Source organism: Nakamurella sp. GG22 (genome assembly GCF_052976845.2).
On record NZ_JBRIIO020000033.1, the window covers coordinates 1 to 49,677 of the forward strand.

Consider the following 49,677-nt stretch of genomic DNA (forward strand, 5'->3'; position numbering starts at 1 on the left):
CGCCCCGGGTGCAGGTGCAGCGACTGCGTGGCCTTGTCGACGTCACCGTCAGCGGCGCTGGCGAACCGGCTCTGCTCTCGCGCGGTCCGCAGCCAATCCGCCGCCATGGTCGACGTCCACGGACCGGTGATGCCGCCCGCGATGGTGCCCAGCACCTCGACCAGACCGTCCCCGAACGAGGACACCGACCGGGTCGCCTCCCCGACGTAGTTCGGCGGCACGATGGCGAAGTTCACCGCCACGGCGATCGCGGCGCCGATCAACGTGTCCAGAAATCGCTGCTCGACCTGCGCGCTGCCCAGAGCCAGCACGAAGAGCCCGTTGATCGGGATCTGTGCGGCCGCTCCGCCGTTGAGCCGCAGTACCTTGCCGACCAGGAAGCCCAGCCCGACGATCACCGCGATCGACCAGGCATGCAAGCCGATCAGGCTGCCGAGCCAGATGGCGACCAGGATGCCGATCAGCACCGCGACGACCTTCTCGAGCGCGTCCCGGATCGATGCGCGAACGGTCAGCAGGGCGATCAGCGAGGCGGTGATCGGCGCCCAGATGGGCGACGGCGAGCTGAGCAACCAGATGGCCACCGCCCAGGACAGGCCCGCGGAGAGAGCGATCTTGAAGGCCTGGACCAGCACGCCGCGGTCGATGGACAGCAACTCGCTGAGCGGGCGGCCGCGCCACCTGCGGCGACCTGTCACCGACCGCAGCCAGCCGCTGCGCCACCGCTTGAACCGGCCCTCGCCGGTGACGGTTGCGGACGTCACTGGTGCGGGATTCATGACACTGATCCTGCCGCACTAGATTCGATGCCATGACTGTGCGACGCATCATGGGCACCGAGGTGGAATACGGCATCTCCGTGCCGGGCGAGCCGGGGGTCAACCCCGTCATCTCGTCGACCCAGGTGGTGCTGGCGTACGCCGCATCGGTGGCGGCCCCACGCGCCAGGCGGCCGCGGTGGGACTACGAAGTGGAGTCGCCGCTGCGGGACGCCCGCGGCTACGACCTGTCCGCGCTGTTCGGCTCGCAGGAGCCCGACGTCGACGACATCGGCGCCGCCAACGTGATCCTGTCCAACGGCGCCCGGCTGTATGTGGATCACGCGCACCCCGAGTTCTCCGCGCCGGAGGTCACCAACCCGCTCGACGGGGTGCTGTTCGACAAGGCCGGCGAGCGGGTCATGGAGGCAGCGGCCCGACTGGCGGCCTCGCTGCCGGGGTCCAAGCCCATCCAGATGTACAAGAACAACGTCGACGGCAAGGGCGCCTCGTACGGCACGCACGAGAACTACCTCTGCAGCCGGGACACCCCGTTCCCGGCGATCATCGCCGGGCTCGTCCCGTTCTTCGCCTCCCGGCAGGTGTTCGCCGGCGCCGGCCGCGTCGGCATCGGGCCGTCGGGTCAGACGGAGGGGTTCCAGCTGGCCCAGCGCTCGGACTACATCGAGGTCGAGGTCGGCCTCGAGACCACCCTCAAGCGCGGCATCATCAACACCCGGGACGAGCCGCATGCCGACGCCGACAAGCACCGGCGGCTGCACGTCATCATCGGTGACGCCAACCTCGCGGAGATCGCCACTTACCTCAAGCTCGGCACCGCCGCGCTCGTGCTGTCGATGATCGAGTCCGGCTGGCCGCTGCCCGGGGTCGAGCTCGCGCACCCGGTCCAGGCGGTCCACCAGATCTCCCACGACCCGACGCTCAAGGCGACCGTGCCGCTCACCGACGGGCGACGGTTGACCGGTGTCGACGTCCAGCGGGCCTACCACGAGGCCGCCGCAAAGTACGTCGATGCCGAGTACGGCTCCGATGTCGACCCGATGACGACGGACGTGCTCGACCGGTGGATCAGCGTGCTCGACCGGCTGGCCGAGGACCCGATGCAGCTCGCCGAGGAGCTGGACTGGCCGGCGAAGCTCCGGCTGCTGGAGGGGTACCGAAGCCGCGACGCGCTGTCCTGGGGAGCCCACCGGCTCGCGCTGATCGACCTCCAGTACGCCGACGTCCGGATGGACAAGGGCCTGTACAACCGGTTGGTGTCGCGCGGCTCGATGAAGCGGCTGGTCACGGAGGAGGCCGTGCTCGAGGCGATGACCGCGCCGCCGGACGACACGAGGGCGTATTTCCGTGGCCGGTGCGTGGCGAAGTACGCCGACCGGCTGGCCGCCGCGTCCTGGGACTCGGTGATCTTCGACATCGGCCGGGACTCGCTCGTCCGGATCCCGACCATGGATCCGACCAGGGGCACCAAGTCGCATGTGGGAGCGCTGTTGGACGCCGCGGCGGACGCCACCGAGCTGGTGGATGCGTTGACCCGCAAGTGACGCCGCGCGCCGCCGTGATCGCGGGCGCCGAAAGGTGTTGGCGCGCTGAACGGGGCGGTGTCGGTGCGGGTGGGTAAAGTCGGCACCAGCGACCGTTGATCGGAGAACAACGAAATGGCCCAGGAACAGACCAGCAAACAGGGTGGCGGAGGCGACGGCGACGCCGCTGCCGACGCGGGCGGTGCCGGCCAGGAGCGGCGCGAGAAGCTCGCGGCCGAGACCGAGGACATCCTCGACGAGATCGACGACGTCCTCGAGTCGAACGCCGAGGACTTCGTGCGTTCCTATGTGCAGAAGGGCGGCCAGTGACGGGCGACTCCCACGTCGGTCAGTGGCCGGTGTCGGCCGTTCCCGCCGCGTACATGCGTCCGGGCAACGGGTCCTTCACCGAGTTCCTGACGGTCGCCGAGCCGCACCTGCTGCCGGGCAACCGCACCTCCCAGGCCGCCCCGGCCGTACCGCATGCGACCACCATCGTCGCGCTGACCTGCGCCGACGGCGTGGTGATGGCGGGGGACCGGCGGGCGACGATGGGCAACATCATCGCCCAGCGCGACATCGAGAAGGTCTTCATCGCCGACTCGCACTCCGCCATCGGCATCGCCGGCACGGCGGGCGTCGCGGTGGAGATGGTTCGGCTGTTCCGGCTCGAACTCGAGCACTACGAGAAGATCGAGGGCGTCCGGCTCTCGCTCGACGGCAAGGCCAATCGGCTGGCGACGATGATCCGCGGGAATCTCGGCATGGCCATGCAGGGACTGGCCGTCGTACCGCTCTTCGCGGGCCTGGAGGACGCCGCCGCTTTCGGGGCGGATCCCGCCGCCGCACCCGGGCCGGGCCGGATCTTCTCCTACGACATCGCCGGCGGCAAGTATGAGGAACACGACTACTACGCCGTCGGATCGGGCTCGATGTTCGCCCGGTCGGCGCTGAAGAAGCGGTACGAGCAGGGCGCCGATCTGGCCACCGCCGTCCGCGCGGCCGTCGAGGCGCTGTACGACGCGGCCGACGACGACAGCGCCACCGGTGGTCCCGACCTCACCCGGCGGATCTTCCCGGTCGTCGTGTCCGTCACCGCCGACGGTGCCGTCCGCTGGACCGAGGAGCAGGTGGGAGCCATCTCCGAGGCCGTCGTCGCCGGGCGGCTGCTCAAGCCCGGCGGCTAGCCCGTTCCGGCCGGCCGCACTGACGGCCACCAGAGCGCACCACCGACCGAGACCCGCCACAGCTGATCCCGGGACCACGTCCCGACCCGAAACCGTTCGCTCGAGGAGCCCGACCGCCGTGACGATGCCGATCTACGCCTCACCCGAGCAGTTCATGCGCGACCGCTCGGAGTACGCCCGCAAGGGCATCGCCCGGGGTCGCAGCGTCGTGGTCACCACCTTCTCGGGTGGCGTGCTGTTCGTCGCCGAGAACCACTCGCCGACGCTGCACAAGGTCAGCGAGATCTACGACCGGATCGGGTTCGCGGCCGTCGGCCGGTACAACGAGTTCGAGAACCTGCGGACGGCGGGCATTAGGTTGGCCGATGTTCGCGGCTTCTCCTACGACCGCCGTGACGTGACGGGGCGATGGCTCGCCAACGCCTACGCGCAGACCGTCGGGTCGATCTTCTCCGAGCACCAGAAGCCGTTCGAGGTGGAGTTGTGCGTCGCCGAGGTGGCAGGCGCAGGCGCCGGCGGGGTCGGCACAGCGGTCGGCGCGGACCAGCTCTACCGGATCTCATATGACGGGTCCATCGTCGACGAACGTCGCTTCGTGGTGATGGGCGGCGCGACCGAGCCCGTTGTCACGGCGCTGACGGCCTCCTTCACGGCGGGCTGGGACCTCACCACGGCGCTCGGTGCTGCTGTCGCCGCGCTGGGCACCGCCGGCGAGAATGCGCCGCGGCAACTGGTTCCAGCGCAGCTCGAGGTCGCCGTGCTCGACCGCACCGTGGCCGGCCGGACCTTCCGCCGCATCCAGGGCGCCGCCCTTGCCGCACTGCTGGCACCCACCGTCGCGGCGGCCGACGCCGCAGCACTCGAGATCGAGCCGACCGGCGGGTCGCCCGACGATGCCGGCCACCTCAGCGACGCTCCCGGCGGCGATGCGGAAGAGGACACCGCGAAGTAGCACCGCCTGACGGCGTGGTGACCCAGGTCACCGAACTCTTCTGAATTTTCTTCGCCGATCCCGTATCAGGCGCACCCGCCCGCACTCCTGCAGCGTGTGCGGAAAGACCTGACTGAGGGGTGCGGGTCGTTTCCGGGCGTTATGTGCCACCCTTTAGCTGCTGTTTGCACATCAGCAGCGCCTCGACGACCGACCACATCCGGGAGGACACGTGCGCCGTACGCACCGTGTCGTGAGCGTCTTCCCGGATGTGGTGGGTTGCCGGCTGCAGAAGCGCGGGAGGTCGTCAGAGTGGCCGCAGTGAATCAGGGCAGTACCGTTGCCGGTCCGAGGGGTGGGCGCGCCGAGCCGTTGCACGGCCAGCGCCCGGGCGGAACCGCAGCCGTCACCGGCAGGGAGGCGGAAGCAAGATCGACAGAATCTCAGGATCCCGTCGCCGCCGATCCCATCGCCGCCGATCCCGTCGCGACCGAGCCCGTGCCGGCCGAGACCGCCGCCCTGCGCCGTCGTCAGGATGTCGGCGACCTGGTCGTCCGGGCCGGCACCGCCTTCGAGGAGTACCGGCAGGGCGTTCCCGGCGCGATCGACACGCTGGTCCGACTGGTCAGCCCCTTGCTGTGGCACACCGCCCGGCAGTGCGGGCTCACCGCCGCCGAGGCGGAAGACGTCGTCCAGCAGACGTTCCTCTCGCTGGTCCGCAGCAAGGACAGCGTGAGCGATCCACTTGCCGTCGTCCGCTGGCTCACCGTGAGCCTGCGGCGGCTGGCCTGGCGGGAGCGGGCGAACAGCGCCAAGCGGTCGAACGAGGAGCCGACGGACGACGATCTGCCGCGCGCTCCTTCGGCCGAGCAGATGGCGGTGCTGACCGATCAGCAGCAGCGGTTGTGGGCGCTGGTCGGCGAACTGCCGGAGCGCTGCCGAAAGCTGTTGGCTGTCATTGCTTTTGCACCACGACCCGACTACGCCGCCATCGCGGTGGATCTCGGGATACCGGTGGGTTCCATCGGTCCAACTCGCGGGCGCTGCTTGGCAAAGCTGCGTTCCCGCCTCGACGGGGGAGACTGGACATGACGGCGATGAGAGGCAACGCGGCCGACTCTGCCGATGACGGCTTCGGGTCGGACCTCCAGCTCGAGATGGACGACGATCTGATGGTCGGCGGCGAGCCGATGGACCGGGCGGATCTGCGGATCCTGTCGGACCTGCTGGCGATCTACGACTCAGTCGACCCGATGCCGGAGATGCTGCCCGACCTTGTGCTGTTCGGTCTCGGCACGCAGGATCTGGACGCGGAGTTCGCCACCCTGGTCGACTCGGAGCTGTCCGTCTCCGGCGCATCCGGCACCCGGTCGGTCGAACACGCCCGCCGGGTGACGTTCGCCAGCGACAGCCTCACCGTGATGGTGGTGGTCAACCCGCAACGCGACGGCTCCATCCGGCTGGACGGGTGGGCGGCCCCGGGCGGCCGGCTGCACGCCGAACTGCGGGTGGGGGAGTCGCTCCTCACCGCGGAGTGCGACGAGTCGGGGCGCTTCGTCTTCGACGACGTCCCGACCGGTCCGGCACAGCTCGTGCTGCACCCGACGGCGGACTCGGACCCGTCGCTGACGCTGGCGGTCGTCACGCCGGCTGTCCATCTGTGACGTCGTCCACCCACACAACATGACGTACCCCGGCGGCCTCCTCGGTGGTCGCGGCATCCGGGTCAGCCCCGCGCTCGATGTCTTCGGTGGTCGGGTGCTCGGCAGCGAGGCCATCAACCGGTCGGCGAATGCGTGGAGCCCGACGGCGTACAACCGCGAGGGCCTGATCGTCTCCACCGCCGATTCCCGGGCGCTGCCGACCGTTTCCAGTGCAGTGCGTGAAGTCTTGGCGGACCACGATTGCGCTCCGGACGGGCCGTCCTGGTTCGTCCAGCCGACCGATGCACGAAATCGTTCCGATGTTCTCGCAGCGGGGGTGCGGATCGTTCCTGCTGCGGCCGGAGCCTTTGGCACGCCCGATCCGTGGTCGATCGTCGAAGAACTGCGGTCCCGACTGGGTTCCGACCTGTCCACCACGGTCGGCCTCAATCATCTGATGACCTCGGCGGAGCAGCTCGGCGGCAATCCCTTTGCGGTCGGTCACGGCCGGGTCGGGCTGGACGGGTACGGGTTGAGTGGCAGCAACGGCCATGGTCCGGTCACGCTGGCCGTCGGTCCGCCTCCCGTCCCGTCGGGCTCCAGGTCCTCGGAACGTCGCCCCCGGGTGGTCGTGCTGGACACCGGTATCGGGGACCATCCATGGTTCCGCTCCGCGCCTGCCGCGACGACCATCACCTTCGCCGACGGCAGCTCCGTCGGCCCGGACATCACCCTTGCTCCCGGAAAGGTGTCGAACGGGGAATCGGACCGCGCTGCGGTTGACCCGCTGCTCGGCGCCCTGCCGACACACGCCGGGCACGGCACCTTCATCGCCGGTCTACTGCGGCAGGCCTGTCCAGCCGCGGACATCATCGCGCTGACCGTCATGCAGGCGAACGGGATCGTGCCGGAGCACAAGCTGATCCGCGCGCTGGAGTTGCTCCTTCGCCGGCAGTCGGAGTCGCCGGGATGGGCAGATGCCATCGTGCTGTCGTTGGGTTACTACGCCGAGACCGGCGAGGACCTCCAGTACACCTCCGGGTTGAAGGACATCCTGCTGGCCCTCGGACGCCGGGGTGTCGCCGTCTTCGCAGCCGCCGGCAACGACGCCTCACGCCGGCCGTCCTACCCCGCGGCGCTCGCCGTCGATCCCGATTTCGCCGCCGACGAGGTCGTGCCGGTTGTCTCTGTCGCAGCGCTCAACGCCGATGGAACGGTGGCGCCGTTCTCGAACGACGGACCCTGGGTGACAGCGGAGGCGGTGGGCGCCAACCTGGTCTCGGCGGCACCAATGTCCGTCGAAGGCGGTGCTAGAGCAGCAATCTCGGTTCGCGGTCCGCGCGGAGCAGTGCGCTCGTCGTTCGATCCGGACGACTTCCGAGGCTATGCGGTGTGGAGCGGCACGTCATTCGCAGCACCTGTTCTCGCCGGCCAGTACCTGACATCGCTGCAACGGGCGGGGTTTCCGCCCCACAACACTGACCGGCGGGCGCTGCTGCCCGTCGGACGGCCATCCCATCAACTGCAGGAGACCCTGCCCCGGAGGCGCACGTGAACCAGCCGACCGAGCCCGACCGCCCCGACCGCACTCCCGGCGATGATCGCACCGATGACGACCGGCGCAACCAACGGCCGTACGTGCTGGACGACCCGTTGGTGCGGTTCGACGCCAGAGTGCTCGATCCCACCACCGCGGTGCGGCTGACGAATGGCGAGGCGCCGTCGCCGACGGTCTATGTCGGCGACACGCTGCTGGTCACCGCCGACACCGTCGAGAATGCGCGGTCGCTGCTGACGGCGTTGGATTCGGTAGCGAATCAGAACCGGTCCGCGGTTCGAAGAATTCAGGAAGATCCGTTCGACGACAATGACGACCCGGACCATGATGAGTTCGCTCGACTGCTCAGGCAGGCAGCGGAAAGCCGTCTGCCGCTTGTCTTTGCGGTGCGGTTCGAGCCGAACACCGACGGGCCTGCCCCAGCGGTCGATGTCTGGCCGTTGCTCCAGAACATCCGGCAAGCCGCGTCGGGCGACGGGGCGGACCCAGAGGCCGTCCGACTGAGCGAGGCAATCGGACTGAATCACCTGATGTCCGCGGCGGCCGATATCAATGGCAGCCCGTTCTCGAAGGGAATGGCTGGCATCTTCGGGAGTCCGTTCTCGAAGGGAATGGCGAACATCTTCGGGAATCCGTTCTCCAAAGGCATGGCGAGCGGTGTGGCCAGTTATGCGGCCGCCGGATCCGGCGGCCGCGGACCCGTTGCCGTGGTGATGCCGCCGCCGCTGCGGTCGCCGGAGAACCAACGGCCCCACGTCGTCGTCGCGGACACGGGAGTCGGTCGGCACCCGTGGTTCGACGCGCAGGCGGTGACTGCGGGTCTGCAGATCGACGTGGAAGGCTCGCCTCAGTGGGTGGGTCGTGATCCAGGCGACCCGGATGCGCAGCGAAGCGATCCTGAGGGTTCCGGAGCGGTCTCCGATCCGATGAGCGGTTTGCTGGACAGTCATTCGGGTCATGGGACGTTCATCGCAGGTCTCCTACGGCAGGCGTGCGCGGACGCTGATATCACCGCCATCCGGATCATGGACAGCGACGGGGTCGTGCCGGAACTGACGCTGACCAGAGCGCTGACGGGGCTCGGCGTCGCACAGCTCACCCGTCAGGCAGAATTCGATGCCATTGTGCTGTCACTGGGTTACTACTCGGAAACCGCTGACGACAAGGCGTACACCGCGGGACTGCGGCTGTTGATCCTCGCGCTGTCCGCCATGGAGGTCGCCGTGTTCTGTGCGGCTGGCAACGATTCGACGCAGCGCAGAAGCTACCCGGCGGCATTCTGTGAAGATCCTGCGTTCGCGGACGGTGCTCACCTGGCAATGGCGAGCGTCGCAGCGCTGAACCCGGATTCAACTGTCGCCCTGTTCTCCAATGACGGCGAATGGGTCAACGCAGAAGCGCCGGGAGCGAACTTGGTCTCGACCGCGCCGGTCCTGGCGCAGGGTGCGTGGACCTCGGACACCTCCTTCATCGGGATCAAGGATGCCCGACGTGGCACGGTCGACCCTGACTCTTTCGTTGCCGGCTTCTCCACGTGGAGCGGCACTAGTTTCGCGGCTCCTGTACTGGCTGGCCGGTACCTCGCGCGTCTGGCAGGAGAGCCGGTGCCGAGGTCGGTGAAGGCACGCCAACCCTTGCTCGGATTGGGCCGACCCGGGCCCGCAGAGTGAGCAGGCGGCGGTAGAGCGCCGGTCGCCTGCCGTACGAAGACCTGTGATGCTGGAAGGGTGGATCCCGAGCAGCCATCAGCCCGGCCGGCCGGGCGTGGCTCCGGTGAGGCCGCAGCTGACGTCCGGGCGCTGTGGACGCGGGCGGTCGCCGAAAGTGACCGCGGGCGTCCGCTCGTAGCTCTGCGCTGGGGCACTCGCGCGCTGAGCCGGTTGCTGCGGGAGTGCCCCGACGAAGTGACCTTGCACGCAAGAATTCTCCTGACCCTGGCTTATCAGCGCTGGCAGGTCGGCGACATCGACGCAGCGGCGGACCTGCTCGATCGGGCGGAATCGGTCGATCCGGCGAGTCAGCCGCGAGTCGAGGCCAATCGCGGGGAGTTTCTCAAAGCCACTCATCCTGCGGAGGCGGTCAAACATTTCGACCAGGCCATCGCAGGTCTGCGGTCCGACCAGACAGCGGACGGTCAGGAGGCGCTGGCCATCACGCTGTTGAACCGGGGCGTGATGCACATGTCCGAGGGTCGGCTCAGGCAGGCTCACGCCGATACCGAGGCCGCCGCTGCGGCAGCCCGACGATCGGGCAGTGACGTCATCGTCTTCATGGCTACGCACAATCTCGGCTACGTCGACTTCCTCGCCGGAAACCTGCCCGGGTCTCTCGAGACCATGACTGCTGCGCGCGAGGTCCTGCCCACCGGTGCCACCGGCGTGCCGGCAATGGACCGGGCGCGGGTCCTGCTGTCCGCCGGGTTGCGCGTCGAGGCGGGGGAGTTCATCGACCAGGCGATCGCCTCGTTTGCGGCCAACCGTGCGACAACCGACCTGGTGGAAGCACTGCAGGTCCGGGCAGAACTCGACCTCCTCATCGGGGATCCACACGCGGCCAGAGCCCATGCCCGCCGCGCGGCGAAGATCGCCACAGCGCGGTCGAACGAAAGGGCTGCGCTGGTCATCGAACTGCTGGAGCGGCGCGCGGGTGCGTTGAATCGCCGCGGAAAGCCGGCGGCGGCGGCCGCCCGTCGCGACGCCGCAGGCGCGGCGGAACTGGCGGATCGACTACTCGCAGCTGACCTCCCCGACGACGCCAGAGAGGCCAGACTCCTGCAGGCGGAAGCGCTGCTGGATGCCGCCGATCCGGCAGGTGCGGCGGAGGCGCTGGCGGCATCGGCGACGCGGCACGACGGGCCGAAGGTGCGTCCCCGGTTGGCAATTCGACTGCACACCCGGTTGGTCGAGGGACGGATCGAGCTGGCCACCGGTCGGCGGGCGGGCGCGCTGAGCCGGATCCGTCGCGGCCTCGACGATCTCGCGGACTTCCAGGCCCGTTTTGGCTCCCAGGACCTGCAGTCCGCGGCGGCGGTGCACGGCCGCGAACTGGCCCGGCTCGGGCTGCGTACCGCGACGGACAGCGGCTCACCCGCCGCCATCCTGCAATGGCTCGAGCGGGCCAGGGCCGTGACCACCCGTCTGCCGGTCGTCCGCCCACCGGCCGATCCGGTGCTCGCCGAGGAGCTCGGCGCACTCAGGATGGCCGACGAGCAGGCGAGGGCGGCATTGCTCGCCGGCCGACGCGACCCGCTCGCCGAACGAAAGGTCGCCGAACTGCGGCGCAAGGTCAGAGCCCGATCGTGGACCGTGTCCGGCACCGGCCGGGTCCACCGACCGCCCACCCTGACGGGCGTCCGGCGCAGCCTCGCCGAGCGGCGCCCCGATGCCGCGGTCGTCGCGTTGTTCGTCGTGCGCGGCGAGATCCACTCGCTGGTGATCACCAGAGATCGCGCTGCGCATCTGGTGCTCGCCGACCGGGAGGCAGTCGAGTCGCACCGGCACCGGCTGCAGGGCGACCTCGACCTGCTCGCCGACGATCGCATTCCCGAGCGGCTGAAAGCCGTCGCCCGCAGTTCGCTCGACGCATCACTCGGCCGGCTCTCCGATGCCTTCGCCCCCGTGCTCGAGATCGCTTCGACCGGGCCAGTTCTCGTCGCCGCCATAGGCCCGTTGGCCACCGTGCCGTGGTTGCTGTTGCCGGCCCTGGAAGGCCGGGCCGTTGCGGTGTCGTCATCGGTGACCAGGGCCATCGCCGGGCTGAACCAGCCGGTCCGTGACCCGGTCCGGCGCGGCGTGTTGGTGGTGGCCGGACCGGACGTCACGAATGGGGACAAGGAGGCGTCCGGGATCGCCGCGCTGCACCCGGGGTCCACGATGCTGACCGGCGAGCAGGCAACCGGTCGGGCGGTGCTGGACGCGATCCCCGCCGGCGGGCTCTTGCACGTGGCCGCGCACGGGCACCACGAGGCAGGAAATCCGCTCTTCTCCGGCGTCAAGCTGGCCGACGGGCTGCTCTTCGGCTACGACCTCGCCCCCAACCCGACGCTGCCCGGCCATGTCGTGCTGTCCAGCTGTGACGTCGGGCAGACCGACGACCGGCCCGGCGGCGAGCCGCTGGGGCTGGTGGCCGCACTGGTCCGCAGCGGGGTGCCGACCGTCATCACCGGGACCAGCCGGGTCGCCGACGCCGTCGCCGAATCCACGATGCTGGCCTACCACCAGCGCCTGCTCGACGGTGAGCCGCCCGCCGAGGCGCTGGCCGCGGCGGTCGCGGCCTCGACGGCGGCAACGGGACTGCCCGCCCCGTTCAGTTGCTTCGGCGCCGGTCTCTGACCGCGCGGCTGACGGCACCGGGCCGAATACCCATGAGGCGAGGATGCTGACCGGGTGACCCAGAAAGCGGGCGCGGCATCGTCGCCGCTTGGACCAGCGACGACCATGGCACCCGCCGCGCTGTCACGCGCCCCGATGTCACCCGCCGCCCGGTGGGCGCAGGCCAGGGCCAGGGTCGACTCCGGCCACCCCGCAACGGGCCTGCGCATGGCCACCCGGGCACTGTCGGAACTGCTCACCCAGCCCGTTGTCACCGATCCCGCGGCGCACGACAAGGCGGCGCGAGAGAGGGCGGCGCAGCTGCACGCCCGGATCCTCATCACGATGGCCGACGCCCGGGTCGAACTCGGCCGGACCGATCAGGCCGCGGCACTGCTGGATGAAGCGCTGACCCACGCGCCGTCCGTGCTGCCGATCGTCCGGTCTTCCCGCGGCGTGCTGTACGCCAGGACCGGTCGGCTCGACCGGTCACTCGAGGAACTGGACGCCGCCGTGCAGCGGCTGTCCGAGGGACGGCCCGGCGCGCACCTGATCCGGGCGCTGCTCTGGCGGGGGATGTTGCACCTCAGTGAGGCGCGGCTGGCGCAGGCGGAGGCGGACACCGCCCTCGCCGGTGAGTACTCGCGAGTTCTCGGTTCGCCCGCCGGAACCGCCATCGCCACGCACAATCTGGGGCTCGTCCGCTGGGTGACCGGCGACCTGCCGGGCGCGCTGCACGAGATGGCCCTTGCCGACGAGATCGCACCCGAGGTGCGAGCAGCCATCCGTTATCTCGACCGGGCCAGGCTGCTGCTGGCCGCGGGCCTGCTGTCGGAGGCGCGGGAGTTCGCCGACCGGGCGCAACGCATCTACGCGGCCGAGCGGTCGACCGTGGACCTCGCGGACGTCCTGCTCGTCAGGGCCGAGATCGACATCATCGCCCGGCAACCCGACAGCGCCCGGACGGCCGCCAGACGGGCGATCCGCCGGTACACCGCCGCGCGTCACCAGCGCGGAGTGCTCGCGGCCAGGGTGCTGGAGGCACGCGCCGAGGCCATGGTCCGCGGAGCGCTCCGCCCGGCACCGCGGCGGCTCGCGACGAGCGACGCAGGTAGGGCGGAACAGCTGGCGACAGACCTGGCGGCGGCCGGACTGCGCGAGGACTCAAGAACGGTCCGGCTGCTGCAGGCGCAGGCCCTGCTGGAAGCCGGGGACCCCGCCGGAGCGAGAGCCGCCGCGGATACCGCGGCCCAACTCGGAGGCAGGCCGGCGGGTGGCGCCGGCCAGCTGACGACCATCGCCACCGATCTGCAGACCAGGGTGGTCGCCGCGCGGCTCGAACTGGCGGCCGGCAGGCGATCCGCGGCGTTCGGGCAGATCCGTCGCGGGCTCGACGAGTTGGCGCGCTACCAGGCGACTTTCGGCTCGCAGGACCTTCAGGCGGCCTCCGCGGTGCACGGCCGCGACCTGACTGTCCTCGGGCTGCACACGGCGCTACAGACCCGTTCGCCGGCCGCGATCCTGCAGTGGCTGGAGCGTTCGCGGGCCGCCAGCACCCGGCTGGCAGCCGTCCGGCCACCTGCGGACGGCATCCTCGCCGAGGAACTGAGCCTGCTCCGCACCATCAGCTACCGGGCGCGATCGGCCCTGCTCGCCGGTTCGGCGGATCCGCAGCTCGAGGACCAGGTGAGCCGGTTGCGCCGCAGGGTGCGGTCACGTTCCTGGATCGCCGGCGGGTCCGGAACCGTCAGAGCGCCGCTCTCGCTCGCCGCCGTGCAGCGCGCGCTGGCCGCCGAGGGGGCGGGGGTCAGCGTTGTCGCACCGTTCCGCGGTGGTGGCCGGTTCCATGCCCTGGTGATCACCGCCGGCAGTGCGCACTACCGGCCGATTGAACCGGATTTCGGGTTGCAGCGGCTGCTGCAGCGCATCATCGGTGATCTCAATGTGCTCGCCGACCATCGCGTCGCCGGCCCGCTGCGGCGGGTCGCCACCGGGTCGCTGCGGGCGGGTCTCGACCGGGTCGCCGCCGCCATCGTGGCGCCGCTGGAGAAGTACGCCGACGCCGGCCCGGTGATCATCGCCGCCGCCGGGTCGGCCGCGATCGTGCCGTGGGCGCTGCTGCCCGGGCTGACCGGTCGGGCCGTCTCGGTGAGCCCGTCGGTCACGGCCGCGGTCGCCGGGATGAGCGCACCGAAGAATCAGGGCGCCGGGGTCCTGACGGTGGCCGGCCCGGATGTTCCGCACGGCACCAGGGAGGCCGAGCGGGTTGCCGGGGTGCATGCCGGCCGGCTGCCCACCGCCGTGCTGACCGGGAGCGAGGCGACCGGCGGCGCCGTTCTGGACGCGATGCCGGCCGGCGGACTGCTGCACATCGCTGCGCACGGCCAGCACCAGCCCGACAACCCGCTGTTCTCCGGCGTGCTGCTCGCCGACGGCTTGCTGTACGGCTACGACGTCGCACCGAATCCGGCCCTGCCCAGTCAGGTGGTGCTCTCGAGCTGTGATGTCGGCCGCACCGACGACCGACCCGGAAGTGAACCGCTGGGTTTGGTGGCCGCGCTGCTGCGCAGCGGGGTGCGGACGGTGCTGGCGGGAACGAGCAGGATCTCGGACGAAATCGCCGAGGCCGTCATGGTCGCCTACCACCAGCGGCTGAGCGGCGGAAAACCACCGGCGATCGCCCTCGCCGACGCGATCGCCGGACTGGGCGGCCCAGGGTCCGATCCGGCGCCGTTCAGCTGTTTCGGGGTAGGTCTGTAAACCCCGACTGACCGGGTCAGCGCGACGTGCACGTACCGCACCGACGACGTCATCGACTACCGTCAACGCTGACCACGCCGAACCAGCACACATTCCCCTCTGGAGTTTGAAGCTTTGATCACGGAGTGGATCCTGCTCGGTGTCGGCCTGCTGTTGATCGTCGGCACGGCGCTCTACGTCGCCGCCGAATTCAGCCTTGTCACGGTGGACCGCGCGACGGTCGCCAAACAGGCTGCGGACGGTGACAGCCGCGCGAGATCGCTGCTGACCGGCCTGCGGTCGCTGTCCACCCAGCTCTCCGGGGCGCAGGTCGGCATCACCGTCACCACGCTCGCGCTCGGTTTCGTCATGCAGCCCTCGCTGGCCTCTCTGGTCGCGGGGCCGCTGGAGGCCATCGGCCTGTCGAGCACCGCCGCGAACTCCGTGGGTTTGATCCTCGGGCTGGTCGTCGCCACCGTGCTCTCCATGGTGTTCGGCGAACTGGTGCCCAAGAACATCGCCATCGCCGAGCCGCTGGAGACCGCCAAGACGGTCATCAACCCGATGCGGCTCTCCACGATGCTGTTCAAGCCGTTGATCTTCGTGCTGAACGGCACCGCCAACGGCGTGCTCCGGCTGATCGGTGTCGAACCCCAGGAGGAGTTGCGGTCCGCCCGGTCGGCGGTCGAACTCGATTCGCTGGTTCGCCGGTCCGCCGCCCAGGGCACGCTGGAACAGCCGACCGCCGGGCTGCTGGCGCGGTCGATCTCCTTCGGCGGCAAGACCGCCGACGACGTACTCACCCCCAGGGTGCGGGTCCGATTCGTCAAGTCCACCGATACCGCGGACGCCGTCCTGGTCGCCGCCGTGGAGACCGGGCACGCACGCTTCCCGGTGACGGGCGAGGACACCGATGACGTCATCGGGCTCGTGCACCTCAAGCGGGCCGTCGCGATCCCGCCCGACGAGCGGGCCGGGGTGACGGTCGATCACCTGATGGTCCCGGTGCCGGTGGTGCCCGGTTCGCTCCCGCTGGACGACCTGCTCGATCAGCTGCGGGCCCGCGGGTTCCAGATGGCCGTGGTGGCCGACGAGTACGGCGGCACCGCCGGGATTCTCACCCTCGAGGACGTTGTCGAGGAACTCGTCGGCGACATCAAGGACGAGCACGACCCCGCCGACAGCCGGGCGGAGCGCCGTTCCGACGACACCTGGCTGCTGCCCGGGACCCTCCGTCCCGACGAGATTGTCGAGTTCAGCGGTGTGCGCCTGCCTGATTCGGGCGCATACGAGACGGTGGCGGGGCTGGTGCTGGCCAGGCTGGGCCGGATGGCTGAGGACACCGACTCGGTCGAGGTGTCGGCCACCATGGACGCGTCCGCGATGCTGGGCGTCCCGGACGGCCGGATCGGCACGTCCGACGACCGGCGCATCGAACCGGAAACCACCGACGACCTGCCGCGCGCCGTGACGGTGCGGCTGACCGTGCACCGGCTGGCCCGCCGACGGATCGAGACCGTCGTGATGTCCGCGGTCAGCGTTGACAGCGGCGACCTCGACGGGGAGCCCGGGAACGGCGGGGAACGCCGATGACCGCCAACTGGCTGCTGCTCGGTCTCGTCGTGATCCTGCTCGGAGCGAGCGCCTTCTTCGTCGCCGCGGAATTCGCGTTGATCGCCGCCCGCCGGACGATCATCGAACCGATGGCCGTCACGAGTGCCAGGGCGCGGTCGACACTCAAGGCGATGGAACAGGTCTCGCTGATGATGGCCTGCGCGCAGCTCGGCATCACGCTCTGTGGCGTGTTGCTCGGCGCGCTCGGGGAGCCCGCCGTCGCGGCCCTGCTGGAACCCGTTTTCGCCTCGCTCGGCGTCCCCGAATCATGGCTGCACCCGGTGTCCCTGGTGGTGGCGCTGACCCTGGTGGTGTCCGCGCACGTCGCGCTGGGCGAGATGGTGCCGAAGAACATCGCCATCGCCGGCCCCGAACAGACGGCGCTGATGCTGGCGCCGCCGCTGCGGGCGGTTGCCAAGGCGATCGGCCCGATCATCAGGACTCTCAACCGGCTCGCCAATGCGGTCGTGCGGTTGACCGGCAGGGAACCCAAGGACGAGGTCGCTTCCGCCTTTACCAGGGAAGAGGTGGCCGAACTCGTCGCGGAGTCGCGGCGGGAAGGGCTGCTCGACGACGAGGAACACCAGCTCATCACCTCTGCGCTCGATTTCGACACCGCGACGGTCACCTCGGTGATGGTCCCGGACTCCGAAGTGGTGTCCGTGCAGCCGGGCGTCACCGCCGCCGAGGTCGAGCGGATCTGTGCCAGGACGGGTTTCTCCCGTTTCCCGATTCTCGGCGCGGACGGCCGTTTCTCGGGCTACCTGCACATCCGCGACGTCGTCGACATCCCCGCCGAGCGGCGGAACGAGCCGGTCCCCGCTGACCGGATCAGGGCCCTGCCGTCCGTCGTCCCGGACGTCGACCTGCGGACGGCGCTGGACCGGATGCGGCGGATCGGCGCGCACCTGGCCGAGGTCGCCGTCGCGACGGACGGTGCCGGCGGCAACGGCGCCGAAACCGTGCCGCAGGGCCCTGGAACCTCGACGAACACCGTGGCCGAGCCGACCCCGGCTGCCCCGGTGCGCGGAGTCGTGATGCTCGAGGACGTCATCGAGGCGCTCATCGGGGAGGTCAGGGACGCGACCCGGCGATTCCCGGAGGCCGCTCGCCCGGCTCCCGGGAACGCGGCCGTCTGACCCGCAGCCACGCCCGGGAAGCCGCGTCGCCCAGGGTGTTGCCCGGCGGTGGGCATAGTCTCGGCGCATGCAGCGGCGGATCATGGGGATCGAAACCGAGTTCGGGATCACCTGTACTTTTCACGGTCAGCGCCGGCTGAGCCCGGACGAGGTGGCCAGGTACCTGTTCCGCCGCGTCGTCTCCTGGGGCCGGTCGTCGAACGTCTTCCTGCGTAACGGGTCGCGGCTCTACCTCGACGTCGGATCACACCCCGAGTACGCCACCGCCGAGTGCGACGACCTGCCCACGTTGATCGCCCACGACAAGGCGGGGGAGCGGATCCTGCAGGACCTGGTCGTCGACGCCGAGGCCCGGCTCGCCGAGGAGGGCATCGGCGGCGACATCTACCTGTTCAAGAACAACACCGACTCGGCCGGCAACTCCTACGGCTGCCACGAGAACTTCCTCATCGCCAGGGGCGGCGAGTTCGCCAAGATCGCCGACGGGCTGATCCCGTTCCTGGTCACCCGCCAGTTGATCGCCGGGGCCGGCAAGGTCCTGCAGTCCCCGCGCGGGGCGTCCTACTGCCTCTCGCAGCGGGCCGACCACATCTGGGAGGGCGTGTCCAGCGCGACCACTCGGTCCAGGCCGATCATCAACACCCGGGACGAGCCGCACGCGGACGCCGAACGCTACCGGCGGCTGCACGTGATCGTCGGGGATTCCAACATGTGCGAGACCACCACCCTGCTCAAGGTGGGCAGCGCCGCGCTGGTGCTGGAGATGATCGAGGCCGGCGTCACCCTGCGGGACTTCACCTTCGAGAACCCGATCCGCGCCATCCGGGAGATCTCGCACGACACCACCGGCCGCAAGCCGGTGCGGCTGGCCGGTGGCGGCGACATCTCGGCGCTGGAGGCGCAGACCGAGTACTACGAGCGGGCCGCCGAGTTCGTCGAGAAGCGCGGCAACGACCCGGTCACCGAGCGGGTCCTGGACCTCTGGAAGCGCACCCTGCTGGCGGTCGAGTCGCAGGACTTCTCCGCGGTGGACACCGAGATCGACTGGGTGATCAAGAAGCGGCTGATCGACTCGTACGCGGCCAAGAACGGCCTCGACCTCACCCACCCGCGGATCGCCCAGCTCGACCTCACCTACCACGACGTCCGGGTCGGCCGCGGCCTGCACTCGCTGCTGGCCGCGAAGGGGCGGGCGGCCCGGGTGGTCACCGACGAGCAGGTCATCGAGGCCACCACCGTGCCGCCGCAGACCACCCGCGCCCGGTTGCGCGGCGAGTTCGTCGCCGCCGCGCAGGACGCCGGCCGCGATTACACCGTCGACTGGGTCCATCTCAAGCTCAACGACCAGGCGCAGCGCACCGTGCTGCTGAAGGATCCGTTCCGGGCCGAGGACGACCGGGTCACCAAGCTGATCGAGGCGATGTAGCGATCCCCGATCTCGCCGGCGATCTCGCGGTCCGTGTGCAGTAAGGCTTGTCACGGATGTGACAGGCTGGTCGGGTGGCAACGGCGAAGGCGGAACGACTGCTGAACCTGGTGATCGCCCTGGTCAACTCACCGCGCTATCGCACGGCGATGTGGATCAAGGAGCACGTCGCCGGGTACGCCGACGCACCCAACGACGAGGCGTTCTTCCGGACGTTCGAGCGGGACAAGCAGGAACTCCGCGAGCTGGGCATCCCGGTGCAGACCCCGACCACCGGCGAGGACGGGTACCGGATCCCGCCGGTCGATTTCGCCCTGCCGCCGCTGTCGTTCACCCCGTCGGAGGCCGCCGCGCTGGCGTTGGCCGGACGGCTGTGGGAGACCACCGCGCTCGCGACGGCCGGGTCCGGCGCGCTGCGGAAGATCCGCGATGCGGTGCCCGACTACGGCGGCCCCACCGACACCGGCCCGGCCGCACCCGAGATCACCGCCGCGACCCTGCTGCAGCCGCGGGTCAGGACGGGTGACCCGGCCTTCGAGCCGATCTACGCCGCTGTCCGCACCCGCCGGGCCGTCACCTTCGACTACCGCAAGGACCCGACGGAGCCGGCGGAACCGCGCAAGGTGCACCCCTGGGGCCTGGTTTCCTTCCGCGGCCGTTGGTATGTCATCGGCTATGACGAGAAGCGCGGCGAACGGCGGACGTTCCGGCTCTCGCGCATATCTGGGCCGGTGAAGACCGTCGGCCGGGCCGGTGCGGTGCGGACGCCGGCCGGTGTCGATCTGCTCGCGGAGGTCGCCGCCAGTGTCGAGCGTCCCGCCGACCGGACGGCGACCGCGCGGATCCGTTCGGGGCGTGCGGCGGGCCTGCGGCGGACGGCCGTCACCGAGCAGGAATCGGCGGACGCGCCGGGCTGGGACCGGGTGACGCTGCCGCTGGGTCACCTGTGGGACACCGCCAGGCGGATCGCCGCGCACGGACCGGATGTGGTGGTCGAGGAACCGGCGGATCTGGTGGACGCGATCGTCCGGTTGCTGAAGGGCACCGCGGCGGCGATGGACGCGGCGCTCCCGCACCGAACCGACGGCCCGCCGAGCGACCGCTCGCGCGACACCGCCGCCGCCGACGGGATGTTCCAGGACCGGCCGGCATGAGCGAGACGGCGACCGACCGGCTGGCCAGGATGCTGGCGCTGGTCCCCTATATCGCGCGACGGCCGGGGGTCGCGATCAGCGAACTGGCCGCGGAGTTCGGCGTCAGCGCGGACCAGATCGGCGCCGACCTGAACCTGCTGATGGTGTGCGGGCTGCCGGGCTACTACCCGGACGACCTGATCGACGTCGTTCTGGACGACGACGGCGGCACCGTGTCCATCGCCTTCGACGCCGGGATCGAACGGCCGGTCCGCTTGACGGCCGACGAGGCGTTCGCGTTGACGGTCGCGCTACGGGCCCTGTCCGACCTGCCCGGCCTCGTCGATGCCGAGGCGGTGCACTCGGCACTGGCCAAACTGGAACAGGCGGCCGGGCCGTCACGCACCTCCGCCGACGCCACCGATGCGGTGCGGGTGGTGCCGGCGGACCCGTCGCCGGCCCTCGGCCTGGTCCGGCAGGCACTGGACGAGACCCGCCGGATCTGGATCCGTTACTACACCGCTTCCCGGGACGCCGTCACCGAACGCACGGTGGATCCCCTCCGACTGCTGGTGACCGACGGGCACGCCTACCTGGAGGCGTACTGCCACCTCGCCGGCGCGATCAGGCACTTCCGGGTCGACCGGATCGAGGAGGTCCGGCTGCTCGACGAGCCGGCGCAGGCGACGCTGTGGGTCGACTCCGACATCCCGGAGCGGATCTTCCATCCCGATCCGCAGATCCCGCCCGTCACCCTGACGCTGACCGGCGGCGCCCGCTGGGTCGCCGAGTACTACCCGATGGAGGAGGTCACCGAGCTGACCGATCCGCCCGGTGCACTACGGGTCCGGATGCGGGCGAACGGTGACGAATGGTTGACCAGACTGGTGCTCTCGCTGGGCGGCGAGGCCGTTCTCGAGGACAGGCCGGAGCTCACCGCGGCCGTCGCGGAGCGTGCTGCGGGGGCGTTGTCGGCCTACGGCGGCTAGGTCCGCTGGGTAGGATCGGGCACACAGCCCGATCGGTGGATCTCCGTCTCGGATCCACCCACCCGATCAGTAAGCCGATCACCGAGCCGACGACATTCAGGAGACCCGCCCGTGCCACTTCGTCTACCCGGAGTGCGGCTTCCCTCGCTGCGCCGGAAGAAGACGGACAAACAGGACGACGGCACGATGTCGTTGATGGAGCACCTGTACGAGTTCCGTCGCAGGTTGTTCTACGCCGTTCTGGGGATCTTCCTCGGCACGGTGGTCGGCTTCATCTGGTTCGGGCACGGCATCCCCGCCATCGGCTTCCCGAGCCTGTCGGAGATCCTGACCGGCCCGTACTGCGCCGTGCCGGCCGACGAGCGGCTCACCTTCGGAACAAATGACGACTGCCGGCTGCTGGCCACCGGCCCGTTCTCCGCCCTCGAGTTGCAACTGAAATCGGCGTTGATCGCCGGGGCCGTGCTGAGCTGCCCGGTCTGGCTCTACCAGCTGTGGGCATTCGTCACGCCGGCGCTCTACTCGAAGGAACGCCGCTACGCCATCCTGTTCGTCAGCTTCGGCGGCATGCTGTTCGTCCTCGGCGCGGTGCTCGCCTACGTGGTGATCAGGGAGGGCCTGACCGTCCTGCTCGGATTCGGCGGGGACGCGACCATCGCGGCGCTCTCACCGGACAGCTATTTCTCGTTCCTGATCGCCATGCTGATCATCTTCGGCGTCTCCTTCGAGCTGCCGCTGCTGTTGATCATGCTCAACATGATCGGGGTCGTCTCCAGCGCCAAGCTCGCGCAGTGGCGGCGCTACTCGATCTTCGGGATGGTCGTGTTCGCCGGGATCGTCGTCCCGGGCAACGACCCGATCACGATGCTGGCGCTGGCCGTCGCCCTCGTGCTGCTGTACGAGCTGGCCGTCCAGGTCACCAAGGTGCACGACAAGCGGGTCGCCAAGCGTGAACGGCTCGCCGAACTGAGCGACGACGAGGCGTCGGCCCTGCCGCTGGACACTGCCCTGGCGGGCGGCGTCGACACCGAGGTGCAGCCGGTGCCGGCGGCAGCGCCGATCAGTGCGCCCGGACCGGTCGAGACCGGGCCGCGTCGGTCGCCCACCGACATGGGGGACGCGACCTGACCTTCCGGTCAGTAGGCGCCAATTACCCGTTGTGCCCGTTCCCATCCGCTTCGGGTGATGCCGTAGACGCCTGTCGCAGGTGGGATGGGCAGGTCCGCGACATACTCCGCTGCACTGCCGCAGCAGCCCCGGACCGACAGGAGTCCCTCAGACATGGCCGTTAGAACGATCGCCCACCCCACCGTCGCCGACCGCCGCGCCAAGGGTGCCGACGCCCGGATCGCGACGCCACCCGAGCTGCACGCCGATTGGGTGCCCGCGGACGACCGGTTCGATCCGGTGAAGCTGATCTGCGACCAGGACGTCGCGCGGGAGCCCGACCTGGTGCCCGTGCGGCACGGTCGGATGATGGTGTCGCCGTTCACCTTCTATCGCGGCGCCGCCCGAATCATGGCGGCCGACCTGGCCGATACGCCCAACGCCGGCCTCGACTGTCAGCTGTGCGGGGATGCCCACCTGTCGAACTTCGGCGGGTTCGCCTCGCCGGAGCGCCGGCTGGTCTTCGACCTCAACGACTTCGACGAGACCCTGCCCGGGCCGTTCGAGTGGGACGTCAAGAGGATGGCGGCGAGCTTCACCATCGCGGCGCGGAACAACGGGTTGTCAGCGGCGGAGGGGCGTGCCGCGACCGTGACGGCGGTCCGGGTCTACCGCGAGGCGATGGCCGAGTTCGCCGGCATGGGCGTGATGGACCTCTGGTACGCCCACATGTCCGAGGACGATCTGACGGCAGCGCTGACCAACGTGGCGGCCGAGGTCACCAGCGTGAAGTCGGCCAAGAAGAACGGAGCGGCGAAGACCGCCAAGAAGGACAGCAAGGCCAAGGCGAAGGACGCGAAGACCGCCAAGGCCGACGCGAAGAAGGCCAAGAACGCCAAATCGGCCAAGAATGCCAAACCGGCCATGGGCAAGGCCGCCAAGGACAGCAAACGGAAGCCCGAGAAGGCTGCGGCGCCCAAGCCCGCGGTCGTCCGCGGCGACCCCGCCCTCGAAGCCCTCACCGCCTTGACCCAGGCCGACGAGCTCCGGGCGCTGGAGACCACCCAGAAGGCCCTTCGCAAGGCGCACACCCGGGACAGCCTGCAGGCGTTGTCCAAGCTGGGCGAACTGGTGGACGGCCGGTACCGGATCATCAGCCAGCCGCCCCTCGTCGTCCCGATCCGGGACTGGGGGGCCATCTACGGCGTCCCCGATTCCGATCTGGAGGTTGCGGTTCGAGCGCTCTTCCGCGAGTACCGGGCGAGCCTGCCGGACGACCGGCGGCACCTGCTGGAGAAGTTCGAGGTGGTCGACGTCGCCCGCAAGGTGGTCGGCGTCGGCAGCGTCGGCACCCGTTGCTACATCGTGCTGCTGCAGGGCAGGGACGCCCAGGACCCACTCTTCCTGCAGGTCAAGGAAGCGACCAGGTCGGTCCTGGAGGATCACCTGCCCAAGAGCCGGTTCCGCAATCCCGGCGAGCGGGTCGTCCAGGGCCAGCGAATGATCCAGGCCACCAGCGACATCTACGTCGGCTGGTCCAAGGGTCTGCAGGCGGACCGCAACTACTACTGGCGCCAGCTCCGGGACATGAAGGCGTCCGCCGACATCGAGAACATGTCGGCCTTCGCGCTGACCTTCTACGCGCGGCTCTGCGGCTGGACGCTGGCCAGGGCGCACGCGCGGTCCGGGGATGCGGTGGCCATCTCGGAGTACCTCGGCACCGATGCCGTCTTCGAGGAGGCGATTGCCGATTTCTCGGAGAAGTACGCCGAACAGAACGAGAAGGACTTCGAGGCGTTCACCGATGCCGTGTCCTCCGGTCGCATCGAGGCGGTCCACGGGGTGTGAGGCCCCAGCGGGCCTGAGCAGAGGGCCCGCCCACTATCGAACGAGGGGGCTCCACCCGGCTCGCCGGCCGGGTGGATCCCGCCTGCCGCAGGCCGGACCGCGGCTGTGACACCCTGGTCAGGTGACGCGACACGGTTGGGCGGACGAAACGGACGTGTCCCCGGCGGAGCGGTTCGCGCACTCCGCCAGCCGCCGCCGGTATCCGCATCTCGCGGAGTTCACCCTCACCCGCCCGTTCAGCCTCGATCCGTTCCAGGTCGAGGCGTGTGAGGCGCTGGAGAACGGGCACGGCGTCCTGGTGTGCGCGCCGACCGGGGCCGGCAAGACGGTCGTCGGTGAATTCGCCGTCCACCTGGCGCTGACCACCGGCGGCAAGTGCTTTTACACCACCCCGATCAAGGCGCTGTCCAACCAGAAGTTCGCCGACCTGATCGCCCAGTACGGACCGGAACGGGTCGGCCTGCTGACCGGCGACACGTCGATCAACTCGCACGCGCCCGTCGTCGTGATGACGACCGAGGTGCTGCGCAACATGCTCTACGCGCGCTCCGCGGACCTCACCGGACTGACCCACGTGGTGATGGACGAGATCCACTACCTCGCCGACAAGTTCCGCGGTGCGGTCTGGGAAGAGGTCATCCTGCACCTGCGCGACGACGTCCAGCTGGTGGGACTGTCCGCGACGGTGTCCAACGCCGAGGAGTTCGGGGCCTGGCTCGCCGAGGTGCGCGGCGACGTCACGGTGGTCGTGGACGAGATCCGGCCCGTTCCGCTCTGGCAGCACATGCTGGTCGGCAAGCGGATGTTCGACCTGTTCGGCGGGTCCGACCCGGCGACCGGCGACCCGTCGACGGCCCGGCTGCGGATCGATCCGGCGCTGGTCAAGGCGGTGCAGGGTGCCGAGGCGATCGCCGACCGGTTCGGCGGCGGCCGTCCGCAGCGCAGGGGCGGCCCGGGCGGATCGGAGGCTTTCCGCGGCGGCCCGCGCTGGCGCCCGCCGGCCCGGGTCGACGTCATCGAGAAGCTGGACGGCGCGGGCCTGCTGCCGGCGATCACCTTCATCTTCTCCAGGGCCGGCTGCGACGCAGCGGTGACCCAGTGCGTCCGCTCCGGCATGCGGCTCACCACGGAGAAGGAACGCGAGGAGATCCGGCAGATCGTCGACCGCCGGACCATCGACCTCGCGGAGGCTGACCTCGGCGTGCTCGGTTACTGGGACTGGCGGGACGCCCTCGAGCGCGGCATCGCCGCCCACCACGCCGGGATGCTGCCGGTGTTCAAGGAAACGGTCGAGGAGCTGTTCGTCGCGGGCCTGGTCAAGGCAGTGTTCGCCACCGAGACGCTGGCGCTGGGCATCAACATGCCGGCCCGGACGGTGGTGCTGGAGAAGCTGACGAAGTACAACGGCGAGGCGCACGCCGACCTGACCGCGGGGGAGTACACCCAGCTGACCGGCCGGGCCGGTCGGCGCGGGATCGACGTCGAGGGGCACGCCGTCGTGGTGTGGTCGCCGGGGATGGACCCGCGCGCGGTCGCAGGTCTCGCATCACGGCGGACCTACCCGCTGCGCTCCTCGTTCCGGCCGAGCTACAACATGGCCGTCAACCTGGTCGATCGGCTCGGCCGCACCGCCGCGCGGGACCTGCTGGAGCAGTCCTTCGCGCAGTACCAGGCCAACGGCACCGTGGTCGGAATGGCGCGACAGGTCGCCCGGAACAACGAGGCCATCGCCTCGCACGCCGCCGCGATGCAGTGCCACCTCGGGGACACCGCGTCCTATCTCGCGCTGATCAACGACCTGGCGGCCGCGGACAAGGAACTCGCGAGGGCCGGCGCCTCCCGGCGGCGCGACGAGACGGCGCGCGATCTGGCCGAGCTGCGCCGCGGCGACGTCATCGAGGTCCCCACCGGCAGGCGGGCCGGGCTGGCGGTCGTGCTCGATCCCGGGGTGGCCACGGACGGAACGTCCCGGCCGCTGGTGGTGACGGCCGGGAGCTGGGCGGGCCGGCTCACCATCGCCGACTTCCGCGGCCCGGTGCCGACCCTGGGCCGGTTGCGGCTCGGCAAGTTCACCGACCACCGGTCGCCCAAGGTGCGTCGCGACGTCGCGTCCGCACTGGCCTCGTCGGGCATCCGGCCGACCGGGCGTGGTGCCCGCCGCGAACCGGTCGAGGAGTTCGACCTGACGGTGCTGCGCAAGGCCGTTCGCGCGCACCCGGTGCACGGCTGCGCCGACCGCGACGAACACCTCCAATGGGGCCGCCGCTGGCGCCGGCTGAGCGCCGAGAACGAAGCGCTGGCGGCGCGGGTGTCCAGTGCGACCGGCTCACTCGGTCAGGCACTCGAGGAGATCGTCGACCTGCTCGAGGAGCGCGGCTACCTGCGCGGTGACCGGCTGACCGCCGACGGCAAGATGCTGGCCAGGATCTGGTCGGAGAGCGATCTGGTGGTGGCCGAATGCCTCCGCCGCCGGGTGTGGGAAGGCCTCACCGCCCCCGACCTGGCCGCCGTGGTGTCCAGTCTGGTCTTCGAGGCCCGCCGCGAGATGCAGGGCACCGCGCGCGCCCCGTCCGGCCCGGCCGCCGACGCATTGCTCGCGACGACCAGGGTCTGGGCCGAAATCACTGCCCGGGAAAGGGCTCTCGGCCTGCCTCCGACCCGGGACCCGGATGCCGGGTTCGCGGCCGCGGTGGCCGCCTGGTGCCGCGGCAACTCGCTCGCCGATGCGTTGGCGGTCGCCGTCGCCGGCGGCACCGACCTGTCCGCGGGCGATTTCGTCCGGTGGTGCAGGCAGGTGATCGACCTGCTCGACCAGGTTGCGGGCGTGGCGGCGCCGGCCGTCGCCGCCGCTGCCAGGTCCGCCGTGGGATCGCTTCGCCGGGGCGTCGTGTCGATGGGTTCCGTCTAGCCGACTGCGCCGGTCACGTCGAGTATCGGCACGCGGGTATCAGCACGCCGCCCCGGATACTCCCAGGATCGCGATGCCGTCGGCCGAGCCCCGACAGGTCACATAGATCCGATTGCGGCGTTTCGCGCCTGCGGATCGGCGTCGTGGTTGGATCATGCACAGACGCGACGGCGGCCGGACGATCGGACCGTCGATCACGACCGGTTGATCGTAGGAGGACGCGATGAGCACGCCACAGGGCGGTCAGCCCGGCAGCGGACAGGACGGGCAGCAGTGGTCGCCACCGCCGCGTTCCGACCCCCCGAACTCTGGACAGCCGAATTCTGGACAGCCGAACTCCGAACAGCAGCCCGGCCAGCCCGACGAGGGCGCCACCACGGTCTTCCGGCCCGGCGACATGGCGCCGGACGCGGGCTCGTCGGCAGCCGACACGGGTCCACAGAGCGCAGCGCCGCCGCACCCGTCGCAGGGTGAGCAGGGCCAGGTTCCGTCGTCCGGCGCATCGGGCGGCTGGGACCAGGGCCAGCAGGATCGGCAGAGCGGCGGGCTCGGCCACGACGGAACGGGTCAGTCCTACGGACAGCCGAGCGCGCCTCAGCCGGCTGCGCCGCCGACCACCACCGAGCCGGCGTACGGGTCGCAGCCGCCCGCGTACGGTTCGCAGCCGTCCTACGACCAGGGCGCTTACAGCCAACAGCCCGGTCAGGGTGCCGGATACGGCCAGCAGGGTTATCAGAACTACCAGCAGCCGGCCGACTACGGCCAGCAGGGCTACCAGCAGCCGGGTTACCCGGCTCCGCAGGACCAGGGTCAGCCTGCCGGTGGTCAGCAGGGTTACGGCCAGCCCGCCGATTACGGGCAGCAGGGGTATTCGCAGCAGGGCTACTCCCAGCAGGGGTATTCGCAACCCGGCTCCTCACAACAGGGATACGAGCAGCAGGGATACGAGCAGGGCTACCAGCAGCCCACCTACGGTCAGCCGGGTTACGGCCAGCCGGCCGGGTACGGCCAGGACACCTACGGTCAGCAGCCCGCAGGTTACGGCCAGCCCGCGTACGGGCAGCAGCCCGGCGGGTACGGGCAGCAGCCGGGTTACGGCGGTTACGCCGCGGCCGGTGCGCCGCTGGCCGGCAGTTCGCCCGCGGTCGGCGTCGACCAGCGACCGAAGAAGTCGAACCAGGGACTGATCATCGCGATCATCGCGGTCGTCGTGCTTGCCGCTCTGGCGGCGATCGTGCTCTTCGTGTGGCCGGGTGTGCTGAACAAAAAGGTCTTCGACGAACGTCAGGTCACCCAGGGCGTGACCACCGTGCTGACCGGCGCCCCGCCGACCGGCTACGGGCTGAGCGGCGTGACGGACGTTTCGTGCCCGTCGGGACAAGAAGTCAAGGCCGGCACCAGCTTCCAGTGCACCCTCAAGGTGGACGGCAATCCGCAGACGGTGACGGTGGACGTCAAGGACGCGAACGGGCTGTACGAGGTCAACCCGCCCAGCTGACCGACCCGGGACGGCCCGGTGCCGGTAGCGTTCCGCTGCATGCTGCAGCTGCTCGATCTCGCCGGTATCTATTTCCGCGCGTTCTATGCGGTGCCCACCTCGATGACCTCGCCCGACGGCCGGCCGGTCAACGCCGTCCGCGGATCGCTGGACATCCTGGCCAGGGTGATCGCCGATGCCCGGCCGACCAGGGTGATCGCCTGCCTGGACCTGGACTGGCGGCCGGCCTGGCGGGTGGAGCTCATCCCGTCTTACAAGACACACCGGGTGCTGGACCCGCAACAGGCCCTCGCGCCGGCCGCATCGCCGGTCGTTGAAGGCGCGTCCCAGGCACCGCACAGCGGCATCGCGGGCACCTCCGCCGACATCGAACAGGTTCCGGACGAGCTGTCACCGCAGGTGCCGATCCTGCTCGACGTGCTGGCCGCGATCGGGATCGCCACCGCGGGCGCCCCGGGCTTCGAGGCGGACGACGTCATCGGCACCCTGGCGGCCACCGAGAAACGGGACCCCGTCGAGGTTGTCACCGGGGACCGAGACCTGTTCCAGGTGGCGCGGGACACCGACCCGGCTGTCGCTGTGCGGTACATCGGAGCCGGGATGAGCAAGGCCGCGGTGTACCGGGCGGCCGATGTCGCGAGCAAGTACGGCATCCCGGCCGGTGCGTACGCCGACTTCGCCGCGCTCCGCGGCGACCCGTCCGACGGCCTGCCGGGAGTTCCCGGTGTCGGCGACAAGACGGCGGCGACGCTGATCAACAGGTTCGGGTCCGTCGAGGGTCTGATCGAGGCGCTGGACGGCCGGTCGACCGGTCTCACCGCGACGATGCGCGCGAAACTCGGAGCGGCGCGGGCCTACCTGGAGGTCGCACCCACGGTGGTCCGGGTCGCGTCCGACGCTCCGGTGGTGGTCGAACCGGACAGCGGTGACGCGCTGCCGCGGGAGCCCGTCGACCCCGGCGGGCTGTCGGATCTGATCCGGCTGCACGGCATCGGCGGGTCGACCGCGAGATTGGTCGCCGCGATCGAGGGACGCTGACGGCTGCCTTCCGTGCGGCCCTCCGGTGGGCACTAGGCTCCGGTCCATGTCTCTGGACCAGACCGTCGTCGCTGCCGCCGTCGCAGAGGATCCAGTCGTCTCGACCTTCGCCGATCGGCTCGGGCGGCTCGCCGAACAGGCGGGCACGATCGGCGCCGATGCCATCCTCATCGCGCCCGGCCCCGACCTCGAGTACTTCATCGGTCACTCCGTCGGGTCGCACGAACGGCTGACCTGCCTGGTGGTGCCCGCCTCGGGCGAGATCGCCCTACTGGTACCGACTCTGGAGCGGCTCGGCTGGGCGGGGACGGCCGTCGAACATCTCGACGTCGCGATCAGCACCTGGACCGACGGCGAGGACCCCTACGCCGCACTGGCCGGGCTGATCCCCGCGGATGCGTCCGTGCTGGCGGTGGACTACCACATGCCGGCGGTGCATGCCCTGAACGCGCAGCGCATCGTCCCGGGCTCCGCATTGACCCTTGCCGGGGAGGCGATCGCCGAGCTCAGGATGCGCAAGGGCCCGGACGAGATCGCCGCCCTCTCCGCCGCCGGCGCCGCCATCGACCGGGTCCAGGCCCGGGTCGGCGAGTGGCTGCGGGCCGGTCGCACCGAGAACGACGTCGCGGCCGACATCGCCGCTGCCATCGTGGCTGAGGGCCACGCCCGGCCGGACTTCGTCATCGTCGGGTCCGGCCCGAACGGCGCCAGCCCGCATCACGAGGCCTCGGACCGGGTGATCCAACCGGGCGACCCGGTGGTCATCGACATCGGCGGCCCGATGCCGTCGGGATATTTCTCCGACTGCACACGGACCTACGTGGTCGCGCCCGCCGCTGGTCAGGACGTCGACCCGGACGTGCGCGCGGTGTACGAGATCGTCCGCCGGGCGCAGGCGGCCGGCGTCGCCGCCGTCCGTCCCGGGGTCACCGCCGAGTCGATCGACGCGGCGTCCCGGCAGGTCATCGAGGACGCGGGATACGGCGAGTACTTCATCACCCGTACCGGCCACGGCATCGGCCTGGAGGTGCACGAGCACCCGTACATGGTGGCCGGCAACAGCATTCCGCTCGAGCCCGGGATGGCGTTCTCGGTGGAGCCCGGCATCTACCTGCCGGGCCGGTTCGGGGTCCGCATCGAGGACATCGTGGTGGTGGGCGATTCCGGTCCGGTGCTGATGAACACGGCGACCACCGAGCTGACCGTCGTCGGCGCCGTCAACCCTGCCGTCGGCACGAACGGCTGAGGGGATCACGATGCTCGAGGAACTCGACGCCCGCATCGCGGCGGTGCTCGCCGCCGACGGTCGCTGTAGCTACACCGACCTGGCCGACCGGGTCGGACTCTCGGTATCCGCCGTGCACCAGCGGGTGCGGCGGCTGGAGAAGCGCGGCGTCATCCGCGGCTACTCGGCGCAGATCGACTGCGAGCAGATCGGCCTGCCGCTGACCGCGTTCGTGTCGCTGACCCCCATCGACCCCGCCGCACCGGACGACTATCCTGGACGGCTGGCGGCGCTGTCGGAGATCGAGGCCTGTCATTCGGTGGCCGGGGTCGAGTCGTACATCGTCAAGGTCCGGGTGGCCTCGCCCGCGGCTCTCGAGGCGCTGCTGGCACAGATCAGGGCGACCGCCGGGCTGTCCACCCGCACCACCGTCGTCCTCTCGACGCCGTACGAGAACCGGCCGGTGACACCGCCTCTGGTGCTCGACGGCGAGGACGCGGGACTCCCAGGCGCCGACCTCCGTGCGATGTCCAGCAACGGCGACCCGGAGGCCGGCGACTGAGCGGTCGGCGGCATGATGGGATCAGCCGGTGACCCGCACACTGCCCTCAGGTCTCCCAGCCACCGATTTGCCGGCCGCCACCCGTGACGACACCGCCGACATCCTGCACGGCGTCCCGATCGCCGACCCGTACCGCTATCTCGAGGATCCCGACGCTCCCCGCACCAGGGAATTCGTCGAGGCCCAGAACGCCGTCTCGCAACCGTATCTCGCGGCGCTGCCAGGGCGGGATGACCTGCTCGCTCTGGTGACGGCGCTGCTCACGGCTCCCCGTCGGGGAGTGCCCTGGGAACGTGGCGGCCGGTACTTCGTTGTGGCCAACCCCGGCGAGCTCGACCAGGATCAGTTGTTCACGGCGGGGTCACTGGAGCAGCTGCTGGCATCGCCGACTCTGCTGCTCGACCCCAACACGCTCTCCGACGACGGCACCGTCGCGATGACGGCGGCGCGGGTGAGCCCGGACGGCCGGTACCTTGCCTACGCGCTGTCCGAGGCGGGTTCGGACTGGCGGACCCTGCACGTGCGGGAGACCGCCGGTGGTGCGGATGATGCGCCACTGCCGGACCGGCTGGCGTGGACGAAGTGGGTCGACCCCACGTGGCTGCCGGACGGATCGGCCTTCCTGTACTGGCGTTACCCGGCGCCCACCGGGGCCGAGTTCACCGCGGCGATGGGCGCCGGCGAGCTCCTGCTGCACCGGCTCGGCACCGACCCGGACCAGGACCGGGTCGTCTGGTCCCGGCCCGACGAGCACGAGTGGATGCCCGATCCGTGGGTCTCGCCGGACGGCCGCTGGCTGGTGCTGACGGTGAGCCCGGGGACCGACTCGCGGACGACGCTGGAGGCCCGCCGGCTGACCGTCGACGCTGAGGGTCGCTATGACGTCGAAGAGGCGGGGGTGGCCGTGGTCGGTGAGTTGGTCGATGCGCACCACGTCGTCGGGTCCGACGGCGACACGCTGTACCTCCGCACGGAGCGCGACGCCCCCCGCGGGCGGCTGGTCGCCGTGAACCTGACGGCACCGCATCAGGCGTGGACCGACATCGTCGGACAGCACGACGCCGACGTGCTGGTCGATGCCGCTCCGGCGGCCCGTGCCTTCGTGCTGACCTGGTCGTCCGACGCCGCGCACCGGGTCGAGATCGTCCGCCGGGACGGCACTCCCGTCGGTACGCCGGAGCTCCCGGTGCCGATCTCGTTGACCACCGTCAACTCCCGTGACCGCAGCACCGAGGTGTTCGTCGGGGTCACCTCCTTCACCGAGCGGGCCCGCGCCTACCGGCTCGACCTCGCCGACCTCGACGGCCCCGAACTCGCCGGACCCGACTCCGACCTCGCTGAAGTCGATGAACCCGCCTCGCCCGGCCGCATCGGCGTCACCGCGCTGCCGCAGCCGGGCCCGGAGATCTCACTTCCTGAAGTGACCGTCGAGCGCCGTCGGGCCGCTTCCGCCGACGGAGTGGCGGTGCCGATGACGGTGCTCCGCCGTGCTGATCTGCCGCCGGGGCCGCGAGCCACGCTGCTGTACGGCTACGGCGGTTTCGACATACCGGTGCTGCCCGCCTTCTCCGCCCTGTTCGCCGGCTGGGTCGCCGCGGGCGGCGTGCTCGCGGTGGCGAACCTGCGCGGCGGCGGCGAGTTCGGCGCGGACTGGCACAAGGCCGGGATGCTGCACCACAAGCAGCGGGTTTTCGACGACTTCTTCGGCTGCGCCGACGACCTGATCGCCGCTGGGGTGACGTCACCGGTGCAGCTCGCCGTCCACGGCCGGTCCAACGGCGGACTGCTGGTCGGCGCGGCGATGACTCATCGCCCCGAGCTGTTCGCGGCGGCCCTGCCGACGGTCGGTGTGCTGGACATGCTGCGGTTCCACCTGTTCACCATCGGCTGGGCCTGGACCACCGAGTACGGCAGCCCGGACGATCCCGACGACTTCGCCGTCCTGCTGGCGTACTCGCCGCTGCACCGCCTGCGGCAGGGCACCGCATACCCGGCGACGCTGATCTGCACCGGTGACCACGACGACCGGGTGGTGCCGGCCCACTCGCTGAAGTTCGGCGCCGAGCTGCAGCGCTGCCAGGCCGGCCCGGGACCGGTCCTGCTGCGGGTGGACACCCGGTCCGGTCACGGGATGGGCAAACCCGCGACTGCGCTGGCCGCCGAGTACGCCGACCAGCTCGCGTTCGCCGCCGCGCACACCGGCCTCGATGTGCTGCCGGTGACGTCGACCGGGCTGTCGCAGTCCGGCCGATCGGGAACAGATTTGCGAGAAGGTTAGTTCGAATAACTTGTCCGGGAACTGTTGGCTCGGCGAGAAGACAGGGGAGCGGGCACGTGACGGCAGCGGCACCGACGTCGGCCGTCGGGTTCAGGTCCGAGCGGGGGCCCATCCTCATCTCGTTGATGCTCAGCACCTCGCTGGTGGCGCTGGACTCGACCATCGTTGCGACCGCGGTGCCGTCGATCGTTGCGGACCTCGGCGGCTTCTCCCAGTTCCCCTGGCTGTTCTCCGTCTACCTTCTCGCGCAAGCAGTCTCGGTCCCGGTCTACGGGAAGCTGGCGGACATGTTCGGCCGCAAGCCGGTCATGCTGTTCGGCATCGGCCTGTTCCTGCTGGGCAGCATCCTCTGCGGGGTGGCCTGGAGCATGCCCGCGCTGATCGCCTTCCGGGCCGTCCAGGGCCTCGGCGCCGGCGCCGTGCAACCGATGAGCATCACCATCGCCGGCGACATCTACACGCTCGCCGAGCGGGCGAAGGCGCAGGGCTACCTGGCCAGCGTGTGGGGGATCTCCGCGGTCGTGGGGCCGACCCTCGGCGGGCTGTTCGCCGAGTACCTGACCTGGCGCTGGATCTTCCTGGTGAACATCCCGTTGTGTGCGCTGGCCGCGTGGATGCTGATCCGCCGCTTCCACGAGTCGGTCACCAAGGTCCGGCATCGCATCGACTACCTGGGCAGCATCAGCCTGACGGCGGGCTGCACGCTGATCATCCTGGGCCTGCTGGAGGGCGGCCAGGCCTGGGCGTGGAACTCCGCCACCGGCATCGCGGTGCTGGCGTCCGGCGCCGTGCTCCTGCTGCTGTTCGTCCTCGTGCAGCGCCGCGCCGCGGAACCGGTCCTGCCGCTGTGGGTGTTCACCCAGCGGGTGCTGATGGCCAGTGCGGTGATCGCGCTGCTGGTCGGTGCGGTGCTACTCGGGCTGACGACCTACGTGCCGACGTTCGTGCAGACGGTGCTCGGTACCGGGCCGTTGGTGGCCGGCTTCGCGCTGGCCACGCTGACCATCGGCTGGCCGATATCGGCAGCCCTGTCCGGCCGGCTCTACCTCCGCCTTGGCTTCCGCCGGACCGCCGCGATCGGCTCGGTGCTGGTCGTGATCGGGAGCTCGCTGACCGCGTTGCTCGGCGACTCGTCGAGCGTATGGTCGGTCGCCGGATGCTGCTTCGTCGTCGGGCTGGGCATGGGACTGGTGGCGAGCCCGACGCTGATCGCCGCGCAGAGCAGCGTCGGCTGGGCAGAGCGCGGTGTCGTGACGGCGAACAATCTGTTCTTCCGGTCGATCGGCAGTGCGGTCGGTGTAGCCGTGTTCGGCGCCATCGCGAACGCCACCCTCGGCGGCTCGGCCACCGCCGACGCCGACCCGGCGGCGCTGGCGGACGCCACCCACGACGTGTTCCTGGCCTCGCTGGTGCTGGCCGTGCTGATGATGGCCGCCGCCTTCCTGCTGCCCGGCGGTAGCCCGTCCGGTGAGCAGGCCGCCGCCGATCCCGACGCGACGTCGGCAACCGAGCGCACTCGCGACAACCGCTGACGCCCGATCCTGGATCAGAGAACGAGCTCCGCCAGCCTGTGCACCTGGGAGAGGTCGGCCACGGTCGGGTCGAGGATCAGCTCGTCCACGCCGGCGTCCTCGTACGCCGCCATCGCCCCGGTGATGGCCTCCCGGCCCCGGAGTGCTCCACCGGCCACCATCTCCACGTACTCACCCATGAATCCGTAGTAGTGCCGGAGGTAGGCGTACGACGCTGCCTCCACATCGTCGCCGAGAGAGAAGTAGGCCAGCGCGAGAATCCGCGGCTCGCCGGCCTTGCCCGCCTCCTGCCATGCCTGCCGCACCCGCGCCGCCATCGGCGCGATCTGATCGGGAGGTGCACCGCCCGCGGTCCAGCCGACGCCGTACTGGACGGTGCGGCGCACCCCGGCCGCTCCGCCGCCGCCGATCAGCAGCGGCACGGTACCGCCCGGCACCTCGGGTGTCACCGGTTCCGGGCTGCCGGCGACCGGTTTCCCCCGCCAAGCCGCGAGCATGGTGTCGAGCATCTGGTCGGTGCGCTTGCCGCGATCGGCGAAAGTCGTTCCCGTGGCGACGAAGTCGTCCTCGCGGCCGCCGACGCCAATTCCCAGGGTGAGACGGCCCTGCGCGATGGAAGCCACCGTCGCGGCCTCCTTGGCGACGAGCACCGGGTCCCGGGTGGGCAGCACCAGGATGTTGCTCAGCAGTTCGATGCGCTCGGTGACCGCCGCCGCGGCGGCCAGCGAGATCAGTGAATCGTGATTGGGGAAGGCGATCCGGTCGATGGTGGCCAGGGTGGGGAAGCCGCAGGTTTCCGCGGCGACCGCCCACGCCGGCAGCAGGCGGCCGGGACAACCCGGCACCGGGTTCGGCAAGCCGATTCCAATTTTCATGAACGCACAATAATGGCGGCTGTCTGTTTCGGCACGACCGTTCGCAACCGGTGATACCAGGGACGCGGCACGTCCTCAGTCGGCGGTGGCGGCCCGCATCCCCGGTTCGGTCCGGTAGATGATCTCGATCGCCGCCGCCCCGACCGCACCGACGGCGAGCGACTGCCACAGGATCGTCGGGGTGAGCGAGAAGTTGAAGAAGGTCTGGCCCAGCGGCGTGATGAACGCCAGCGCGGCGATGGCGACCATGGATGCCAGCAGCAGCGCCTTCCACGGCCGGAACGGCCGGGAAAGCACCACCAGGATCCAGAACGAGGTGACCAGCAGCGCGATGGTCGCCGCGGAGGACGGCTGCCAGCAGATGACGTTCACCGCCGAGGCCTTGGATTCGGTCTGCACCAGGCATTCCGTGGCCGGGGGAGCGCCGACTTCCGTCCTGGCCAGCAGGTAGGAGATCAGCACGACGAGCCCCGCCACCGCCCCGGCGGGCACGGCGAACCGGAGCACCCGTTTCAGGAAACCAGGGATGTAGCGGCGCTTGTTGGGCCCGAGCGCGAGGAAGAACGCCGGGATACCGATGGTCACCGCCGAGACCAGGGTGAGGTGCCGCGGCAGGAAGGGGAACGGCAGCGTGAACAGCGCAGCCGAAATGATGGCGATCAGGCTCATCACGTTCTTGGCCACGAACAGGTTCGCCACCCGCTCGACGTTGCCGATCACCCGCCGGCCCTCGGCCAGCACCGACGGCAGGTGCGAGAAGCGGCCGTCCAGCAACACCAGCTGGGCGACGGCTTTGGTGGCCTGCGCCCCGTTGCCCATGGCCACCCCGATGTCGGCGTCCTTGAGCGCGAGAGCGTCGTTGACCCCGTCCCCGGTCATCGCGACGACATTGCCGTTCCGCTGCAGCGCCTGCACCAGGGCCCGCTTCTGCTCCGGCGACACCCGGCCGAAAACAGTGGTGCGGGCGACGATGTCGCGCAGCTCCTCCGGATCCTCGCCGATCGTGCGGGCGTCCACCACGGCATCCGGACCCAACTCGAGCCCGACCCGCAGGGCGATGGCCCCGACGGTGGTCGGGTTGTCGCCGGAGATGATCTTGATCTTGACGCCCTGCTCCTTGAAGTACTGCAGCGTGTCCTTGGCGTCGGGCCGGACCTGCTCGGTCAGCGTCACCAGCGACACCGACCGCAGGTCGGCGGGGAGGTCCTGCCCGTGCAGTGGGGAATCGGAGCGGGCCAGCAGCAGCACCCGCCGGCCGGTCGAGGCGAGTTCGCTGACCCGTTCACGCAGCGGGTCGTCGTCGGCCAGCAGCACGTCGGGCGCGCCGAAGATCAGCGCGCCGCGGTCGGTGAAGGATGCGGCACTCCACTTCCGGGCGGAGTTGAAGGCGATGGTCACCTCCCTGGCCCAGCCGGTCGGTGCGTCGAGCGCGGCCCCGAGCGCCTTGAGCGTGCCGTTGGCGTTGGGATCGTCGGCGAGAGCACCCAGTGCGGCACGGATCTCGTCGGCGCTGAGGTCGGCGCACGGCTCGCAGTCCTCGAACGCGATGTCGCCGACGGTCAGGGTGCCGGTCTTGTCCAGGCACACCACATCGACCCGGGCCAGCCCCTCCACGGCGGGCAGTTCCTGCACCAGCACCTGCTGCCGGGTGAGCTGTACCGCGGCCAGCAGGAACGCTACCGAGGTCAGCAGGACCAGGCCCTCCGGGACCAGGCCGACGAGGCCGCCGGTGGACCGGATGACGACCTGCTGCCAGCCCTGTTCGCCGATGGCCCGGTACTGCGACCAGATCTGCAGCGGCAGCGCGATCACGATGATCCAGGTGATGTACTTCAGCAGCCGGTTGACCGACTCCTGGATCTCCGAGCGGGTTTTCGTGAACTTCTTCGCCTCGGCGGCGATCTTGTTGATGTACGAGTCCGGCCCGACGGCGGCGGCCGTGAACCGCCCGCTGCCGGCGACCACCGTGGTCCCCGAGCGGACCTCGTCACCGTCGTCCTTCGGGATCGCGTCGGCCTCGCCGGTGAGGTTCGACTCGTCGATCTCCAGGCCGATCGTCGAGAGCATGGTGCCGTCGGCGGGCACCTGATCGCCGGTGCGCAACTCGATCAGGTCGTCGAGCACCACGTCCACCGTGGCGATCTCGACGACAGCGCCGTCCCGCACGACGAGCGTGGTCGGTGAGTTGAGCAGCGCCAGTCTGTCGAGTTTGCGCTTGGCCAGATACTCCTGGCCGATGCCGATCGCCGAGTTGACGATCAGCACCACGCCGAACAGTCCGTCGGCGAGCGACCCGGTGCTCAGGATGAGCACGAACAAGGCCCCGAGGATCGCGTTGAACCTGGTGAACACGTTCGTCTTGAAGATCAACCAGAGCGACCGCGACGATGCCTGGCTGGTGGCATTCACCTGCCCTAGCGCGACCCGTTCGGCGACCTCGGCCGTGGTCAGGCCGGACGCCGAGGACGGCCTGACCGCGACGCTGGAGGCGCCCGCGACGGACGGTTCGAGACCGGGCTGTCGGTAGCCGGCGGAGTCGGGCGGCATGCTCACCCGGCTACTGTGACAGATCGCTCCGACAGCGATGGCACGGATATCGCGGACATGTCGGGCAACCACCCGATGGTGTGGGCCGAGGGCCGCGTGCTGTGATCGGGTCACCGTGGGGTTGACTGGACGGCAATGACGCTCACCCTGCTGCACAACGGCCGCATCCATACCGCCGCGGACCCGGATGCGACCGCCATGGCCATCGCCGGTTCCACCATCAGCTGGATCGGCGCCGAGCACGCGATCCAGGTCGCCGGAACCCCGGACCGGGTCATCGATCTCGACGGAGCGCTGGTCGTCCCGGGCTTCGTCGATGCACACGTGCACAGCACGGAGGCCGGCCTCGCACTCACCGGTCTTGACCTGTCCGGCACCCGATCGCTGGCCGAGTGCCTGGCCGCCGTCCGGTCGTTCGCCGCCCGCAACCCTGACGGCGTGCTGTGGGGGCACGGCTGGGAGGACACCCGCTGGCCGGAACGCCGCGCACCCACCCGCGCCGAGATCGACGAGGCCGTCGGGAACCGCCCCACCTACCTGTCGCGGGTCGACGTGCACTCGGCGCAGGTCAGCTCGGCACTCGCTGCGGCAGTGGCGGACAGCGGCTCGCTGACCGGCTGGTCCGATCAGTCGCCCGTCAGCCGGCAGGCCCACGCCGCGGTGCGGGCCGTTGCGCGGCAACAGCTCTCGGGCGTGCAACGGGAACAGGCGCAGGTGGCCTTCCTCCGTGCGGCGGCCGCGAACGGCATCGTCGAGGTGCACGAGTGTGCGGCGGCCGACGAGACCGGGCGCGGTGACCTCGCCGCGCTGCTGGCGGTGGGCGGGCCGATCCCGGTGCGGGCGTACCTGGCGGCCGCGGTCACCGAACCGGCCGAAGCGCTCGCGATGCTGGCCGAGAGCGGGGCGCACGGGCTGGGCGGCGATCTGGTGATCGACGGCGCCATCGGATCCCGGACGGCCGCCCTGCGCAGCGACTACCACGACGATCCGGGGAACCGCGGCGCCCGGTACCTGACCGATCAGCAGATCGCCGACCACCTGGTGGCGTGCACGCTGGCGGGCGTCCAGGCGGGGTTCCATGCCATCGGTGACGACGCCGTGCACGCGGTCGGCGCCGCATTGAAAGAGGCGGTCCGTCAGTTGGGCGACAACGCGACGGTGCGGCTGGCCGGCTGTGCGCATCGCGTCGAACACGCCGAGATGCCCGACGACGGCGACATCGCCGCGTTCGCCGCGACCGGCGTCGTCGCCAGCATGCAGCCGCTGTTCGACGCCGCATGGGGTGGCCCGGACGGCCTGTACACCGAGCGGCTGGGTGCGGACCGGGCAGCGGCGATGAACCCGTTCGCGACGATGGCCGCGGCGGGCGTCTCGCTGGCGTTCGGGTCAGACGCACCCGTGACCCCGGCCGACCCGTGGGCCGCGGTGCAGGCGGCCACGCATCACCGGACGCCCGGTAGCGGGCTCTCTCCGCGGGCGGCATTCACCGCCCACACCAGGGGTGGTCACCGCGCCGCAGGCCGCACCGACCGGGGGATCGGCACCATCTCGGTGGGGGCGCCCGCACACCTGGCGATTCTGGCCGCCGGTCCGCTGGTCCGGCCGGCCGCCGACCCGTCGGTCGCCCGGTGGTCGACCGACCCGCGGTCCAGGGTTCCGTTGCTGCCCGATCTCACCCCGGGGGCGCAGCTGCCCACCACGATCGCGACCGTCGTCAACGGGGTCGTCGTCTTCGACTCCGGACTGTTCGGGGCCTGACCGTTCGCAGACCGGACGGGCGAGCGCGGCCGGTCAGGCCCGGCGTTCCGCCGCCAGGGTGTCGAACTGGCGGGCGAGTGCGTCCCGCGCACCCTCCAGGTGGGAGCGCATCAAAGCCTCCGCCTGCTCGGCGTCGCCGTCGACCAGGGCCTGCAGGACGGCGCCGTGCTCGGCGACGATCCGGTCCCGGCCGAGTGCGTACCGGGACTGCACCATCGACAGGTGGATCTCACCGGAGAGCGCCCGGTAGAGCCGGCTGAGCCGCGGGCTGTCCACCGCCTTGACCAGGACCCGGTGGAACCGCAGATCGGCCTCCACGAACTGGCTGTGCCCCGCGACCGGGGCCACCGCGGCGAGATCCCGGACGGCGTCGGCGGCCTCCGGCGGGATCGCGTGCCCGGCGATCCGGCGGACCACTTCGAGCTCCAGTGGCATCCGCACCAGGAACAGGTCCTCGACGTCGTCCCGGGACAGGGTCGGCACCTGAGCCGAGCGATGGGCCTCCCGGCGCAGCAGGCCTTCCTGCACCAGATGCGTGATCGCCGCTTTGGCCGTCGGCCGTGACACCTCGTACTCGGTGGCGACGTCCGTCTCGGTGAGCCCGACTCCGGGGTCGATGTCGCCATCGAGCACCCGTGCCCGCAATGACGCGGACAGCGCGTCCACGACGGAGACGGTTTTGAGTCCCTTCATGCCCTGAGCCTCTCTTGCCGGCATGCCGGGGACAGGACCAAGTGCCCTACTCCCTGCGGCGGTTGCCGCACAGGCTACCGGGATGTTCCGTTTTGTCTCTCAATCACCCTGAGGGGTTGACAGACATGTGTACTTGTCTTACAACTTACCAATCGCTGCAGCACACGACATGCCGCGACTCCCACGCCCGTCCAGGGCCGACACAAAGGAGTGCCGATGTTCCAGCAGGTAGCTGATCCGGTAGGGGGGTCACTGGCCTTGTCCGCGCTCATCGCGGCTCTGCCGTTGGTGACGTTGTTCGTTCTGCTCGGGGCGCTGAAATGGAAGGCGTGGCAGGCGGGCATCGCCTCGCTCGTCGTCGCGCTCGCGGTGGCCATCTTCGCGTTCGGGATGCCGGCGGGCCAGGCCCTGCTCGCCGCCAGTGAGGGCGCGGCATTCGGTCTGTTCCCGATCATCTGGATCGTTCTGACCGCCATCTGGATCTTCCGGATGACCGAACTCACCGGCTACGACCTGGTGCTGCGCAGGGCCTTCGGGTCGCTCTCGCCGGACCAGCGCATCCAGGCGATCATCATCGCCTTCTGCTTCGGCGCACTGCTCGAGGCGCTGGCCGGATTCGGCACGCCGGTCGCCGTCACCGCCGTCATGCTGATCGCCGTCGGCATCACCCCGATCAAGGCGGCCGGGGTCGCGCTGGTCGCGAACACCGCACCGGTCGCCTTCGGTGCGATCGCCGTTCCGATCACCACCCTGGGCAAGATCACCGGACTCGACCCGAACCTGCTGGGCGCGATGGTCGGCCGGCAGACGCCCATCCTCGCGATCTTCGTGCCGTTGATCCTGGTCCTGATGGTCGACGGCAAGCGCGGCGTCCGGCAGACCTGGCTCGCCGCTGTGGTTGCGGGCGTCGCATTCGGCGGTGCCCAGTTCCTCAGCTCCAACTACTTCAACTACCAGGTGGCCGACATCATTGCGGCGCTCGCCGGCGCGCTGGCCGTCGTCCTGCTGCTGCGGGTGTGGCAGCCGTCGGAGATCGTCACCGCGGAGAGCATTGCCGCCCTGGAGCCGGTCGTCCCGGCCGGATCGCCGGCCAAGGCCCGCACCGGGAACACCGGGGGTTCGGACACAACCGGGGGATCCGCTGACGCTGCAGAAACTGGACCGGTCAGCAAGCGCGAGGCACTGCTCGCCTTCGCGCCGTATCTCATCGTCGTCGCGCTCTTCACCCTTGTCTCGTTCGGTCCGCTGAAGGACTTCCTGGACACCCATTCGGGCTGGAAGTTCGCCTGGCCGGGCCTCGAGGTGCTGAACAGCGAGGGGAAGCCGCTCGCCGCTTCCACCTTCAACTTCAACGTCTGGACCGCCGGCGGAACCGTGCTGCTCGTTGCCGGCATCCTGACCGCGGCCGTCTACCGGTTGTCCGTGTCGCGCGCACTCGGCGCCTTGGGAGCCGTTGTCGTGCAACTGAAGTGGACGATTCTCACGGTCGTCGCAGTGCTCGCGCTGTCGTACGTGATGAACTTCTCCGGTCAGACCGTCACCCTGGGTCTGGCACTCGCTGCCACCGGTGGGTTCTTCGCCTTCCTGTCCCCGGTCGTCGGCTGGATCGGCGTCGCGGTGACCGGCTCGGACACCTCCGCCAACTCGCTCTTCGGTCTGCTGCAGACCACCGCCGCCACCAAGACCGGCATCAGCCCCTACCTGCTGGCCGCGGCCAACACCTCGGGCGGCGTGCTCGGCAAGATGATCTCCCCGCAGAACCTGGCCATCGCCGCGGTCGTCGTCGGCATGGAGCACAAGGAGCACGTGCTGTTCCGCAAGGTGATCTGGTGGAGCCTCGGCCTGCTGCTGGGCATGTGCGTCCTGGTGTACCTGCAGTCCACCCCGGTCCTCGGCTGGATGGTCGTCAGCCCGTGACGACCTTGCTGAAGCGCAGCCATCCGCCCGCCACCGGCTCGACGCTGGCCGAGTCGCCGCCGGCCCTGCTGCTGGCGCTCGGCGCCGCCCTGGCCGATCCCGGCCAGATCCGCAACCGGGCGACCGACCGGCTCGCACTGGGCCACGACGCCTCGCATTTCGCGCTCACCCCGAGCGTGGTGGTCACGCCCAAGGATGCTGCCGACATCGGCAGGCTGTTCGCGGTGTCGGCTGCCCAGGGGGTGCCGATGACCTTCCGGTCGGGCGGCACCAGCCTGAGCGGGCAGGGCGTGACCGACGGCCTGTTGGTCGACACCCGGCGCAACTTCCGCGACATCGAGATCCTGGACGGGGGCGCCCGGGTCAGGATCGGTCCGGGCGCCACGGTCCGCCAGGTCAATGCCAGGCTGGCCGGCCTGCACCGCAAGCTCGGCCCCGACCCGGCCAGTGAGATCGCCTGCACGCTGGGCGGTGTCGTCGCCAACAACTCAAGTGGCATGGCGTGCGGCACCGTCGCGAACACCTACAACACCGTCGACTCGATGGTGCTCGTGCTGCCCAGCGGCACCGTCATCGACACCGGTACCGCCGATGCCGACGAGCGGCTGCGGGCACTGGAACCCGAGCTGCACCGCGGACTTGCGGTGCTCCGGGACCGGGTCCGGGGAAACCCGGCGTCGGTCCGCACCATCGAGCAGCAGTTCTCGATGAAGAACACCATGGGCTACGGGCTCAACTCCCTGCTGGACCACGATTCCCCGGTCCAGATACTTGCCCATCTCGTGGTCGGTAGCGAGGGCACGTTGGCCTTCGTGGCGTCCGTGGTGATGCGCACCGTCCCGCTGCTGCGGCATGCGATGACCGGACTGCTGGTCTTCGAAACGCTCAGCGGCGCAACCGGTTCGCTCCCGGCGATCCTGGGCACCGGACCGGCGACCATCGAACTGCTGGACGCCGCGTCGCTCCGGGTGGGGCAGGCCGACCCGCAGGCCGACGCGACGCTGCGGCAGATCAATGTCGAGCGGCACGCCGCCCTGCTGGTGGAGTACCAGGCCGATTCGGCCGGCGCCGTGGCCGATCTCAGCGCCGCGGCCCATCCGGTGCTGGCCGGGCTGCCGGTCACCACACCCGCCGAGCTGACGGCCGACGCCCGGGCACGTGCCCGGTTGTGGCACACGAGGAAGGGCCTGTACGCCACGGTGGCCGAGGCCCGTCCGTCGGGCACCACTGCGTTGCTCGAGGACATCGTCGTCCCCGTGCCGGCGCTGCTGGACACCTGCGAGAAGCTCACCTCGCTGTTCGGGAGGCACGGCTACGAGGACAGCGTGATCTTCGGCCATGCCAAGGACGGCAACATCCATTTCATGCTCACCGAGCGGCTCGGCGGTGGCGGCCCGCTCGACCGGTTCCTCGGGTTCACCGAGGACATGGTCGAGCTGGTCCTCGGGCACGGCGGGTCCCTGAAGGCCGAACACGGCACGGGCCGGATGATGGCGCCGTACGTGCGTCGCCAGTACGGCGACGAGCTCTACGACGTCATGCGGCAGATCAAACACCTCTGCGATCCACGGGGGCTGCTCAACCCCGGCGTCCTAGTCAGCGATGACGCCGACGCGCACGTCAACCACCTCAAGGTCACCCCGACCGTCGAGCCGGAGGTCGACCGCTGCGTGGAATGCGGCTACTGCGAACCGGTCTGCCCCAGCAAGGACATCACCACGACGCCCCGTCAGCGGATCGTGCTGCGCCGGGAGATGCAGCGAGCGGCGGCAGCAGGGGACACCGCGCTGCTCGAACAACTCGAGGACGAGTACGAGTACGACGCCGTCGACACCTGCGCGGTCGACGGCATGTGCCAGACCGCGTGTCCGGTCCTGATCAACACCGGTGATCTGGTCAAACGGCTGCGCGGGGAGAACGCCGGCGCGATCGCCGCCAAGGGCTGGGCCACCGCCGCGAGGCACTGGGCCGGCACCACCCGGGCCGCCTCGGCGGCACTGAGCATCACCGCCAAGCTGCCGCCCGCTGTCGTCACCGGCCCGAACAAGCTGGGCCGCATGGTGATCGACGACGACACCCTGCCGTTGTGGTCACCCGACCTGCCCGCCGGCGGTGCCGCGCGGCCACGCGACGAGAACCCCGGCCTGCGCGGTGCAGATGCGGTGTACTTCACCGCCTGCGTCGGGACCATGTTCGGACCCAGCGAGGCCGGGCCGGGCGTGCGGGAGTCGTTCCAGCAGATCTGCGAACGCGCCGGGATCACCCTGGGCTACCCGCCCGACCTGCCGGACCTGTGCTGCGGCACACCGTGGCGATCGAAGGGAATGAAGGCCGGATACGCCGCGATGGCGGAGCGCGTCCTGCCGGCATTGTGGACGGCCACAGCACACGGCGAGATACCGCTGGTGTGCGACGCGTCGTCGTGTACCGAGGGGCTACGGCAGATGCTGGAGAGCGAGACCGCAGCCGCGGACAGCCGTTATGCCGCGCTGAAGATCGTCGACAGCGTCACCTTCGTCGCGCAGACCGTCCTGCCGAGGCTGGAGCTGACCCGCAAGCTACCGTCGCTGGCCCTGCACCCGACCTGTTCGTCCACCCGGATGAACATCAACGAGTCGCTGCGCGAGGTCGCCTCTGCGGTGGCCGAGTCCGTGACCGTCCCGGACTCGTGGGGCTGCTGCGGTTTCGCCGGCGATCGCGGGTTGCTGCATCCCGAACTGACCGAATCCGCGACCCACGCACAGGCAGCCGAACTGGCAAACGGCACATTCGGGGCTTTCGCCTCATGCAACAGGACCTGCGAACTAGGTATGACAAGAGCAACCGGAAAGCAGTACCAGCATGTTGTCGAGTTGGTCGATTGGGCCAGCTCGAGTTCTTGACCAGATCCGAGCGGTGATCCCGGCTCGGCGATGTCGTCAATGTTGACGACTTGAGAGGTGTTGAGCGTGGCTGACATCGGGCGTATCCCCGGACCGACCGTCGAGAACTGGGAGTGGCAATTGTTCGGTGCCTGCCGTGGGATGGACACTGCGATGTTCTTCCACCCCGCCTCGGAGCGGGACCCGGCCAAGGGCCGCAGGATCGCCCAGGCCAAGGCGGTGTGCAACACCTGCCCCGTGCTGACGGAGTGCCGCACGCACGCCCTGCAGGCCCGGGAACCGTACGGGATCTGGGGCGGCATGTCCGAGGACGAGCGGGCGGCCGCCCTCGGCCTCCGGTCGATGCGGTACCCCGCCGCGCGGGCCGAAACCGGCTGACGGACCTCTCACCGCCAGATCGGGGCACCTGCATGACCCAGACGATCCATCCCGCCGGAGCACCACCCGCGCGAGGCGAGCACCGTCCGCCGCACGCGCGGGTGGTCACCGGGCTGGCCGCCGTCATCGGCGTGCTGGCCGCGGTGGCAGCGGCGGCGGGCGTGCTGGCCAGCGCCCGCCCGACGGGCTTCGTCACCCCACGAGGTGACGCGGTCGAGCTGTTCGGAGATGGGATCTACCGCTACGACTCCCTGCTGGCGGGCGCCGGCAACAGGGGAACCGACTGGATCACCCTGCTCGTGGTGATCCCGGTCCTGGTCGCCGCCGTGCTGGGATACCGGACGGGTTCGCTGCGCTGGGGGCTGATCCTCACCGGCGTCTTCGGGTCGATGCTGTACGTGTACGCCACGATGGCCGTCGGCACCGCGTTCAATCCGTTCTTCCTGATCTACGTCGCCCTGTTCGCGGCCGGTCTGTGGGCGTTGGTGTTGTCCATCCGCGACGTGGACCTGGCGGCGATCGAAGAGCGGATCGACCAGCTGCCCCGGCGCGGTCCGGCGGCGCTGATGATCACCAGCGGGGTGGCGACCGCACTGATCTGGGTGGCACCGGTCCTGCAGGCGCAGCAGTCCGGCGGGACCCCGGCAGGGTTGGGCGTGTACGCCACCTCGGTGACGACGGCGCTGGACATGGCCGTCATCACGCCGGCCGCCGTGGTCGCCGGACTCCTGATCCTTCGCCGGTCGGTCTTCGGCTATCTGCTCGCCTTCCCGCTGCTGGTGCTGGAGGCGTTGCTGGCGCCGATGATCATCGCCCAGACGATCAGCCAGCGTTCGGCCGGCGTCAACCTGACGGCAGCCGAGATCGCGGGCCCGGTAGGCGGATTCCTGCTGTTGTCGCTCATCGCAATCTGGATGGTGATCGGGCTGCTGCGCGCGCTCGGACCCACGCGCCACGAGTGAGCCGGGAACCGTCGGGCGGCCCATTACCCTGAACTTGTGGCATCACCGACCCTGGGTACGGAGCCCGGCCTCCCCCCAGAGGTGCCGGCGGGGACGCTCCGACGCCTGCGTCGTCAGCAATCGGAGGGTGATGACGGCCGGGCCGCGCGGTTGCGCGCAACACTGTTCAGCGGCGGTGTCCTGCGGCTGATCGGCGCGCTGCTCGGGGGTCTCGCGCTGTACAGGGCGTTCGCCCCGTCCACCTGGTGGTGGGCGGCGATGGCGGCCTTCGTGCTGCTGGGTGTGGCGGTGAACGGGCGCGGCTGGCGTGCCGGGCTGGGTCTCGGATTCGTCTTCGGGTTGGCGTTCTACCTGCCGCTGCTGAGCTTCACCAACGTCTACGTCGGCGACCCGCCCTGGTACGCACTGTCGGTCGCGATGGCGCTGCTCACCGCGCCGGCCGGGGCGCTGGCCGCCGCGGCGTCGCGCAGGCTGCCATTCTGGCCGATCTGGGCCGCCGCCGCCTGGATCACCGGCGAGGCCATCCGCGCCCGGCTCCCGTTCGGCGGATTCCCGTGGGGCGGCATCGCCTTCTCCCAATCCGACGGCCCGCTGCTCCCCGCGGCCGCCGTCCTGGGTGCACCGGGACTCGCGTTCCTGACCGCGCTGGTCGGGTTCACGATCGCTCAGCTCATCAGCACAGGTGCCGGCCGCCGGCGGGCGGGCGACGACCAACCCGTGCGGAAGCTGCCCGCGATGCTGATCACCGCTGCGCTCATCGCGCTGCCCTTCCTGATCGGGATCGCGGGCCGGGCGGCGGTGCAGGACGGAGCCGGCGCACCGACCGAGACCATCGCCGTCATCCAGGGCAACGTCCCGCGGCCGGGGTTGGAGTTCAACGCCGAGCGCCGGGCCGTGCTCGACCTGCACGCCAAGCAGACCACGGAGCTGGCGACCGCCGTGCGGGCCGGCACCGCTCCGCAGCCTGCACTGGTCATCTGGCCGGAGAACTCCACCGACATCGACCCGTACCGCAATGCCGACGCGAATAGGGTGATCTCGACCGCCGCAGCCGACATCGGAGTCCCGATCCTGGTCGGCGCCGTGGTACAGACGGACACACCGGGGGAGCTGTACAACCGGGGAATCGTCTGGGACCCGGTCACCGGGCCCGGAGCGACCTACGACAAGCGGCACCCGCTGCCGTTCGGCGAGTACATGCCGTACCGCTCGTTCTTCCGGATCTTCTCGGACAAGGTCGACCTGCTGCGGGGCACCTTCCTGCCGGGGAACGCCGCCGGCAACCTGGACGTCGGCGGCGTCGCGGTCGGTGACGTCATCTGCTTCGAGGTGGTCTACGACGACCTCGTCCGGGACGTCGTCGACGGCGGGGCGCAGGTACTGGTGGTGCAGACCAACAACGCCACCTTCGGGTACACCGACGAGACCTACCAGCAGCAGGCGATGAGCCGGGTGCGTGCGGTCGAGCACGGCCGGGAGGTGCTGATCTCCTCGACCAGTGGCGTCTCGGCGGTCATCCGGCCGGACGGAACCGTGGAGTCGTCGATCCCGCTGTTCACCCCCGGATACATGACGCCCCGTGTGCCGCTGATCACGGCGACCACACCCGGTACGGTTCTCGGTGGCCCGCTGGAGTGGGTGCTCGCGATCGCCACGCCGCTGGCGCTGGCCGCCGTCATCCTGACCGGTGGTCGGCGACGCAGGCGGACGCCGTCCGGGTCGGCCGGTCCAGCGGCACAGAACGCACCGGCAACGTCGACGGAGGACCCAGCACAGTGAGCCCCGAGAGTGCACCGACACCCTCTCCCCGTCCGCAGCCCGACACCCCGCACGGCGACCGCGTACTGGTGATCACCCCGACCTACGACGAGCGGGAGAACCTGCCGCTGATCCTGGATCGGCTGCTCACCGCGGTGCCCGCGGTCAACGTCCTGGTCGCCGACGACGGCAGCCCGGACGGCACCGGCCAGGTGGCGGACGGAATCGCGGCCGAGGACGAGCGGGTGCACGTCCTGCACCGCGCGACGAAGGAGGGCCTCGGAGCGGCCTACGTCGCGGGCTTCGGCTGGGGCCTCGAGCGCGGCTACGACGTGCTCGTGGAGATGGACGCGGACGGCTCACACGCCCCCGAACAGTTGCCGCGCCTGCTGGACGCGCTGAACCACGCAGACGTGGTGATCGGCTCCCGCTACGTGTCGGGCGGGACCGTGGTCAACTGGCCCAAACGGCGGGAGGTGTTGTCCCGGGGCGGGAACCTGTACTCCCGGCTCGCGCTGGGCGTCCGGATCTACGACATCACCGGCGGCTACCGGGCGTACCGCGCCGAGGTGCTGCGGGCGCTGCCGCTGCCGGAGATCGAATCGCACGGGTACTGCTTCCAGGTGGACCTGGCCTGGCGGGCCGTCCAAGCGGGTTTCCGGCTCACCGAGGTGCCGATCACGTTCACCGAACGGGAGATCGGCACGTCGAAGATGAGCGGCGGGATCGTCCGCGAGGCCCTGCTGAAGGTGACGGCGTGGGGCGCCGCACACCGCTGGCATCAGGTGCTCTCGCTGGTCGGCATCGGCCGGAAAGATCGCGAAGCCGCCCGCTGATCCTGTTTCAGCGAACAAACCCCATGAACAGACAGCGCCGCCCGCCTCGGAGGAGATCGATTCGTGCTTGTCCGTGGTACTCGGCAACCGTGGGCTGAGTCGGA

Annotated in this window: 35 protein-coding genes; 31 read left to right on the top strand and 4 right to left on the bottom strand. The window is 70.3% G+C overall.

Annotation, left to right across the window (positions count from 1 at the left end):
• A partial coding sequence (locus tag ACVBEQ_RS23975) for an FUSC family protein (protein ID WP_447155914.1) occupies positions 1–779 on the bottom strand: 779 nt, incomplete at its 3' end.
• 38 nt (positions 780–817) lie between these two features.
• Here ACVBEQ_RS23975 and dop point away from each other — a divergent pair.
• The 24 genes from dop to ACVBEQ_RS24095 all read left to right on the top strand — a co-directional run bounded on the left by dop (position 818) and on the right by ACVBEQ_RS24095 (position 34,967).
• On the top strand, positions 818–2,323 hold the full coding sequence (dop, locus tag ACVBEQ_RS23980) for a depupylase/deamidase Dop (RefSeq protein ID WP_447155943.1): 1,506 nt from the start codon (positions 818–820) through the stop codon (positions 2,321–2,323).
• 114 nt (positions 2,324–2,437) lie between these two features.
• Positions 2,438–2,632 carry a ubiquitin-like protein Pup gene (locus ACVBEQ_RS23985; protein ID WP_447155915.1) on the top strand — a complete coding sequence of 65 codons (195 nt, stop codon included), beginning with the start codon at positions 2,438–2,440 and terminating at the stop codon, positions 2,630–2,632.
• A gap of 53 nt (positions 2,633–2,685) precedes the next feature.
• The gene (gene prcB, locus ACVBEQ_RS23990; RefSeq protein WP_447155944.1) at positions 2,686–3,489 is read left to right on the top strand and encodes a proteasome subunit beta; all 804 of its coding nucleotides are present in this window, start codon (positions 2,686–2,688) and stop codon (positions 3,487–3,489) included.
• 118 nt (positions 3,490–3,607) lie between these two features.
• Complete coding sequence (gene prcA, locus ACVBEQ_RS23995) at positions 3,608–4,441, top strand: proteasome subunit alpha (RefSeq protein ID WP_447155916.1); 834 nt, start codon at positions 3,608–3,610, stop codon at positions 4,439–4,441.
• 300 nt (positions 4,442–4,741) lie between these two features.
• Entirely contained in the window at positions 4,742–5,512 is a 771-nt protein-coding gene (locus ACVBEQ_RS24000; RefSeq protein WP_447155917.1) for an RNA polymerase sigma factor, read from the top strand.
• Complete coding sequence (locus ACVBEQ_RS24005; RefSeq protein WP_447155918.1) at positions 5,509–6,084, top strand: carboxypeptidase regulatory-like domain-containing protein; 576 nt, start codon at positions 5,509–5,511, stop codon at positions 6,082–6,084. Before ACVBEQ_RS24000 ends, ACVBEQ_RS24005 begins: the two co-directional genes overlap by 4 nt.
• A 19-nt stretch (positions 6,085–6,103) precedes the next feature.
• Positions 6,104–7,618 (top strand): S8 family serine peptidase, encoded by a 1,515-nt coding sequence (locus ACVBEQ_RS24010; protein WP_447155919.1) that lies wholly within the window; start codon positions 6,104–6,106, stop codon positions 7,616–7,618.
• Positions 7,615–9,291, top strand: coding sequence for a S8 family serine peptidase (locus tag ACVBEQ_RS24015; protein WP_447155920.1), 1,677 nt, complete (start codon positions 7,615–7,617; stop codon positions 9,289–9,291). Before ACVBEQ_RS24010 ends, ACVBEQ_RS24015 begins: the two co-directional genes overlap by 4 nt.
• A gap of 57 nt (positions 9,292–9,348) precedes the next feature.
• Entirely contained in the window at positions 9,349–11,952 is a 2,604-nt protein-coding gene (locus ACVBEQ_RS24020) for a CHAT domain-containing protein (protein ID WP_447155921.1), read from the top strand.
• A 54-nt stretch (positions 11,953–12,006) separates the two neighbouring features.
• Positions 12,007–14,691, top strand: a complete 2,685-nt coding sequence (locus tag ACVBEQ_RS24025) for a CHAT domain-containing protein (RefSeq protein WP_447155922.1) — start codon at positions 12,007–12,009, stop codon at positions 14,689–14,691.
• A 114-nt stretch (positions 14,692–14,805) separates the two neighbouring features.
• Positions 14,806–16,263, top strand: a complete 1,458-nt coding sequence (locus ACVBEQ_RS24030) for a hemolysin family protein (RefSeq protein WP_447155923.1) — start codon at positions 14,806–14,808, stop codon at positions 16,261–16,263.
• Positions 16,260–17,423 (top strand): hemolysin family protein, encoded by a 1,164-nt coding sequence (locus ACVBEQ_RS24035; RefSeq protein WP_447155924.1) that lies wholly within the window; start codon positions 16,260–16,262, stop codon positions 17,421–17,423. Before ACVBEQ_RS24030 ends, ACVBEQ_RS24035 begins: the two co-directional genes overlap by 4 nt.
• A gap of 67 nt (positions 17,424–17,490) precedes the next feature.
• Positions 17,491–18,849, top strand: a complete 1,359-nt coding sequence (pafA, locus tag ACVBEQ_RS24040; RefSeq protein WP_447155925.1) for a Pup--protein ligase — start codon at positions 17,491–17,493, stop codon at positions 18,847–18,849.
• Between the two features lie 74 nt (positions 18,850–18,923).
• The gene (locus ACVBEQ_RS24045; RefSeq protein WP_447155926.1) at positions 18,924–20,003 is read left to right on the top strand and encodes a helix-turn-helix transcriptional regulator; all 1,080 of its coding nucleotides are present in this window, start codon (positions 18,924–18,926) and stop codon (positions 20,001–20,003) included.
• Positions 20,000–20,971 (top strand): helix-turn-helix transcriptional regulator, encoded by a 972-nt coding sequence (locus ACVBEQ_RS24050; RefSeq protein ID WP_447155927.1) that lies wholly within the window; start codon positions 20,000–20,002, stop codon positions 20,969–20,971. The genes ACVBEQ_RS24045 and ACVBEQ_RS24050 overlap by 4 nt, the downstream gene beginning before the upstream one ends.
• A gap of 186 nt (positions 20,972–21,157) precedes the next feature.
• Entirely contained in the window at positions 21,158–22,099 is a 942-nt protein-coding gene (tatC, locus tag ACVBEQ_RS24055; RefSeq protein WP_447155945.1) for a twin-arginine translocase subunit TatC, read from the top strand.
• A 153-nt stretch (positions 22,100–22,252) separates the two neighbouring features.
• On the top strand, positions 22,253–23,926 hold the full coding sequence (locus tag ACVBEQ_RS24060) for a DUF2252 domain-containing protein (protein ID WP_447155928.1): 1,674 nt from the start codon (positions 22,253–22,255) through the stop codon (positions 23,924–23,926).
• 121 nt (positions 23,927–24,047) lie between these two features.
• Positions 24,048–26,834 carry a DEAD/DEAH box helicase gene (locus ACVBEQ_RS24065; protein ID WP_447155929.1) on the top strand — a complete coding sequence of 929 codons (2,787 nt, stop codon included), beginning with the start codon at positions 24,048–24,050 and terminating at the stop codon, positions 26,832–26,834.
• A gap of 223 nt (positions 26,835–27,057) precedes the next feature.
• Positions 27,058–28,332: a DUF4333 domain-containing protein gene (locus tag ACVBEQ_RS24070; protein WP_447155930.1), complete on the top strand. Its 1,275-nt coding sequence runs from the start codon at positions 27,058–27,060 to the stop codon at positions 28,330–28,332.
• 39 nt (positions 28,333–28,371) lie between these two features.
• Entirely contained in the window at positions 28,372–29,370 is a 999-nt protein-coding gene (locus ACVBEQ_RS24075; RefSeq protein ID WP_447155931.1) for a 5'-3' exonuclease, read from the top strand.
• Positions 29,371–29,416: 46 nt separating this feature from the next.
• On the top strand, positions 29,417–30,616 hold the full coding sequence (locus tag ACVBEQ_RS24080) for a M24 family metallopeptidase (RefSeq protein ID WP_447155932.1): 1,200 nt from the start codon (positions 29,417–29,419) through the stop codon (positions 30,614–30,616).
• A gap of 10 nt (positions 30,617–30,626) precedes the next feature.
• Entirely contained in the window at positions 30,627–31,157 is a 531-nt protein-coding gene (locus ACVBEQ_RS24085; protein WP_447155933.1) for an Lrp/AsnC family transcriptional regulator, read from the top strand.
• A gap of 28 nt (positions 31,158–31,185) precedes the next feature.
• Positions 31,186–33,435 carry a prolyl oligopeptidase family serine peptidase gene (locus ACVBEQ_RS24090; RefSeq protein WP_447155934.1) on the top strand — a complete coding sequence of 750 codons (2,250 nt, stop codon included), beginning with the start codon at positions 31,186–31,188 and terminating at the stop codon, positions 33,433–33,435.
• Between the two features lie 125 nt (positions 33,436–33,560).
• Positions 33,561–34,967, top strand: a complete 1,407-nt coding sequence (locus ACVBEQ_RS24095; RefSeq protein WP_447155946.1) for an MDR family MFS transporter — start codon at positions 33,561–33,563, stop codon at positions 34,965–34,967.
• Between the two features lie 14 nt (positions 34,968–34,981).
• Here ACVBEQ_RS24095 and ACVBEQ_RS24100 read toward each other — a convergent pair whose 3' ends face one another.
• Positions 34,982–35,842 carry an LLM class flavin-dependent oxidoreductase gene (locus ACVBEQ_RS24100; protein ID WP_447155935.1) on the bottom strand — a complete coding sequence of 287 codons (861 nt, stop codon included), beginning with the start codon at positions 35,840–35,842 and terminating at the stop codon, positions 34,982–34,984.
• A 75-nt stretch (positions 35,843–35,917) separates the two neighbouring features.
• A complete protein-coding gene (locus ACVBEQ_RS24105; RefSeq protein WP_447155947.1) occupies positions 35,918–38,389 on the bottom strand; it encodes an HAD-IC family P-type ATPase in 2,472 nt (823 codons plus the stop codon).
• A 135-nt stretch (positions 38,390–38,524) separates the two neighbouring features.
• On the opposite strand from ACVBEQ_RS24105, the gene ACVBEQ_RS24110 reads away from it, so the two are divergent.
• The gene (locus ACVBEQ_RS24110; RefSeq protein ID WP_447155936.1) at positions 38,525–40,147 is read left to right on the top strand and encodes an amidohydrolase; all 1,623 of its coding nucleotides are present in this window, start codon (positions 38,525–38,527) and stop codon (positions 40,145–40,147) included.
• Positions 40,148–40,180: 33 nt separating this feature from the next.
• Here the strand turns inward: ACVBEQ_RS24110 and ACVBEQ_RS24115 are convergent, their stop codons facing one another.
• Positions 40,181–40,840 carry a GntR family transcriptional regulator gene (locus tag ACVBEQ_RS24115; RefSeq protein ID WP_447155937.1) on the bottom strand — a complete coding sequence of 220 codons (660 nt, stop codon included), beginning with the start codon at positions 40,838–40,840 and terminating at the stop codon, positions 40,181–40,183.
• Positions 40,841–41,056: 216 nt separating this feature from the next.
• Between ACVBEQ_RS24115 and ACVBEQ_RS24120 the strand changes: the two genes are divergently transcribed.
• The 6 genes from ACVBEQ_RS24120 (at position 41,057) to ACVBEQ_RS24145 (ending at position 49,573) form a co-directional block, all read left to right on the top strand.
• Positions 41,057–42,757 (top strand): L-lactate permease, encoded by a 1,701-nt coding sequence (locus ACVBEQ_RS24120; RefSeq protein WP_447155938.1) that lies wholly within the window; start codon positions 41,057–41,059, stop codon positions 42,755–42,757.
• Positions 42,754–45,639 carry an FAD-binding and (Fe-S)-binding domain-containing protein gene (locus ACVBEQ_RS24125; protein WP_447155939.1) on the top strand — a complete coding sequence of 962 codons (2,886 nt, stop codon included), beginning with the start codon at positions 42,754–42,756 and terminating at the stop codon, positions 45,637–45,639. The genes ACVBEQ_RS24120 and ACVBEQ_RS24125 overlap by 4 nt, the downstream gene beginning before the upstream one ends.
• Before the next feature lie 66 nt (positions 45,640–45,705).
• Positions 45,706–46,017, top strand: a complete 312-nt coding sequence (locus ACVBEQ_RS24130) for a WhiB family transcriptional regulator (RefSeq protein ID WP_447155940.1) — start codon at positions 45,706–45,708, stop codon at positions 46,015–46,017.
• A gap of 32 nt (positions 46,018–46,049) precedes the next feature.
• On the top strand, positions 46,050–46,979 hold the full coding sequence (locus ACVBEQ_RS24135; protein WP_447155941.1) for a hypothetical protein: 930 nt from the start codon (positions 46,050–46,052) through the stop codon (positions 46,977–46,979).
• Positions 46,980–47,015: 36 nt separating this feature from the next.
• A complete protein-coding gene (gene lnt, locus ACVBEQ_RS24140) occupies positions 47,016–48,758 on the top strand; it encodes an apolipoprotein N-acyltransferase (protein WP_447155942.1) in 1,743 nt (580 codons plus the stop codon).
• Between the two features lie 68 nt (positions 48,759–48,826).
• Positions 48,827–49,573: a polyprenol monophosphomannose synthase gene (locus ACVBEQ_RS24145; protein WP_447155948.1), complete on the top strand. Its 747-nt coding sequence runs from the start codon at positions 48,827–48,829 to the stop codon at positions 49,571–49,573.
• Positions 49,574–49,677 lie beyond the last annotated feature (104 nt).

Excerpts from the sequence above, each read along its gene's own strand:
- ACVBEQ_RS23985 (WP_447155915.1), top strand. The coding sequence starts at position 2,438 with ATGGCCCAGGAACAGACCAGCAAACAGGGTGGCGGAGGCGACGGCGAC.
- prcB (WP_447155944.1), top strand. The coding sequence starts at position 2,686 with ATGCGTCCGGGCAACGGGTCCTTCACCGAGTTCCTGACGGTCGCCGAG.
- ACVBEQ_RS24005 (WP_447155918.1), top strand. The coding sequence starts at position 5,509 with ATGACGGCGATGAGAGGCAACGCGGCCGACTCTGCCGATGACGGCTTC.
- ACVBEQ_RS24010 (WP_447155919.1), top strand. The coding sequence starts at position 6,104 with ATGACGTACCCCGGCGGCCTCCTCGGTGGTCGCGGCATCCGGGTCAGC.
- ACVBEQ_RS24035 (WP_447155924.1), top strand. The coding sequence starts at position 16,260 with ATGACCGCCAACTGGCTGCTGCTCGGTCTCGTCGTGATCCTGCTCGGA.
- pafA (WP_447155925.1), top strand. The coding sequence starts at position 17,491 with ATGCAGCGGCGGATCATGGGGATCGAAACCGAGTTCGGGATCACCTGT.
- ACVBEQ_RS24050 (WP_447155927.1), top strand. The coding sequence starts at position 20,000 with ATGAGCGAGACGGCGACCGACCGGCTGGCCAGGATGCTGGCGCTGGTC.
- tatC (WP_447155945.1), top strand. The coding sequence starts at position 21,158 with ATGTCGTTGATGGAGCACCTGTACGAGTTCCGTCGCAGGTTGTTCTAC.
- ACVBEQ_RS24060 (WP_447155928.1), top strand. The coding sequence starts at position 22,253 with ATGGCCGTTAGAACGATCGCCCACCCCACCGTCGCCGACCGCCGCGCC.
- ACVBEQ_RS24070 (WP_447155930.1), top strand. The coding sequence starts at position 27,058 with ATGAGCACGCCACAGGGCGGTCAGCCCGGCAGCGGACAGGACGGGCAG.
- ACVBEQ_RS24075 (WP_447155931.1), top strand. The coding sequence starts at position 28,372 with ATGCTGCAGCTGCTCGATCTCGCCGGTATCTATTTCCGCGCGTTCTAT.
- ACVBEQ_RS24080 (WP_447155932.1), top strand. The coding sequence starts at position 29,417 with ATGTCTCTGGACCAGACCGTCGTCGCTGCCGCCGTCGCAGAGGATCCA.
- ACVBEQ_RS24085 (WP_447155933.1), top strand. The coding sequence starts at position 30,627 with ATGCTCGAGGAACTCGACGCCCGCATCGCGGCGGTGCTCGCCGCCGAC.
- ACVBEQ_RS24095 (WP_447155946.1), top strand. The coding sequence starts at position 33,561 with ATGCTCAGCACCTCGCTGGTGGCGCTGGACTCGACCATCGTTGCGACC.
- ACVBEQ_RS24100 (WP_447155935.1), bottom strand. The coding sequence starts at position 35,842 with ATGAAAATTGGAATCGGCTTGCCGAACCCGGTGCCGGGTTGTCCCGGC.
- ACVBEQ_RS24105 (WP_447155947.1), bottom strand. The coding sequence starts at position 38,389 with ATGCCGCCCGACTCCGCCGGCTACCGACAGCCCGGTCTCGAACCGTCC.
- ACVBEQ_RS24110 (WP_447155936.1), top strand. The coding sequence starts at position 38,525 with ATGACGCTCACCCTGCTGCACAACGGCCGCATCCATACCGCCGCGGAC.
- ACVBEQ_RS24115 (WP_447155937.1), bottom strand. The coding sequence starts at position 40,840 with ATGAAGGGACTCAAAACCGTCTCCGTCGTGGACGCGCTGTCCGCGTCA.
- ACVBEQ_RS24120 (WP_447155938.1), top strand. The coding sequence starts at position 41,057 with ATGTTCCAGCAGGTAGCTGATCCGGTAGGGGGGTCACTGGCCTTGTCC.
- ACVBEQ_RS24135 (WP_447155941.1), top strand. The coding sequence starts at position 46,050 with ATGACCCAGACGATCCATCCCGCCGGAGCACCACCCGCGCGAGGCGAG.